Source organism: Pseudomonas sp. O39, from assembly GCF_045447295.1.
GTDB lineage: Bacteria > Pseudomonadota > Gammaproteobacteria > Pseudomonadales > Pseudomonadaceae > Aquipseudomonas > Aquipseudomonas antarctica_A.
On sequence record NZ_JBJGXV010000022.1, the window covers coordinates 1 to 55948 of the forward strand.

General features: G+C 60.8%; 54 protein-coding genes (1 of these 54 cut by a window edge). 37 read left to right on the top strand and 17 right to left on the bottom strand.

The features are described from left to right. The first annotated feature begins 288 nt into the window (after window positions 1-288). The 4 genes from rhtA to ACI77D_RS22945 all read left to right on the top strand — a co-directional run bounded on the left by rhtA (window position 289) and on the right by ACI77D_RS22945 (window position 3109). A complete protein-coding gene (gene rhtA, locus ACI77D_RS22930; protein ID WP_259762787.1) occupies window positions 289-1176 on the top strand; it encodes a threonine/homoserine exporter RhtA in 888 nt (295 codons plus the stop codon). A 165-nt stretch (window positions 1177-1341) separates the two neighbouring features. After that, window positions 1342-1623 carry a hypothetical protein gene (locus tag ACI77D_RS22935; protein WP_407017549.1) on the top strand — a complete coding sequence of 94 codons (282 nt, stop codon included), beginning with the start codon at window positions 1342-1344 and terminating at the stop codon, window positions 1621-1623. A 114-nt stretch (window positions 1624-1737) separates the two neighbouring features. Continuing rightward, window positions 1738-2469, top strand: coding sequence for an SDR family oxidoreductase (locus tag ACI77D_RS22940; RefSeq protein WP_064451704.1), 732 nt, complete (start codon window positions 1738-1740; stop codon window positions 2467-2469). A 49-nt stretch (window positions 2470-2518) separates the two neighbouring features. After that, the gene (locus ACI77D_RS22945) at window positions 2519-3109 is read left to right on the top strand and encodes a 2-hydroxychromene-2-carboxylate isomerase (RefSeq protein WP_407017550.1); all 591 of its coding nucleotides are present in this window, start codon (window positions 2519-2521) and stop codon (window positions 3107-3109) included. Window positions 3110-3171: 62 nt separating this feature from the next. Here the strand turns inward: ACI77D_RS22945 and ACI77D_RS22950 are convergent, their stop codons facing one another. From ACI77D_RS22950 to ACI77D_RS22960, 3 genes are all read right to left on the bottom strand, one after another. Beyond that, window positions 3172-4980, bottom strand: a complete 1809-nt coding sequence (locus ACI77D_RS22950) for an aminopeptidase P family protein (RefSeq protein ID WP_407017551.1) — start codon at window positions 4978-4980, stop codon at window positions 3172-3174. Window positions 4981-5029: 49 nt separating this feature from the next. Further along, window positions 5030-6190: a cysteine desulfurase family protein gene (locus ACI77D_RS22955; RefSeq protein ID WP_064451701.1), complete on the bottom strand. Its 1161-nt coding sequence runs from the start codon at window positions 6188-6190 to the stop codon at window positions 5030-5032. Between the two features lie 233 nt (window positions 6191-6423). Further along, window positions 6424-6693, bottom strand: a complete 270-nt coding sequence (locus ACI77D_RS22960) for a hypothetical protein (protein WP_128590215.1) — start codon at window positions 6691-6693, stop codon at window positions 6424-6426. Window positions 6694-7090: 397 nt separating this feature from the next. Here ACI77D_RS22960 and msuE point away from each other — a divergent pair, with 397 nt between their 5' ends. From msuE to ACI77D_RS22980, 4 genes are all read left to right on the top strand, one after another. Continuing rightward, window positions 7091-7654 (top strand): FMN reductase, encoded by a 564-nt coding sequence (msuE, locus tag ACI77D_RS22965; RefSeq protein ID WP_407017552.1) that lies wholly within the window; start codon window positions 7091-7093, stop codon window positions 7652-7654. Between the two features lie 9 nt (window positions 7655-7663). Continuing rightward, a complete protein-coding gene (gene ssuD / locus ACI77D_RS22970; RefSeq protein WP_407017553.1) occupies window positions 7664-8806 on the top strand; it encodes an FMNH2-dependent alkanesulfonate monooxygenase in 1143 nt (380 codons plus the stop codon). A gap of 147 nt (window positions 8807-8953) precedes the next feature. Continuing rightward, window positions 8954-10141, top strand: coding sequence for an acyl-CoA dehydrogenase family protein (locus ACI77D_RS22975; RefSeq protein ID WP_064451698.1), 1188 nt, complete (start codon window positions 8954-8956; stop codon window positions 10139-10141). An 11-nt stretch (window positions 10142-10152) separates the two neighbouring features. Then, window positions 10153-11256 carry a sigma-54-dependent Fis family transcriptional regulator gene (locus ACI77D_RS22980; RefSeq protein ID WP_064451697.1) on the top strand — a complete coding sequence of 368 codons (1104 nt, stop codon included), beginning with the start codon at window positions 10153-10155 and terminating at the stop codon, window positions 11254-11256. On the opposite strand, the gene ACI77D_RS22985 is transcribed toward ACI77D_RS22980, so the two are convergent. Beyond that, window positions 11245-11610, bottom strand: coding sequence for an antibiotic biosynthesis monooxygenase (locus ACI77D_RS22985; protein WP_221294357.1), 366 nt, complete (start codon window positions 11608-11610; stop codon window positions 11245-11247). The genes ACI77D_RS22980 and ACI77D_RS22985 overlap by 12 nt on opposite strands. Before the next feature lie 100 nt (window positions 11611-11710). On the opposite strand from ACI77D_RS22985, the gene soxR reads away from it, so the two are divergent. Beyond that, entirely contained in the window at window positions 11711-12160 is a 450-nt protein-coding gene (gene soxR, locus ACI77D_RS22990; protein ID WP_407017554.1) for a redox-sensitive transcriptional activator SoxR, read from the top strand. A 32-nt stretch (window positions 12161-12192) separates the two neighbouring features. Here the strand turns inward: soxR and ACI77D_RS22995 are convergent, their stop codons facing one another. From ACI77D_RS22995 to ACI77D_RS23005, 3 genes are read right to left on the bottom strand one after another with little or no spacing between them, the layout of a single operon-like run. Continuing rightward, the gene (locus tag ACI77D_RS22995; protein ID WP_064451694.1) at window positions 12193-12963 is read right to left on the bottom strand and encodes a MetQ/NlpA family ABC transporter substrate-binding protein; all 771 of its coding nucleotides are present in this window, start codon (window positions 12961-12963) and stop codon (window positions 12193-12195) included. 28 nt (window positions 12964-12991) lie between these two features. Next, a complete protein-coding gene (locus tag ACI77D_RS23000) occupies window positions 12992-13657 on the bottom strand; it encodes a methionine ABC transporter permease (protein WP_064451693.1) in 666 nt (221 codons plus the stop codon). 3 nt (window positions 13658-13660) lie between these two features. Next, on the bottom strand, window positions 13661-14884 hold the full coding sequence (locus ACI77D_RS23005; protein WP_407017555.1) for an SfnB family sulfur acquisition oxidoreductase: 1224 nt from the start codon (window positions 14882-14884) through the stop codon (window positions 13661-13663). Between the two features lie 225 nt (window positions 14885-15109). Here ACI77D_RS23005 and ACI77D_RS23010 point away from each other — a divergent pair, with 225 nt between their 5' ends. From ACI77D_RS23010 to ACI77D_RS23025, 4 genes are all read left to right on the top strand, one after another. Continuing rightward, window positions 15110-15568, top strand: coding sequence for a VOC family protein (locus tag ACI77D_RS23010; RefSeq protein ID WP_221294354.1), 459 nt, complete (start codon window positions 15110-15112; stop codon window positions 15566-15568). A gap of 250 nt (window positions 15569-15818) precedes the next feature. Further along, the gene (locus ACI77D_RS23015) at window positions 15819-16694 is read left to right on the top strand and encodes an alpha/beta fold hydrolase (RefSeq protein ID WP_407017556.1); all 876 of its coding nucleotides are present in this window, start codon (window positions 15819-15821) and stop codon (window positions 16692-16694) included. Window positions 16695-16791: 97 nt separating this feature from the next. Further along, on the top strand, window positions 16792-18093 hold the full coding sequence (locus ACI77D_RS23020) for a dicarboxylate/amino acid:cation symporter (RefSeq protein ID WP_064451690.1): 1302 nt from the start codon (window positions 16792-16794) through the stop codon (window positions 18091-18093). A 79-nt stretch (window positions 18094-18172) separates the two neighbouring features. Further along, window positions 18173-19087 carry a LysR substrate-binding domain-containing protein gene (locus tag ACI77D_RS23025; protein ID WP_407017557.1) on the top strand — a complete coding sequence of 305 codons (915 nt, stop codon included), beginning with the start codon at window positions 18173-18175 and terminating at the stop codon, window positions 19085-19087. On the opposite strand, the gene ACI77D_RS23030 is transcribed toward ACI77D_RS23025, so the two are convergent. From ACI77D_RS23030 to leuC, 3 genes are all read right to left on the bottom strand, one after another. Then, window positions 19068-20309, bottom strand: a complete 1242-nt coding sequence (locus ACI77D_RS23030) for an MFS transporter (RefSeq protein ID WP_407017558.1) — start codon at window positions 20307-20309, stop codon at window positions 19068-19070. The genes ACI77D_RS23025 and ACI77D_RS23030 overlap by 20 nt on opposite strands. Before the next feature lie 73 nt (window positions 20310-20382). Continuing rightward, window positions 20383-20997: a 3-isopropylmalate dehydratase small subunit gene (leuD, locus tag ACI77D_RS23035; protein WP_064451687.1), complete on the bottom strand. Its 615-nt coding sequence runs from the start codon at window positions 20995-20997 to the stop codon at window positions 20383-20385. Continuing rightward, a complete protein-coding gene (leuC, locus tag ACI77D_RS23040; protein ID WP_407017559.1) occupies window positions 20994-22412 on the bottom strand; it encodes a 3-isopropylmalate dehydratase large subunit in 1419 nt (472 codons plus the stop codon). Before leuC ends, leuD begins: the two co-directional genes overlap by 4 nt. A 290-nt stretch (window positions 22413-22702) precedes the next feature. Here leuC and ACI77D_RS23045 point away from each other — a divergent pair, with 290 nt between their 5' ends. The 8 genes from ACI77D_RS23045 to ACI77D_RS23080 are packed head-to-tail and all read left to right on the top strand — an operon-like array spanning window position 22703 to window position 28856. Next, the gene (locus ACI77D_RS23045) at window positions 22703-23905 is read left to right on the top strand and encodes a PepSY-associated TM helix domain-containing protein (RefSeq protein ID WP_407017590.1); all 1203 of its coding nucleotides are present in this window, start codon (window positions 22703-22705) and stop codon (window positions 23903-23905) included. Then, window positions 23902-24441 (top strand): hypothetical protein, encoded by a 540-nt coding sequence (locus ACI77D_RS23050; RefSeq protein WP_064451685.1) that lies wholly within the window; start codon window positions 23902-23904, stop codon window positions 24439-24441. The genes ACI77D_RS23045 and ACI77D_RS23050 overlap by 4 nt, the downstream gene beginning before the upstream one ends. Further along, window positions 24438-24767 (top strand): hypothetical protein, encoded by a 330-nt coding sequence (locus tag ACI77D_RS23055; protein ID WP_407017560.1) that lies wholly within the window; start codon window positions 24438-24440, stop codon window positions 24765-24767. The genes ACI77D_RS23050 and ACI77D_RS23055 overlap by 4 nt, the downstream gene beginning before the upstream one ends. Then, window positions 24764-25324 carry a DUF6162 family protein gene (locus ACI77D_RS23060; RefSeq protein ID WP_407017561.1) on the top strand — a complete coding sequence of 187 codons (561 nt, stop codon included), beginning with the start codon at window positions 24764-24766 and terminating at the stop codon, window positions 25322-25324. Before ACI77D_RS23055 ends, ACI77D_RS23060 begins: the two co-directional genes overlap by 4 nt. A gap of 19 nt (window positions 25325-25343) precedes the next feature. Next, window positions 25344-26264 carry a metal ABC transporter substrate-binding protein gene (locus tag ACI77D_RS23065; protein WP_053255310.1) on the top strand — a complete coding sequence of 307 codons (921 nt, stop codon included), beginning with the start codon at window positions 25344-25346 and terminating at the stop codon, window positions 26262-26264. Beyond that, on the top strand, window positions 26261-27007 hold the full coding sequence (locus tag ACI77D_RS23070; protein WP_064451682.1) for a metal ABC transporter ATP-binding protein: 747 nt from the start codon (window positions 26261-26263) through the stop codon (window positions 27005-27007). The genes ACI77D_RS23065 and ACI77D_RS23070 overlap by 4 nt, the downstream gene beginning before the upstream one ends. Further along, the gene (locus ACI77D_RS23075; RefSeq protein ID WP_064451681.1) at window positions 27004-27903 is read left to right on the top strand and encodes a metal ABC transporter permease; all 900 of its coding nucleotides are present in this window, start codon (window positions 27004-27006) and stop codon (window positions 27901-27903) included. Before ACI77D_RS23070 ends, ACI77D_RS23075 begins: the two co-directional genes overlap by 4 nt. Beyond that, window positions 27903-28856 (top strand): metal ABC transporter solute-binding protein, Zn/Mn family, encoded by a 954-nt coding sequence (locus tag ACI77D_RS23080; RefSeq protein WP_407017562.1) that lies wholly within the window; start codon window positions 27903-27905, stop codon window positions 28854-28856. Before ACI77D_RS23075 ends, ACI77D_RS23080 begins: the two co-directional genes overlap by 1 nt. Window positions 28857-29026: 170 nt before the next feature. Here ACI77D_RS23080 and ACI77D_RS23085 read toward each other — a convergent pair whose 3' ends face one another. Next, the gene (locus ACI77D_RS23085; protein WP_064454894.1) at window positions 29027-29740 is read right to left on the bottom strand and encodes a UTRA domain-containing protein; all 714 of its coding nucleotides are present in this window, start codon (window positions 29738-29740) and stop codon (window positions 29027-29029) included. 618 nt (window positions 29741-30358) lie between these two features. Between ACI77D_RS23085 and ACI77D_RS23090 the strand changes: the two genes are divergently transcribed. From ACI77D_RS23090 to ACI77D_RS23115, 6 genes are all read left to right on the top strand, one after another. Next, entirely contained in the window at window positions 30359-31426 is a 1068-nt protein-coding gene (locus ACI77D_RS23090) for an ABC transporter substrate-binding protein (protein WP_064451679.1), read from the top strand. Window positions 31427-31629: 203 nt separating this feature from the next. After that, window positions 31630-32436 carry an alkaline phosphatase family protein gene (locus ACI77D_RS23095; protein WP_407017563.1) on the top strand — a complete coding sequence of 269 codons (807 nt, stop codon included), beginning with the start codon at window positions 31630-31632 and terminating at the stop codon, window positions 32434-32436. Further along, on the top strand, window positions 32415-33278 hold the full coding sequence (locus ACI77D_RS23100) for an ABC transporter permease subunit (protein WP_167353686.1): 864 nt from the start codon (window positions 32415-32417) through the stop codon (window positions 33276-33278). Before ACI77D_RS23095 ends, ACI77D_RS23100 begins: the two co-directional genes overlap by 22 nt. Then, window positions 33265-34065, top strand: coding sequence for an ABC transporter permease (locus ACI77D_RS23105; protein ID WP_064451676.1), 801 nt, complete (start codon window positions 33265-33267; stop codon window positions 34063-34065). The genes ACI77D_RS23100 and ACI77D_RS23105 overlap by 14 nt, the downstream gene beginning before the upstream one ends. After that, window positions 34062-35051, top strand: a complete 990-nt coding sequence (locus ACI77D_RS23110; RefSeq protein ID WP_064451675.1) for an ABC transporter ATP-binding protein — start codon at window positions 34062-34064, stop codon at window positions 35049-35051. The genes ACI77D_RS23105 and ACI77D_RS23110 overlap by 4 nt, the downstream gene beginning before the upstream one ends. A 30-nt stretch (window positions 35052-35081) precedes the next feature. Further along, window positions 35082-35735, top strand: a complete 654-nt coding sequence (locus ACI77D_RS23115; protein ID WP_064451674.1) for an HAD family phosphatase — start codon at window positions 35082-35084, stop codon at window positions 35733-35735. A gap of 144 nt (window positions 35736-35879) precedes the next feature. Here the strand turns inward: ACI77D_RS23115 and ACI77D_RS23120 are convergent, their stop codons facing one another. Further along, on the bottom strand, window positions 35880-36842 hold the full coding sequence (locus ACI77D_RS23120) for a zinc-binding dehydrogenase (protein ID WP_064451673.1): 963 nt from the start codon (window positions 36840-36842) through the stop codon (window positions 35880-35882). Between the two features lie 105 nt (window positions 36843-36947). On the opposite strand from ACI77D_RS23120, the gene ACI77D_RS23125 reads away from it, so the two are divergent. Together ACI77D_RS23125 and ACI77D_RS23130 are read left to right on the top strand one after the other, a co-directional pair. After that, window positions 36948-39062: a carboxy terminal-processing peptidase gene (locus ACI77D_RS23125; protein WP_407017564.1), complete on the top strand. Its 2115-nt coding sequence runs from the start codon at window positions 36948-36950 to the stop codon at window positions 39060-39062. Window positions 39063-39179: 117 nt separating this feature from the next. After that, window positions 39180-40949: a bifunctional diguanylate cyclase/phosphodiesterase gene (locus ACI77D_RS23130; protein WP_407017565.1), complete on the top strand. Its 1770-nt coding sequence runs from the start codon at window positions 39180-39182 to the stop codon at window positions 40947-40949. Here ACI77D_RS23130 and ACI77D_RS23135 read toward each other — a convergent pair. The 4 genes from ACI77D_RS23135 to ACI77D_RS23150 form a co-directional block, all read right to left on the bottom strand. After that, on the bottom strand, window positions 40946-41317 hold the full coding sequence (locus ACI77D_RS23135) for a hypothetical protein (RefSeq protein WP_005786715.1): 372 nt from the start codon (window positions 41315-41317) through the stop codon (window positions 40946-40948). The genes ACI77D_RS23130 and ACI77D_RS23135 overlap by 4 nt on opposite strands. Further along, on the bottom strand, window positions 41314-41652 hold the full coding sequence (locus tag ACI77D_RS23140) for a helix-turn-helix transcriptional regulator (protein WP_064451671.1): 339 nt from the start codon (window positions 41650-41652) through the stop codon (window positions 41314-41316). The genes ACI77D_RS23135 and ACI77D_RS23140 overlap by 4 nt, the downstream gene beginning before the upstream one ends. Before the next feature lie 95 nt (window positions 41653-41747). Beyond that, entirely contained in the window at window positions 41748-42203 is a 456-nt protein-coding gene (locus ACI77D_RS23145; RefSeq protein ID WP_064451670.1) for a YkvA family protein, read from the bottom strand. A 323-nt stretch (window positions 42204-42526) separates the two neighbouring features. Continuing rightward, window positions 42527-43267 carry an FKBP-type peptidyl-prolyl cis-trans isomerase gene (locus ACI77D_RS23150; protein ID WP_407017566.1) on the bottom strand — a complete coding sequence of 247 codons (741 nt, stop codon included), beginning with the start codon at window positions 43265-43267 and terminating at the stop codon, window positions 42527-42529. 246 nt (window positions 43268-43513) lie between these two features. Here ACI77D_RS23150 and ACI77D_RS23155 point away from each other — a divergent pair, with 246 nt between their 5' ends. From ACI77D_RS23155 to ACI77D_RS23190, 8 genes are all read left to right on the top strand, one after another. Beyond that, window positions 43514-45325 (top strand): di-heme-cytochrome C peroxidase, encoded by a 1812-nt coding sequence (locus ACI77D_RS23155; protein ID WP_407017567.1) that lies wholly within the window; start codon window positions 43514-43516, stop codon window positions 45323-45325. Next, window positions 45322-46485, top strand: coding sequence for a catalase family protein (locus tag ACI77D_RS23160; protein WP_407017568.1), 1164 nt, complete (start codon window positions 45322-45324; stop codon window positions 46483-46485). Before ACI77D_RS23155 ends, ACI77D_RS23160 begins: the two co-directional genes overlap by 4 nt. Before the next feature lie 554 nt (window positions 46486-47039). Beyond that, entirely contained in the window at window positions 47040-47138 is a 99-nt protein-coding gene (kdpF, locus tag ACI77D_RS23165) for a K(+)-transporting ATPase subunit F (RefSeq protein WP_053255293.1), read from the top strand. Between the two features lie 107 nt (window positions 47139-47245). Beyond that, complete coding sequence (gene kdpA / locus ACI77D_RS23170; RefSeq protein ID WP_407017569.1) at window positions 47246-48952, top strand: potassium-transporting ATPase subunit KdpA; 1707 nt, start codon at window positions 47246-47248, stop codon at window positions 48950-48952. Window positions 48953-48962: 10 nt separating this feature from the next. Then, window positions 48963-49610, top strand: a complete 648-nt coding sequence (kdpC, locus tag ACI77D_RS23175) for a K(+)-transporting ATPase subunit C (RefSeq protein WP_407017570.1) — start codon at window positions 48963-48965, stop codon at window positions 49608-49610. 12 nt (window positions 49611-49622) lie between these two features. Continuing rightward, a complete protein-coding gene (gene kdpB / locus ACI77D_RS23180) occupies window positions 49623-51692 on the top strand; it encodes a potassium-transporting ATPase subunit KdpB (RefSeq protein ID WP_407017571.1) in 2070 nt (689 codons plus the stop codon). A 76-nt stretch (window positions 51693-51768) separates the two neighbouring features. After that, on the top strand, window positions 51769-54420 hold the full coding sequence (locus ACI77D_RS23185) for a DUF4118 domain-containing protein (protein ID WP_407017572.1): 2652 nt from the start codon (window positions 51769-51771) through the stop codon (window positions 54418-54420). Beyond that, entirely contained in the window at window positions 54417-55109 is a 693-nt protein-coding gene (locus ACI77D_RS23190) for a response regulator (protein WP_262667459.1), read from the top strand. The genes ACI77D_RS23185 and ACI77D_RS23190 overlap by 4 nt, the downstream gene beginning before the upstream one ends. On the opposite strand, the gene ACI77D_RS23195 is transcribed toward ACI77D_RS23190, so the two are convergent. Next, window positions 55069-55948, bottom strand: the 3' portion of a protein-coding gene (locus ACI77D_RS23195) for a LysR family transcriptional regulator (RefSeq protein ID WP_407017573.1). 44 nt of this gene lie beyond the right edge of the window; the window shows 880 of its 924 coding nt (coding positions 45-924); its start codon lies off the right edge, out of view — the gene reads right to left on this strand; its stop codon occupies window positions 55069-55071. The genes ACI77D_RS23190 and ACI77D_RS23195 overlap by 41 nt on opposite strands.

A 55948-nucleotide genomic window follows, 5' to 3' on the forward strand; every position in this document is an offset into this window, starting at 1 on the left:
TTTCTGGGCTTCGATGAACTGAAGCAACTCGCTGTCGAACTCCGCATAACTTCTTGTTTACCAAGGAGTTTTCCGTTTCGACTGCGCCGGAAGTGGGGCGAATTATAGACTTCCAGAATTTGCCGTCAACCCTTAATTTGGATTCTCTATCAAACAGTCGAAAAACCTACAAACCCCTTCTATATAGAGAGCCAAAACGAACAGCTGAGCAATATATTGCTCAAAGCAGGTCAGTTAAGCATCATACGCGTTCTGCTTCTCTACTATGACTTCGGACGAACACCCCCAATGAACACCCCACCGCGCAGCCTGGCCTCGGCATTGTTTCCAGTCGGCCTGCTGTTGATCGCCATGGCTTCCATCCAATCCGGTGCCTCGCTGGCCAAAAGCATGTTCCCCATCGTCGGCGCGCAGGGCACCACCACCCTGCGTCTGATTTTTGCCAGTGTCATCATGCTGCTTCTATTACGTCCATGGCGCGCCAAGCTGACGGCAAAGTCCCTGCGCACTGTCGTCGTCTATGGAATGGCGTTGGGCGGCATGAACTTCCTCTTCTATATGTCCTTGCGCACAGTCCCCCTGGGCATCGCCGTAGCGCTGGAATTCACAGGCCCACTCGCCGTCGCCATCTACGCCTCTCGCAGAGCTGTGGATTTTCTATGGATTGGCCTCGCGATTGCGGGCCTTCTGTTGCTGATCCCAACGGGGGAAGCCAGCAGCGGTATTGATTTGATCGGCGTCGCCTACGCACTGGGCGCAGGTGTCTGCTGGGCACTCTATATTCTGTTTGGTCAGAAGGCCGGCAACGACAACGGTGTGCAAACGGCAGCACTCGGGGTAATGATCGCCGCCTTGTTCGTTGCGCCGATCGGCATCGTGCATGCCGGTAGCGCATTACTGACGCCTGCGCTGATTCCCGTCGCCCTCGGTGTTGCCATTTTATCCACTGCCCTGCCCTATACCCTGGAAATGATCGCTCTCACCCGCCTTCCTGCCCGTACCTTCGGCACCTTGATGAGCATCGAGCCCGCATTCGGCGCGCTCTCCGGCCTGTTTTTCCTACAAGAATACTTGTCCCTCACGCAATGGATGGCGATCACTTGCATCATTCTGGCCTCCGTCGGCGCCACGCTGACCATGCGCAATGAATCCAAACCGCTGGTACCCGCGGATTGATCCTCATCGAAGGTAGCTCTGGCATTTGCCGCTCATTTAGGCCATGTTTAGGCCGTAAGCGAATGTCTTTCATGGAGAATTTCGACACGGACAGCTGAACGCTACAATCGAGAGCGCGTAAAGCCTGCATCGAGCCTTTTTGCGAAGCGGCTATTAAGGATAGTGATGAAACGAATTTTTATACTGTTAATGGTCGTGGGCATAGCTGGCTGTGCGGCGACCTCCAAGACAGAAGTGAAACGGGGCAAAAAAGGGCTGCATATCAACTGTTCAGGCCTGTCCTCTTCCTGGGACCAGTGCTACACCAGTGCAACCAATTCATGCGGTGCCAAGGGCTACCGGGTTATCGCCAAGTCCGGTGACAACTCCGAAGAGCCGGGGGACTATCCTTTCGGCATCAACCCTGCCGGCTACACCAGCCGCAGCATGATCGTCATCTGTAAATGACCGCCCGAGCAGTCCACGTCCGACTGCTCCCCCCTCTTAAATTTCGCCCTCAACCCGGCCATTCGCGAAGCCGCGTCTACACTCCTGCTCGACAATCGAGCCAATGGAGTTTCCATGACACACAACAAGAAAATCGTATTGGTAGTGGGTGCCGGTGATGCAACCGGTGGCGCCATTGCCAAGCGCTTTGCCCGTGAAGGTTATGTGGCCTGCGTCACCCGTCGCAGTGCCGACAAGTTGCAGCCCTTGGTGGACAGTATCCAATCGGCGGGTGGCGAAGCTCATGGCTTTGCCTGTGATGCGCGTAAAGAGGAAGACGTGATCGCATTGATCGAACAGATCGAAACCGAACTGGGGCCCATCGAAGCATTCGTCTTTAACATCGGCGCCAACGTGCCTTGCAGCATCCTGGAAGAGACCGCCCGCAAATACTTCAAGATATGGGAGATGGCCTGCTTCTCCGGTTTCCTGAATGCTCGCGAAGTCGCCAAACGTATGGTGACCCGTAACCGAGGCACCATCCTGTTCACCGGCGCCACCGCCGGGCTGCGCGGTGCGGCAGGGTTTGCCGCATTTGCCGGCGCCAAGCACGGCATACGCGCCCTCGCACAAAGCATGGCGAGAGAATTGGGCCCCAGGAATATCCATGTCGCCCATGTGGTGGTTGACGGCGCTATCGACACCGACTTCATTCGCGACAATTTTCCGCAGAAATACGCCCTGAAAGATCAGGACGGTATCCTCAATCCCGAACACATCGCCGACAACTATTGGTACCTGCACAGCCAACCACGCGACGCCTGGACCTTTGAGTTGGACCTGCGCCCCTGGAATGAACCCTGGTAGGCGCGTCTACCGCCCAATAAAGAACAACAATAAGCAGCGAGTATCGACCATGAGTAAAACCCTGGAATTCTTCTTTGACCTCGGCAGCCCGGCAACTTACCTGGCCTACACCCAACTGCCGGCTTTATGCGCCGAAACCGGCACGCAACTGGTCTATCAGCCGATGCTGTTGGGTGGCGTGTTCAAGGCCACTGGTAACGCCTCGCCGATCACCGTGCCAGCCAAAGGTCGTTACATGTTCAATGACCTGGCGCGATACGCCAAACGCTACAACGTGCCGCTCAAGTTCAACCCGCACTTCCCCATCAACACCTTGGTGCTGATGCGAGCCGTTACCGGTATACAACTACGTCAGCCAGAACGCTTCCAGGCCTTCATCGACTGCCTTTTCCGCGCCCTTTGGGTCGAAGGTCGCAACCTGGGCGATCCGGCTGGCGTAGCTGCGGTTCTGACCGAAGCAGGTTTCGCCCCTGAGGAAGTGCTGGCGCTGGCCAACGATGAAAGCGTAAAAACAGCCCTCAAGGACAAAACCGAAGAAGCCATTCAGCGCGGCGTTTTCGGGGCGCCCAGCATGTTTGTAGGCAATGACATGTTCTTCGGTCAGGACCGTCTGGAATTTGTGCGCGAAGCCCTAAGCTAGACATTGATAGCCAACCGACCTTGAACGCCGCTTGCGAGCAAATCGCAAGCGGCGCTTACCGATCAAATAGCCGCGGTACGCACCTGCAGCCACTCCAACGCAGCACCGCTGAGCAATGGGCTCAAACGCTCACGCACTTCGGCGTGGTAGGCGTTGAACCACTCGCGTTCGTCCACCGTCAGCAACGATGGCTCCAGGCAACGCGTGTCGATTGGGCACAAGGTCAGCGTTTCAAACTTGAGGAACTCACCAAACTCGGTCTTGCCGGCTTCACGGTTCAATACCAGGTTCTCAATGCGCACACCCCAACGACCTGGGCGATAAGTGCCCGGCTCAATCGAAGTAATCATCCCCGGCTGCATCGCCGTCTGCGGCGCAGTGGCGGCCTGGTAGGCGATCACCTGCGGGCCTTCATGCACATTCAAGAAATAACCTACGCCGTGACCCGTACCATGGCCGTAGTCCACACCTTCAGCCCAGATCGGCGCACGCGCAATCGAATCCAGCAACGGCGACAGAATGCCCTTGGGGAAGTGTGCACGAGACAGCGCAATCACGCCCTTGAGGACCCGCGTGCAGTCGCGTTTCTGCTCCTCACTCGGCGTGCCGATCGGCACCATCCGCGTGATATCCGTGGTGCCGCCCAGGTATTGGCCGCCCGAGTCAATCAACAGCAAACCATCGCCTTCGATCAGCGCATGCTCTTCTTCAGTGGCGTGGTAATGCGGCATCGCACCGTTGGCATTGAATGCAGCAATGGTGTTGAAACTCAGCGATACATAATCAGGGCGACGGGTGCGTGCTGCCGTCAGGTGTTCATCGATGTTCAGCTCGGTGATGCGCTCGCGGCCCAACGCACTGTCCAACCAAGCGAAGAATTCGCACAACGCCGCACCATCCTGCTCCATGGCCTGGCGGATATGCTCCGCGTCAGCCAGGCTCTTGCGGGATTTGGCCAGCGTAGTCGGGTTCAGCCCCTCGACCAGTTTGACGCCCGCGTCGAGGTTCTCCAGCAACCCGGTGGTTACACGCGCCGGGTCAACTTGCAAGCTGGCACCCGACGGCACGGCACGCAGCGCATCCGCCACTTCGCTGTAGTCGCGCAAGGTCACGCCATCCTGCTCCAGTATCGCGCGCAGTTCGGCATCGACCTTGCTCAGCGCGACAAACAAAGTGGCCTGCTGCTGATTGATCAGGGCAAAGGACACGAACACCGGGTTGAACGACACATCACCGCCACGCAGGTTGAACAACCAGGCGATGTCATCCAGGGTGGCGATGAAATGCCAGTCGGCGCCCTTCTCTTTCAGGCTGGCGCGCAGGGCGCTGAGTTTTTCGCCACGGCTGACGGTGGCCTGCGGGGGCAGATGTTGATAGATCGGCTGGGCCGGCAACGCGGGGCGGTCGTGCCAGGCTTCATTCAGCACGTCGATATCGGTACGCAAGCGCGCGCCGCGCTCCGCCAGCTTGCCGCCCAGGGTACGCGCCGACGCCACGGCCATCACCGCACCATCCACCGCCACCACACCGCCTTCCGGGGTGTGTTCGGCCAGCCATTCCAGGGGGCCGGGCTGGCCCGGTTGCAACTTCACCAGCTCGATACCACTGCCCTTGAGTTCCTTGGTCGCCTGTTCCCAGTAACGGCTGTCGGCCCAAACACCGGCGAAATCTGCGGTGACAATCAACGTCCCTACCGAGCCATAAAAGCCGGACAACCATTGCCGCCCCTGCCAGTAACCCGGCAAGTACTCGGACAAATGCGGGTCGGCCGACGGCACCAACAGGGCGTTGATGCCCTCGCGGCTCATCAGTTCGCGGGTAAGCGCCAGGCGCTGGGGAACGGTTCCATGGGTCAAAGGCTGAGTGCTCATTGTGTCTCCTGCTAACCACTAATAATTGTTATGTACTGCGCATGACAAATCAGACGGCCCAGAACGCCGGTGCACTGGCGAGTGCGGCCTTGATCAATTGCACGGCCTGGTCGATGTCCTGCTCGGTGGTGAACCGACCCAGGCTCAAGCGAATGGTGCGGCCGGCGCTACGTGCGTCATGGCCAAGGGCAAGAAGCACGTGGGACGGCGCATTGCTCGCCGAGTTGCACGCCGAGGTTGCCGAAAAGGCGATGCCTGCGCTCAATGCGGAGGAATTGAATTCACCTTCACTGAACGTGAGGCTGAGCGTATGTGGAATGCGCTGCGTAGGGCTGCCATTGAGGCGCACACCCGCCACCGATTCCAACTGATCCAACAGGCGCTGACGCAAGGCGACGATAGTGGCCTTTTCTGCTGAGAACGACGCTGCCGCCAAAGCGAACGCGGTGCCCATACCCGCAATCTGGTGTGTCGCCAGCGTGCCGGAGCGCAACCCGCCCTCGTGGCCACCGCCGTGAATCTGCGCCAACACTTTCTGCTGGGCACGAGGGCCCACGTACAACGCACCGATGCCCTTGGGGCCGTAAAGCTTGTGCGCGGAAAACGACATCAAATCCACCGGCCACTCAGCCAGGTCGATCGCTACCTTGCCCGCACCTTGCGCCGCATCCACATGCAGCAACGCACCATGCTCACGCACCCGCGCGCCAATGGCGGGGATATCGTTCAGAGTGCCCAACTCATTGTTCACGAGCATCAAGGACACCAGAAAGGTGTCTTCGCGCAGCGCTTCGCTCACCGCTTCGGCGCTGATCAGCCCTTCGGCATCCGGCACCAGGTAGGTCACGGCCACCCCGGCTTCCTGCAGTTGCCGCGCAGTGTCCAGCGTGGCTTTGTGTTCGATCTGGCTGGTGATGACATGCCCACCTGCCACACCACGCGCCTGGGCCACGCCCTTGATCGCGAGGTTGTTGGATTCAGTGGCGCCGGACGTCCAGACGATCTGCTCGGGCTGGGCACCGACCAACTCGGCCACCTGGCGGCGCGACTGTTCAACCGTTTGCCGGGCCGCTTGGCCGAACGCATGGGAACTGGACGCAGGGTTACCAAAGTTGGCATTGAAGCCCAGGCACTCGACCATCACCTGGATGACCCGCTCATCCACCGGCGTGGTGGCGGCGTAGTCGAAATACAACGGACGTTTATTCATGACGTTTAAGACTCGCAGAGCGTATTCCCAAGAGCAGCGTCTCGGGGGCATGGACCGGAACAGAGGTCGTCAGGTTTAACCGATCGAATGCCATTAAAGAAGGACCACTTTATTTAAATGTGCGTAGGAACGCTCCTGAAATTCAGCTTAACAGGCTGAAGTAACCCCATGGCAAACAAAAAGCCCGAGGTTCCTTAAGGGAATCCTCGGGCTTTTTACCGCTCGGCGCGGGCTCAACTGGGACGACCATGCAACACCACACTGCGTTCAGCGTTCATTTCACCCTGGTGATCAAAGCCGAAGGGCTTCTGCGGCTGGCCGGTCAGTGCCGCGCGCTGCTGCTGATACTCATCAAAGGACAGGCCACGACGGCCCAAGGCCTCCAAAGCCAATTGCTTGGTTTCTTCTGCGGTGTAGGGGCGCGATTCTGGTGATGGATGGGTCGCACAACCGGCGAGGACGGAGCTGACAACTATTAAGGAAACAGCCAGAAAATGGTTCATGGTGAAGGCCCTGCGAAGGAGGTTTCGAGTCAATGAACACAGGCTACTCCCGCCCTCGCACGGTGAAAAATCACCGTCCGTGATAGTCGCTATCAACCGTTCAGACCCCTTCGATAGGGCGAAAGGCATATTCATTTAAGATCTATAAATATGGAAATACGTTCATTTACGGAATAACCGTAACCCTCTATAACTGGCTGCACACCGACTAACACTGTTCGCCACGCAACTGTTGCCCACGCAACAGTCATTCAACAAAACACCAGGCCGACAACAGCAGCTTTTTCAGCAGTGAGCTCGCAGCCCATGTAAATCAAGGCTTCCAGCCGTTGGTACAGCTCTTGCTCAGACGTTTCACTTCTCTTGCAATGAACCACTGTTGAAAAAGGAACTGTTCATGACCCGTCCCCTGAATGTCGTTGCCCTCTCCGGCGGAACCTGGCGCCCCTCCCGCACATTGGTGCTGACCCAAGCCGTGCTGGCCGAACTGGCGAGCCTGCTGCCAATCCAGACCACACTGATCGAACTGGGCGACATCGCCCGGCCATTGGGCGGTGCCCTGTCGCGTGACGAACTGCCGGCCGAGGTCGAATCCCAACTGTTGGCCATCGAACAGGCCGACCTGCTGATCGTCGCCGCACCGGTCTATCGCGGCTCCTACCCTGGCCTGCTCAAACACCTGTTCGATCTGGTCGGCCTGAACGCGTTGATCAACACACCGGTGTTGCTCGCGGCCACCGGCGGTAGCGAACGCCACGCACTGGTCCTCGAGCACCAAATGCGCCCGCTGTTCAGCTTCTTCCAAGCGCTGACCTTGCCGATCGGCGTGTACGCCACTGAAGCTGATTTCACCGACTACCAAATAACCAGCGAGCCCTTGAAGGGCCGCATCCGCCTTGCCGCAGAACGCGCAGCGCCACTGTTTGCCGCGCACTCTCCTTCTCTGCTGAAAATCGCTTAAGGATTTGTCATGGATGTTTTCTGCTTTCTGCCAACGCACGGCGACGGTCATTACCTGGGCACCACCCAAGGGGCACGGCCGGTCACCCTCAACTATCTGAAACAAGTCGCACAAGCAGCTGACAGCCTCGGTTACTACGGCGTGTTGATTCCTACCGGCCGCTCGTGCGAAGACTCCTGGGTTATCGCCTCAGCGCTGGTACCGCTGACTGAACGCCTGCGTTATCTGGTCGCCATTCGCCCGGGCATTATCTCGCCCACGGTCTCGGCGCGCATGGCCGCTACCCTGGATCGCCTGTCCAACGGCCGCTTGCTGATCAACGTGGTGACCGGCGGCGACCCCGACGAAAACCGGGGCGACGGCAGTTTCCTCGACCACAGCGAACGCTACGAAGTCTCAGACGAGTTCCTGCAGATCTGGCGCCGAGTGTTGCAGGGCGAATCGGTGGACTTCGAAGGCAAACACCTGCGCGTACAGAATGCCAAGGCCCTTTACCCACCGGTGCAGAAGCCGTATCCGCCGCTGTACTTCGGCGGTTCTTCCGACGCCGCCCACGACCTGGCCGCCGAACAGGTCGACGTATACCTGACCTGGGGCGAGCCGCCCGCCGCTGTTGCGGAAAAACTCGCGGATGTCCGCGAACGTGCCGCCCGCCACGGCCGTACCGTGAAGTTCGGCATCCGCCTGCACGTGATCGTGCGCGAGACCGAAGAAGACGCCTGGAAAGCCGCCGACAAACTGATCGAGCACATCAGCGACGAAACCATCGCCGCCGCGCAAAAATCCTTCTCGCGCTTTGACTCCGAAGGCCAGCGCCGTATGGCCGCCTTGCACGACGGGCGCCGCGACAACCTGGAAATCGCCCCCAACTTGTGGGCCGGCGTCGGCCTGGTACGCGGCGGTGCCGGCACGGCACTGGTCGGTAACCCGCAGCAGGTGGCCGAGCGCATCAAAGAGTACGCCGACCTGGGCATCGAGAGTTTCATCTTCTCCGGCTACCCACACCTGGAAGAAGCCTATCGCTTTGCCGAGTTGGTGTTCCCCCTGTTGCCGGAACCCTACGCCAGCCTTGCCGGGCGTGGCGTCACCAACCTCACGGGCCCGTTTGGCGAAATGATTGCCAATGATGTGCTGCCCACAACGAAGGCCTGAGCGCGCTGAATCTGCTTTATGGGGAGCGGGCTTGCTCGCGAATACGTCAGTTCAGTTAATTCATTTGCTATCTGACACACGGCTTTCGCGAGCAAGCCCGCTCCCACATTTGGCCTTCATTGCCAAACCGATATTGAGGAACATCGTGTGACAGCCAAACCCCACAGCGTCCTGCCATCGCCGTTGCAGACCGCCAAACTGCTGGCCGCCGAATTTGCCCTCACCGCCGTCGAGCGCGATGAGCGTGGCGGCACACCGAAAACCGAACGGGACGCCCTGCGCCAAAGCGGCCTGCTGGCCTTGAGCATTCCCACCCAATACGGTGGCCTCGGTGCACGCTGGAGCGAAACCCTGGGCATCGTTCGCGAGTTCGCCAAGGTCGACAGCTCCATCGCGCACGTCTTCGGTTTCCACCACCTGATGCTCGCCACCGTGCGCCTGTTTGCGCGTCCGGACCAATGGCAGCCCTGGTTCGAACAGACCGCACGCAAAAACTGGTTCTGGGGCAACGCCCTCAACCCGCTGGACACGCGCACGGTGGTCAAGGATTTTGGCGGCTGGCGTGAATTCTCCGGCAAGAAGAGCTTCTGCTCCGGTGCCAGCGATTCGGAAATGCTGATTGCCTCAGCCGTGGATGAAAGCGCTGGCGGCAAACTGCTGATTGCCGCCATTCCCAGCGGGCGCAGTGGCATCACCCTACATAACGACTGGAACAACATCGGCCAGCGTCAGACCGACAGCGGCAGCGCCAGCTTCGAACGGGTACGCGTCGAGGAGTCGGAATTGCTGCTCGACCCAGGCCCACTGAGCACGCCCTTCGCCTGCCTGCGCCCGCTGATCGCGCAACTTACCTTCACGCATATGTTTCTCGGCATTGCCGAGGGCGCATTTGAAGAAGCGCGCCATTACACCCTGACCGAAACCCGTTCATGGCATAAATCCTCGGCCGACAACGTGCGCCAGGACCCTTACGTCCTGCACCATTACGGCGAGTTCTGGGTAGCCTTGGAAGGCGTGCGCCTGCTGGTGGAACGCGCTGCCGAGCTGCTCGATCAGGCCTGGGCCAAAGGCCCCAACCTCAGTGAACACGAACGCGGCCAACTGGCCATTGCGATCGCCACCGCGAAAGTCGCCGCCACCCGCCAAGGCCTGGAGTTGTGCAGCCGTCTGTTTGAAGTCACCGGCGCGCGCTCCACCCACGCCTCGCTGCGCCTGGACCGCCACTGGCGCAATCTGCGCACGCAAACTTTGCACGACCCGGTGGACTACAAGCTCCACGAACTCGGGGACTGGGCGCTGAACCAGTCTCTGCCGATTCCAACGTTCTACTCTTAAGAGAGGTGCCCATGCAGCTTTTAACCTTACCGCCCTCGCCCGCCCTCGCGACGTCGATTCGCGCCACGGCCCAGGTCTTCGAAGACCCGAAATCCCAGGCGCTGCTCGATCACATCCAGCAAGTGGCACCCAGCGAAGCCAGCGTGCTGATCATCGGCGAGACCGGCACCGGTAAAGAGCTGGTGGCGCGCCATATTCATAACCTCAGCGCACGGCGCAACCGGCCGTTCGTGGCGGTGAATTGCGGGGCTTTTTCCGAATCGCTGGTGGAGGCCGAACTGTTCGGCCATGAAAAGGGCGCCTTTACCGGCGCGCTCAGCGCCAAGGCCGGCTGGTTCGAAGAAGCCGATGGCGGCACTTTGTTCCTGGATGAGATCGGCGACTTGCCGATGGCGATCCAGGTCAAACTGTTGCGCGTATTACAGGAACGCGAGGTGGTGCGCCTGGGTTCGCGCAAAAGCATTCCCATCGACGTGCGCGTGCTGGCAGCGACCAACGTGCAACTGGAAAAGGCGATTAATGCCGGGCACTTTCGCGAAGACCTCTACTACCGCCTCGACGTGGTCAGCCTCGAGCTCAGCCCGCTGCGCGAGCGCCCCGGCGACATCCTGCCACTGACCCGGCATTTCATCGAAGCCTACAGCCAGCGCCTGGGCTATGGCCCGATCACCATCAGCCGCGAGGCCGAACACAAGCTCAAAAGCTACAGCTGGCCGGGCAATATTCGCGAGCTGGAAAACGTGATTCACCACACCCTGCTGATCTGCCGCAACGGCGTGATCGAACGCGATGATCTGCGCCTGTCGAACCTGCGCATCGAGCGCCAGGACGACAGCCAGCACGGCAGCGATAACAGCGCAGAAGCGTTGCTGGCGCGCGCCTTTCAAAAGCTGTTCGAGGAACAGGCCGGCGCCCTGCATGAAAAGGTCGAGGATGCGTTATTGCGCGCCGCCTACCGCTTCAGCCATTACAACCAGGTGCACACCGCCAGCCTGCTGGGCCTGAGCCGCAACGTCACGCGCACACGCCTGATCAAGATCGGCGAGTTGGCGGTGAACAAACGCCGCCCTGGGGAAAACGTGCAAGGCGAGCGGATGCTGCACTTATCCATTTAGGCGACAGTGCAACGCGTTGTCATGACTGCGCTCAAAGCTGCGCAGCACCTGGAACGAACCAAAGGTCACCGCCGTGGCCTGGTGGGCGCGAATCAGCGTCCAGAAATCTTCCTCGCCGTGCTCAAAACATTCAAACGCCGCCTCACCGTCCTCGCGGGAGCGCCATTGCAGGTAATTGAGCACCCGCCGCCCGTCTTCACTGACCTGCACACTCGCATTGATAAAGCCGCCGTGGCCTTGGGCCAGGCGCTCGCTTTGGGTAGACAAGGCCGCTACCAGGGCGAACTGCTGCCGGGGCTCGATCTGAAACTCGATCAATTGAGTGAAGCTGCGATTCTTCTCTGATACCTGCATGAACACTCCCCTTTCTCTGTAAGCAGAATCTTGCGATTCGATGCCACGCAGGGTAAAACCTCTAGTTAAGTCAAGGTCAAGCATTGATTCGGAGTTTTTCATGCTCACTAAAGAACTCACCGTCGGCCAACTGGCCGCCCGCAGTGGCGTAGCGGTCACGGCTCTGCACTTCTATGAATCCAAGGGCCTGATCAGGAGCAATCGCAATGCGGGCAACCAGCGGCGCTACCCACGGGATGTGTTGCGGCGGGTGGTGGTGATCAAGATTGCCCAGCGCTTGGGGATTGCGCTGGCGACCATTGGCGAGGCATTGCAGACCTTGCCGGATGAGCGCACGCCTACGAAGCAGGATTGGGAACGTTTGTCGGCGCTGTGGCGAGAGGACCTGGACGATCGCATCAACAAGTTGTTGCTGCTGCGCGACAAACTCAGTGGGTGCATTGGGTGTGGGTGCCTGTCGTTGGACGCGTGCCCCTTGCGTAATCAGGATGATCAACTCGGGGAGCGTGGGCCGGGTGCCCATTTGCTGGAGCCCACCACCGCATCTTGACTTGGGAATGCGATCAATGTGATTTGCCAGGCTCAGAAGCCTGGGGCAATCTGGCCTTTGTAGCGCGTCAAAATGAACTGGCGCACTGCCTCGGAATTCAACGCCTTGGCCAACTTCTGAATGCCCGGGTCGTTGATATTGTCCGGTCGCGCAACCAGGTACTCGACGTACAGCGATTTACCCTTCTCCACAATCAACGCGCTGTTGGTATCGATCCCCGCTTCCAACGCGTAATTGGCAAACACAAACGCCAGGTCCACCTGGCTCACCGAGCGCGCGAGCAAGGCGCCTTCCAGCTCGCGGATTTTCAGGTGCATGGGGTTCTGCGCGATATCGCGCGGTGTGCTCAAGGTGTTGCTTGGGTCCTTGAGTTTGATCAGCCCGGCTTCATCCAGCAGCACCAGCGCGCGCCCGGTGTTGACCGGATCGTTGGGGATCGACACGGTGGCGCCGTCCTTGAGCTCAGCAATGTTTTTGATCCGCGTCGAGTAAGCACCAAACGGCTCGATATGCACACCCACCACCGGCACTAGGTCGGTGTGGCGAGTCTTGTTGTAATCATCCAGAAACGGGCGGTACTGGTAATAGTTGGCGTCGATGTTTTTCAGCGCCAATTGCTGGTTGGGCTGGATAAAATCGGTGAAGACTTTGATTTGCAAATCCACACCTTCCTTGGCCAATACCGGTTTGACGAACTCGAGGATTTCCGCGTGAGGTACAGGGGTCGCGCCCACCACCAATTTCTCGTTGGCGAACGCATTGAACGACAGGACAGCAGCCAAAATGGCCAGGGACTTTTTCATGCATGCTCCAAGGTTAGCTTTATAAGAATTAACGGCGGCTATAACGCGCTACCAAACGGTCACCCGTCATCTGCAAGGCCTGCACCAGCACCAGCAAAAGCACCACGGTGACCACCATTACGTCGGTCTGGAAACGCTGATAGCCATAGCGAATCGCCAGGTCACCGAGGCCACCGCCACCGATCACACCAGCCATGGCGGTGTAGTCCACCAGCACAATTGCGGTCACGGTCACCGCCGCCAGCAACCCGCCGCGAGCCTCCGGCAACAGCGTGTGGCGGACTACCTGCCAGGTACTGGCGCCCATGGACTGGGTTGCCTCCACCACACCGCGGTCCACCTCGCGCAACGCGGTTTCCACAAGCCGCGCAAAAAACGGGGTGCAGCCCACCACCAGCGGCGGGATGGTGCCCGGCACGCCGAGGGACGTGCCGACCAGCAACGTGGTCAGCGGGATCAACACAATCAGCAGGATGATGAACGGCAGCGACCGCAGCACGTTGACCACCACTGACAGCAACCGATACACCACCAGCGCTTCGTGCAACTGGCGCTTGCCGGTGAGAAACAGCAGCACGCCGAGCGGCAACCCCAGCAGCACGGTAAAACCCAGCGCGGCGCCGAGCATGCTCAGGGTTTCCAGGCAGGCTTGGCCGATGTCAGCCCAATAGATGTTTTTAAATAACTCGGCCATGCGTTATGACCAGTCGTGACTTGGCGGCCGGGTGCCATTGAGCAACCAGTTGCCCACCACGTGGTATTTCCAGCGCACCGGGTCGTGCAGGGTGTGCACCCGCGCGTTGCGCCAGTGGCGGTCGAAGTTGTGCTTCTTCAGCGTCGAACGAGTACCGCCAAGTTCGAACAGTTTGTTGCTGGCTTCTATGGCGATTTCAGTCGTCAACACCTTGGCCCGAGCCACGGCCAGGGACGCGTGGGCGACGTTGTCTTCATTCGGTGCCGGGCGTGCGGCGTCCAGGGCAAACCCGGCGCGTTGCAACAGGGCTTCGGCGGCTTCCAGGCGAATATCCAGGGCGCCGACCTGAATGATGGTCAGCGGGTCTTCACTGGCTTTTTGCACCCCGGCGTCGATCCACGGCCGGGCAAATTGCTGCACGAACTGCACAGTGTCGCGCAACGCGGCACGGGCAATTCCGGCGTCGATGGCGGCGGTGGTCAGTTGTGCGAAAGGACCGGCAAGGGTCGGGGAATCGTAGGATTTATGCGTAGGAAACAGATTGAAAGCCGACACCCGCAGGTTTTCCGCGAGCACGCTGCCGCTGCTGGTAGTGCGCTGGCCCATGCTGTCCCAGTCGTCGACGACCACCAGCCCTTCTGTGCCACGCTTGACGAAGGCCAGTTGCGCATTTTGCTGCTCATCCAGCGCCAACACCGCCAACCAGTGGGCGTACAGCGAACCGGTGCAGTAACCTTTGCGGCCGTTGATCACATAACCGTCGCCTTCGCGTCGAATCGTGGCCTGGATGTCCTGCACGTGCTTGCCGCCGGTTTCCGACAGCGCATTGGCAAAACGATGGCCTTGCAGCGCCAGGCCGAAGAAATGCGCCTGCTGCTCGGGCGTGCCTTGCAGGCGAATATCCTCCAGCAGGCAGTAGTGGTTCTGCGGGATCTGCCCCAGCGATGGGTCGGCCGCCGAGATAATCGCAATCACCTGGGCCAGCACCGCATAGGAGACTTGGGCGCCACCAAACTCGCGCGGCACGCTGATGCCCCACAGGCCGCTGTTGGAATACAGGTCGACCACCTCGGCGGGGACCTGGCGGGTGCGGTCGCGTTCGGCGTCCTGCTCCAGCAGCACGGCGGCGACGCGATGGGCGACGGCAATCGCCTGGGCTTCATCGCGGATCAGTTCGGCATGGGGTGCGTGAATGGGGTAATCGGCAGATACAGGCAGTACAGACATACAACGCTCTCGGGCGAATGGTTTGTCTGCTCTATTGCAGCTTCTGTGCCGTGCCCCGAAACAGCCGGCCTGGCCGCCAAACCGGGATCGAAAACCGCCTTTGGCGCAGCAATCTGCCTGTTCACTGTTGCCTGGCCAACACCTCGTCGGCTGCCCGCAAGCCGCGCGATACGTGGCCTATAGTAAATAGCCCGTACCTCCATAACCACAATCAAGGAGAACGACATGAGTGCCAAACCTATCCCCGAGGGTTATCACAGCGTTACGCCTTATATGGGCATCGACAACGCCGCCGAAGCCATCGAGTTCTACAAGAAAGCCTTTGGTGCCACGCAAGTCATGCGCCTGGACATGCCCGACGGCAAGGTCGGCCACGCCGAACTGCGCATCGGTGACTCGGCGATCATGCTGGGCTCGCCCTGCGCTGAAATGGCATTGCGCAATCCGGACGAACACACCAGTGTCGGCTTGCACCTGTATGTGAACGACGTGGATGCGCAATTCGAACAAGCCGTTGCGGCAGGCGCCAGTGTGGTATCAGAACCCAAGGATCAGTTCTACGGCGACCGGTCGGCGAGCGTGAAAGATCCATTCGGCCATCTGTGGTTCCTGGCCACACGCAAGGAAGACCTGACCGAAGCACAGATCCGCCAGCGCGCCGAAGCGATGTTCAAGCAAGGCTGAGCGCGCGCCTGCAATACACATCAAATGTGGGCGCTGGCTTGCCTGCGATGCAGACAGCTCGGTGTTTCAGGTACATCGCGTCGATACCATCGCAGGCAAGCCAGCGCCCACAGGGGTCCTCTTTGTCTGAGCGATCGGGGCAGGCCGGCAGGCTCCTACACACTTCATGAACAACCCCTACACGCTTTCCCCCTTGCCCCGAACGCTGCGTGATTCCAGGATGCAGGCAATCATCACAAGGAGTCATTCCATGTTCGCCGGATTCCAAAAAGACCAGTGCCACGTCAACGGCGTGGACATCAGTTACCGCAAAGGCGGTACAGGTCCCGGTCTGCTCCTGTTGCACGGGCACCCGCAAACCCACGTCATCTGGCACAAAATCGCCGAACAGTTGGCCGAGCATTTCACCGTGGTGGCAGCCGACCTGCGCGGCTACGGTGACAGCAGCAAGCCGCCGGCCAACGATCACCACGGTAACTACGCGAAGCGGGAAATGGCCCGCGACGGCGTCGAACTGATGAAGGCCCTGGGCTTTGACACGTTCTCGGTACTGGCCCACGACCGTGGTGCCCGGGTCGCCCATCGCCTGGCGCTGGACCATCCGAACGCCGTGCAACGCATGGTGCTGTTGGATATCGCGCCAACCCTGGCGATGTACGCCCAGACCGACGAAGCCTTCGCCCGCGCCTACTGGCACTGGTTCTTCCTGATCCGCCCGGCGCCGCTGCCGGAGGCTTTGATCGAGAGCAACCCCGAGCTGTACCTGCGCAGCGTGATGGGCAGCCGCAGTGCCGGGCTCAAGCCGTTTACCGATGAAGCCTTCGCCGAATACCTGCGCTGCCTGCAACTGCCAGGTACGGCTCGCGGTATCTGCGAAGACTACCGCGCTGCCGCCGGTATCGACCTTGAGCACGACCAGGCGGATATCGACGCCGGCAACCACCTGAACCTGCCGTTGCTGGTGATGTGGGGCGCCGAAGGCACTGTCGGCCGCTGTTTCGAACCGCTTGAGGAATGGCAGAAAGTCGCCACCGATGTCCGTGGCAAAGCCCTGCCCGCCGGCCACTACATCGCCGAAGAAGTCCCTGAACTGTTGCTTGGCGAAGTCCTGACCTTCCTGCGCTGAGCCGTATGACCCCGTGACCTGACGGACCCGCCTCGCCGGCTGAAAATGTCTGCGACGGGTTCGCTTTGCCCAAAAAAAGCCCCTCGAGATAATAACAATGACAATCCGAAAACTGCTGGGAACCCTGTACGTGCAGGTGCTCATCGCTATCGCGCTGGGTGTGTTGATCGGCCACGTATGGCCGCAAATCGGTATCGACCTCAAGCCTCTTGGCGACGGGTTTATCAAGCTGATCAAGATGATCATCGGCCCGATCATCTTCTGCACCGTGGTTTCCGGCATCACCAGCATGCACGATGTGAAACAGGTCGGCCGGGTGGGTGGCAAGGCGCTGCTGTACTTCGAGATCGTCTCGACCATCGCGCTGTTGATCGGCATTCTCGCTGCGCACCTGCTGCACCCGGGCGTCGGTTTCAATATCGACGTGAAGACCCTCGACAGTTCGGCCATCGCCGGCTTTGTCGGCCAGGCGCAGCACAGTGAAGGCGTGACCGGGTTTCTGCTGAATGTCATCCCAGCGACCTTTTTTGATGCCTTCGCCAAAGGTGAAATTCTGCCGGTGCTGTTTATTTCCGTGCTGTTCGGCCTCGGCCTGGTGATGGTCGGTGAGAAAGCGCGGCCGCTGGTGAGCGTCATCAACCAGGCCAGCGAGGTATTTTTCCGCATCGTAGCGATGATCAGCCGTGTAGCGCCTATCGGCGCCTTCGGCGCGATTGCTTTCACCATCGGCAAGTACGGCGTGGGCTCATTGCTACCGCTGCTGAAACTGGTCGGCACCTTCTATATCACCGCGTTGTTTTTTGTCGCGGTGGTACTGGGTAGCATCGCCCGTTACGCCGGCTTCAGCATTTTCAAGTTGATGGCTTACATCAAGTCGGAACTGCTGATCGTGCTGGGCACCAGTTCGTCGGAGTCGGCGCTGCCGCAACTGATCCAGAAACTCGAAAGCCTCGGCGCGTCCAAAGGCGTGGTGGGCATCGTGGTGCCGACCGGCTACACCTTCAATCTGGACGGCACCAACATTTATATGACGTTGGCGGTGTTGTTCCTGGCCCAGGCCACCAATATCGACCTGCCGCTGGAGCAACAACTGACGTTGCTGGCCGTGGCCATGCTCACCTCCAAAGGCGCCGGTGCGGTGGTCGGTGCAGGCTTTGTGGCATTGGCTGCGAGCCTGGCGGTGGTGCCGACTGTCCCCGTGGCGGCAATGGTGCTGATCCTTGGCGTCGACCGCTTCATGGCTGAATGCCGCTCGCTGACCAATATCATCGGCAACGCCGTCGCCACGCTGGTGGTGGCCGCCTGGGAAGGTGAGCTGGATCGCGACAAGATGGCGCCGATTGCCCTCAAACATGGCCGGCATGCGCGTGCCGCGCAAGCGAAGATCGCTGCCGAATAAGCATTCACGCCCAGGCGCGCCGGAAGGTGCGCGCATCCGGTGCTATGCTGGCGGCTCATGCCGCCACGCTTGTTTTCTGATGACTCACAAGAAAGATAACGTGCCCCTACCCGAAGACCTGCGGGTGTTCCTGACCGTGATTCGCAAGGCGGGTTTCGCTGCCGCCGCCGATGAGTTGGGCCTGTCGCCTGCGTATGTCAGCAAGCGCATCCAGATCCTCGAAACTACCCTGGCCACTCGCCTGCTGCACCGCACCAGCCGGCGCATCGCCCTGACCGAAGACGGTGAACGGGTGCAGCGCTGGGCCGTGCGCATCCTCGAAGATTTCCAGCAACTTTCCGATGAACTCTGCGACGCCCACGACAGCCCCCGTGGGCATCTTCATTTGTGCAGCAGCTTCGGCTTTGGGCGCAACCATGTGGCGCCGGCCCTGTCGTTGCTGGCCGAACAATACCCGGACCTGGAAATCCGCCTGGACCTGTTCGACCGTGTGGTGGACATCGTCAGCGAAGGCTTCGACCTGGAGATTCGTGTGGGCGATGACATTCCCGGTCAACACATCGGCCGACGCTTGGTGAGCAACCGCCGAGTGCTGTGCGCGGCGCCGGCGTACCTGAAGCGCCGGGGCACGCCGCAACAGTTGAGTGACCTGGAGCATCACGACTGCCTGGTGCTCAAGGAGCGCGACAACGCCTTTGGCATCTGGAACCTGGAGCGTGATGGCAGCGCGCAAAGTGTTCGCGTACGCGGGCCGCTGTCCTCCAACAATGGCGAGATCGTGTTGCAGTGGGCCCTGGACGGACGCGGGGTGTTGCTGCGCTCGATGTGGGATGTGAAGCCGCTGCTGGAACAAGGCAAGCTGGTGCAGGTGCTGCACGACTACACCCAGAGTGCCAACGTGTGGGCGGTGTACCCGACGCGGTTGGCGTACTCCGGGAAATTAAGAGCGTGTGTGGAATTTTTGCAGGAGCACTTCAAGGGGTTGTCGATCTGACGCCCCGATTGGCGCTGTAACCCAACCATAGGCCCACGACCACCAAGGCGGTCAACGGCAGCCCGTGGAACAACACGATCACTTGGGACGGTGCCCACGTCAGGTAGAACGGCCCGACCACGAGCATGCCTACGCCAAAGCCGGCCATCTGGATCAGGGTCAATAAACTGAACAGCGGCAGGCGCAGGCTATCCGGTTCACTCTGCGCGCGGGAAATCAAGGCCACCTCGGAGACCCCATCGCCCAACCCCGCCCACACCACCCACACCAGTGCCAGCCACAGTTCGCTTTGTTGGAAGGTCAGGATAAAGCCGCTGGACATCAGCGCCACACCGGCCATAAACAGGCGCTCCATGCCTTGGGTGCCACGACTTTTCAACACTGCACTGGCCAGCCGCGCGCCCACGAACTTGCCACAGGCCCAAACCGCCAGCAGGTAGCCCATCACGGTTTTTGCCGTATCGGGCGAAATGTACTGGGACAACACCGGCCAGCCGACGTTATGCGCAGCGCTGCCGAGGGTGTCGAGCAGGCTGATCAACAACATCGCGGCCAGCACCGGTGCGCTCCGCAGGCCTTTTTTCAGTTCATGCCATTCAGCGGCGAGGCCTCGATGCACGGGCATCGCGACTGAGTACAACGCCCGCAACGGCAGGATCAGGCAGGCGGCAACGACATAGGTGCCGATGTTCACGGCAAACACCGCTTCGAATCCCGCCGTGGCAATCAGCACCCCGGACAGCAAGCTGCCGAACACCGCACCGGTGGCGGCCGCAGAGGTGATCCATGCATTGGTGGAAACGCGTTGCCCCAGCGCTACCCAGGTGGGCAACTGACTGTTCAGGCCAATCGCAAACAACGAATTGCACAAGCCGATGCCAAACGCGATGAAGGGCAGCACGCTGAGCTGATGCGCCGGTATCAACACCAGCAGCGGCATCAGCAGTAATGCTCGGGCAAGGTCCAGCCCGGCCAACGTGCCACGCCCGGCAAAGCGCCTGAAAAAAGGAATACCGAACAGGCTCGCAATAATCCCACCGGTGACGCGGCACGCCAGGAAAACACTGACAAACACCACGCTTTGGCTGAGCCAGTAGACGTAAGTGGACAACGCCACCATGTTGAGGAACGCGCCGAAATCCGACACCCCGCGGGCGAAGATGATCAAGCGTGCATTGCGGGTCGACCGCGTTGATTCAGGATCAACGTTCAGCACGTCCATGTCAGACACTTCCTTTTCTTATAATGAGCCGACTTCCTTGTCGGTCCCACTTAAGTCTACGGCGCCCGGTGTGTCAACCGAGCCAGGGGTTGGCCGCCAGGTGCCTGCGCTCGAACGCCTGGATCTGTTCACTGCGCTGCAAGGTGCTGCCAATCGCATCCAGGCCGAGCAGCAACGCGGTCTTGCGCAAGGTGTCGATCTGGAAGGGGATCACCTCGCCGTCCGCCAAACGAATCTGCTGCGCCTGCAGATCCACACTGATCTGCGCCTGTTCAGGCTGGCTTACAGTCTGCCCGAGCGCCTGCAGCACCGCCTCGTCCAGGGTGATCAACAACACGCCGTTACGCTGGCAGTTGTCATAGAAGATGCCGGCAAAGCGGCTGCCGATCAGCGCGCGAATACCCATTTGCTTCAAGCCCCACACCGCATGCTCACGGCTGGAGCCACAGCCGAAGTTCGGCCCGACCACCATAAAGCGCGCGCCCTGCCAGGCCGGCTGGTTGAGCACGAATGCCGGGTTGGGCTCGCCTGACGCGAGGAAGCGCAGGTCGAAGAACAACCCACGGTCGAGGCCGCTGCGGTCGATACCCTTGAGAAACTGCTTGGGCATGATCACATCGGTGTCGATATTCGCCGCAAGCATCGGCGCGGCCTTGCCGGTAACCAGGGTGAACGGTTGCAGGCTCATGCGCGGTCTCCAAAGTGACGAATATCGGTGAGGCGGCCGGTGATGGCGGCAGCGGCGACCATGGCCGGGCTCATCAGGTGAGTGCGGGCGCCGGCGCCCTGGCGGCCTTCGAAGTTGCGGTTGGTGCTGGAAGCGCAGCGGTCGCCGGGGGCCAGCACATCGTCGTTCATCGCCAGGCACATCGAGCAGCCTGACTGGCGCCATTCGAAACCAGCGTCGATAAAGATCGCCGCCAGCCCTTCGGCTTCGGCCTGGTCGCGCACTTCGGTGGAGCCGGGGACGATCATCGCCCGTACGTGGTCGGCCACGTGTTTACCGCGCACGACACTGGCGGCGTCGCGCAGGTCTTCGATGCGGGCATTGGTGCAGGAGCCGATAAACGCATGGCTGATCACGATATCGCTCAGCGGCATCCCGGCTTCCAGGCCCATGTAATTAAGCGCGCGGCGCATGTCCTGGCGCAGGATCAAGTCGCTCACGTCTTGCGGGTCGGGCACGCGGGCGCCGATGGGCGCGGCCTGGTCGGGGCTGGAGCCCCAGGTGACCATGGGTTCCAGGGTGTTGGCATCCAGATGTACTTCTTGGTCGAACACCGCATCGGCGTCCGAATACAGTTGGCGCCAACTCACCAATGCCTGCTCCCACACCTCGCCCTTGGGCGCGCGGGGCTTGCCCTTGAGGTAGGCGAAGACTTTTTCGTCCGGTGCCATGGATGCGCCGCGCGCACCGGCTTCCACGGCCATGTTGCAGATAGTCATGCGTGCTTCGACGCTCAGTGCATCAATGGTGGAGCCGCGAAACTCGATGGCATAGCCGGTGGCGCCGGACGCGCCAATCTTGCCGATCAGCGCCATGATCACGTCCTTGGAGGTCAGGCCGCGCGCCAGTTCGCCGTCAACGGTCACGCGCATGCTTTTCAGGCGTTTGTAAACCAGGGTCTGCGAGGCCAGCAGGTGCTCGATTTCCGAAGTGCCGATACCAAAACCGAAAGCGCCCAATGCGCCATAGGTGGTGGTGTGGCTATCACCGGCGGCGATCACCATGCCCGGCAGGATAAAGCCCTGCTCCGGCGCGATCACGTGTTCGATGCCCTGGCGCTTGTCGAGGATATCCAGCAGCTCGATGCCGAAGTCCCGGCAGTTTTCCGCCAGGTACGACACCTGCCGCGCGCCGCCCGCATCGGGCATCGCCGCAATACGCGTGGGCGTGGTGGGGTTTACATGGTCAACCACTGCCAGCGCCGTGCCGGGGCGCCAAACCTTACGCCCGGCCTCGCGCAAGCCGCTGAATGCCTGGGGGCTGGTGTATTCGTTGATCACCTGGCGGTCGATGTACAGAAGGACATGGCCCTGATCGTCCAGGGGGCACACCGTATGGGAATCGATGTGTTTGTCGTAAAGGGTTCTGGCAGTCATTTTTTCTTCGGGCTCACTCAACGGTATGCCCCCATCCTACGCAGCCCCCCGGCCCCATCAATGGCACCTGGGTGATGGCTTGGAACATGTTTCGTGTTCGATCAACGCCTGAAAGCACTGCGAATGTGAACCTGAAACATTTTCTTTCATATGCGGCCTGGGGATTTCTCATCCTCATCCGTCTTAACTTAGATACAGCCCGTCGCGTCAGCAAAAGCTACGACCGGCCTTTTCCGGGCCTCCATCGCCCTCCTCCGCTCAAGACCCGTATTCACATGTCAAACGTTCACCTGTCAAAGAAGTCACGTTCAAAGCTTTGGTTTCTTGTGCACAGCTGGCTGGCGTTGCCGATCTGGTTTTTTGTACTGATCGTCTGCGTCACCGGCACCCTGGCGGTGGTCAGCCAGGAAATCGTGTGGCTGGCCAACCCGGATATCCGTGCAAGCAAGCCGTCGGATGACGCCCGGATGCTGAGCTTTGACCAGGTGATCGCCGCGATCAAACGCGAAGAGCCCCAGGTGATCGTGCAATCGATCATCCGCCCGGACGAAACGCACTTCGCCCTCAGTGTCGATCTCAGCTACCCGGATGGGCGCTCCGTTGAGGTCTACGTCAACCCCTACACCGGGGCGATCCAGGGCATCAGCCCAGCCTTCAACTTCAAGCAATTTACCCGCGCCCTGCACGGCTGGTGGCTGGTGCCGTTCACCAATGGCTTCAGTTGGGGCTGGTACCTGGTCTCGGCGCTCGGCCTGCCGTTGCTGGCGTCACTGGTGACCGGGCTGGTGGTCTACAAGCGTTTCTGGAAGGGTTTTCTGCGACCGACCCTGCGTATCCGTCACGGTGCGCGAATCTTCTGGGGGGACTTCCACCGCCTGAGCGGGATCTGGTCAATCTGGTTTATCGCGGTGATTTCCATCACCGGCACCTGGTTCCTGATCCAGGCGATCCTGGGGGACAACCAGATTTCCATCTCCAGCGAACCGATCGTCCCGGTGATCGCCCGTGAAAAGGTGCCAATGTCCGCGCCCGGCGTGCCGGCACCGATGATCCCACTGGACGACGCCATCGGCATTGCCACCCAACGCATTCCCGGGCTGGATGCCACATTCGTGTTCCTGCCGCTCAACGCCTATAGCCACCTGCAAATCGGCGGGCGCGGCTGGTACCCGCTGATGTTCCAGACGGCCCAACTCAACCCGTACAGCGGCGAAATCGCGGTGTCGCACTTGCTGTCCGACCGCTCGACGCTGGAGTTCGTCACCGAATCCGTGCGCCCGCTGCACACCGGCGACTTTGGGGGGCTGTGGATCAAGCTGATCTGGGCATTCTTCGGCCTGGTGCTGAGCATGATGGTGTTGAGCGGCCTGCTGATCTGGACCAAGCGCACCGCCCTGGCCACCCTCAATGCGCTCAAGCGCGAAGCCAAGACGCAACGTGCGCCGGCCGCCGCCCTCGCCATGCAGGCTGAAACCTCGGAGGCCAACTTATGAGCAAGGTCGCTCGCGCTACGCCGCCTTCGCCGCTGCGCGCTTTTTGGCTGAAATGGCGGTTCCATATCAACATCCTGCTGTTGCTGGTGCCCCTGGGGTTCATGCCCAAATACTTCGCCGACGCCGCGTTGTTTCGCGGGGATACCGGCATTGGCGAGCGGGTCGTCGGCGACGTGCAGGTCGGCCCCTGGAGCCTGAAACTCGCCGAATTCCGCAACGAAGGCCCGAGCCCGGACCCGGCCGGCCCAATGAAATTCTTCAACGCCGCCCTGTGTGACACCTGCGCCGAGCAGGTCAAGGCCACCTACCTGCGTATCGGCAAACCGCGCAGCTTGCGCGCCGCCGGGGTGATCTTCTTCGGTACGCCCTACCGCATGGGCGCCGCATTACCAGTGCCTGAACGCACGCCGGTCGACGCCGAACTGTGGGTCACCATGGAAGGCTGGGACGGCACGATGCACCAGGGTTCCATCCCGCTGAGCCAGGCCTCGCCTGCCACCATTGCCTGGCTGAACAAGCAAGGAGTTAAACCATGACGTTCAAGCGTCTGACCCGCACCGCTGCGGCGCTGTTACTTTGCGCAGGTTTCAGTACCACCGCCCTGGCGCACAACCCGATGTGCGAATGCAAGGAAATACCCGGCGAGCAGATCCAGTGCACCGGCGGTTTCTCCGACGGCAGCGGCGCCCCGGGCGTGACCCTGGACGTCATCGGCTACGACGAAACCATCCTGCTGCCCGGCAAACTCGGCCAGGACTCAACCCTGACTTTCAAGAAGCCCGCGGCCGAGTTCTATGTGCTGTTTGACGCGGGCCCCGGCCACATCGTTGAAATCGACCAAGCGGATATCCAGCCTCAATGAGCACGACACAGGTTGTACGCCCCGCCGGCGCCGGCCACGAAACCCTCTACGTGCTCCTGCTGTGCCTGATCATCCTCGCGGTGGCCGGTTCGGTGGTGGCCCTGCACGGTGCAACCCAGGAAGTCGCGGCGCTGCCCAGCCACCAGTTGGACGCCCGTCGCGACCTCAGTGCATCCGAACAAGGCATCTATGCCGACCTGCGGGTGACCCTGGATGAAATCCAGCTGCTGCAACAGGAGCAAAGCGCCCTGCCGACGCCTGCGCAACTGGCTGAAGAAGGTCTCGCACCGTTTGCCCAGGACGCCAGTTCGGTCAGCCGTGGCGACCACCGCTGGGCGTTGCTGGCGCCTGCTGCCTATTTGGGCTTGAGCCAGACGCCGAGCACCAGCGGCTCGCTGCTGATGCGCGTGCACGGTGCCGAACCGGATATCTGGCTCAACCGCCAACCCCACCTCGCCGCCCCTTCCGACCTCACTGACCAGGCGCTGATCGCTGCCGGCTGGCAGCAGGTGGTCGCGCAATTCGATGCCGGCGTTACGCGCCAGCACCGTCACTGAACGAGAAGACCAAGTGCCCATGTCTATTTCATCTCCTTTGTTGCGCCTGTTGCTGGTTAGCCTGTTCAGCCTGATGCTGGCGCCCTTGGCAAATGCCGAGGCGGCCAAACGCCTGCGTATCGGCATCACCCTGCACCCTTACTACAGCTACGTGGCTAACATTGTCGGCGACAAGGCCGACGTGGTCCCGCTGATTCCGGCCGGCTTCAACCCGCACGCCTATGAGCCCCGCGCCGAAGACATCAAGCGCATCGGCACCCTCGACGTGATCGTGCTCAACGGCGTCGGCCATGACGATTTCGCCGACCGTATGATCGCCACCAGTGAGCGCCCGGACATCCCGGTGATCGAGGCCAACGCCAACGTGCCGTTGCTCGCCGCCACGGGCAATGCCGCGCGTGGCGCGGGCAAGGTGGTCAACCCGCACACCTTCCTGTCGATCAGCGCGTCGATTGCCCAAGTCAACAACATCGCCCGCGAGTTGGGCAAGCTTGACCCGGACAATGCCAAGGCCTACACCCAGAACGCCCGTGCCTACGGCAAACGCCTGCGCCAGATGCGCGCCGACGCCCTGGCCAAGCTGACCAGCGCACCCAACCCCGACCTGCGCGTGGCCACCGTGCACGCCGCCTACGACTACCTGCTGCGCGAGTTCGGCCTGGAAGTCACCGCCGTGGTCGAGCCCGCCCACGGCATCGAGCCAAGCCCCAGCCAGTTGAAAAAAACCATCGACGAACTGCGCGCCCTGGATGTGAAGGTGATCTTCTCGGAGATGGATTTCCCGTCCACCTACGTCGAGACCATCCAGCGTGAATCCGGGGTCAAGCTGTACCCGCTGTCGCATATCTCCTACGGCGAATACACCCCTGAAAAGTACGAAGTGGAAATGACCGGCAACCTCAACACCGTGGTGCGGGCGATTCAGGAGTCGGGGGCATGACAGCCGCGGAACAACTCAAAGTGGCCAGCATCGGCCCAACCCTCGACTTCGACAAGGTGTCGTTGACCCTGGGCCGCACGGTGATTCTTGACGCTGTCAGTTTCCAGGTAGAACCGGGCAGCATCCATGCGTTGGTCGGCCCGAACGGCGGCGGCAAAAGTTCGCTGATCAAGACCCTGCTGGGGCAAACGCCGCACCACGGTCAATTGCGCCTGCAGTGGCCAAATACGCCCGGCACCATCGGTTACGTGCCCCAGGCGCTGGAATTCGACCGCGGCTTGCCGATGACGGTGGACGATTTCATGGCCGCCATGTGTCAACGGCGCCCGGCGTTTCTGGGCCTGTCCAAACACTACGCCGCCGCGATTGGCGAGGCGCTGGAACGGGTGGGCATGCAGGACAAACGCAAACGCCGCATGGGCGCGTTATCCGGCGGTGAGCGTCAGCGTGTCTTGCTGGCCCAGGGCCTGATCCCGGCGCCACACCTGCTGGTGCTGGATGAACCGATGTCGGCCCTTGATGAAGCGGGCATCCAGGTATTCGAGCGACTGCTGCATGACTGGCGGCTGGCCGGGATCACCGTGCTATGGATCGAACATGACCTGGAAGCCGTCGGCCGCCTCGCCGACCGCGTCACCGGCCTGAACCGCCGCGTGCTGTTCGACGCCACGCCCAAAGAGGCATTGACCCCGGACCGGCTGCTGACCCTGTTCTCCACCCATCCTCGGAGCTCGGCGCCATGAGTTATGAAGCGTTTCGTTTGATGGTCCAGGGCTGGGCCTCGTCCGGGTACCTGCCGGAGGCGCTGGCCTATGGGTTTGTGGTCAATGCCTTGCTCGCCGGTTTGCTGATCGGCCCGGTACTTGGCGGCCTGGGGACGCTGGTAGTGGTCAAGCGCTTTGCGTTTTTCTCCGAGGCTGTCGGGCATGCTGCACTGACCGGCGTGGCCGTGGGCATTCTGCTCGGCGAACCCTACACCGGGCCCTATGGCGCACTGTTCGGCTACTGCCTGCTGTTTGGCATTCTGCTCAATTACCTGCGCAACCGCACAGGGTTGGCGCCAGACACCTTGATCGGCGTGTTCCTGTCGGTGTCGCTGGCGTTGGGCGCGAGCCTGCTGTTGATCCTGGCAGGCAAGATCAACGTGCATATCCTGGAAAACGTGCTGTTTGGCTCGGTGTTGACGGTTAACGGCAATGACTTGCTGGTACTCGCAATTGTCGGTTCGCTGGTGATGGCCCTGGCGCTGCCACTGTACAACCGCATCATGCTGGCCAGCTTCAACCCGCAGCTGGCAGCGGTGCGCGGTGTGGCCGTGAAGACGTTGGACTACCTGTTCGTGATCCTGGTGACGCTGATTACTGTGGCGGCCGTCAAGGTGATCGGCGCCATCCTGGTGGGCGCGCTGCTGGTGATTCCGGCCGCTGCGGCGCGCCTGCTGAGCCAGTCGCTCAAGGGGTTTTTCTGGGTATCCGTGATGATTGCCACGGTCAGCACGCTGTGCGGCATCCTGTTGCCGATCATCTTCGACCTGCCCATCCCCTCCGGCGCCGCGATCATTCTGGTGGCCGGTATCGCCTTCGCTTTCGCCGCCATCGCGCGCGGCACTGTGCCCAGCCTCAAAGGGAATCTTGGATAATGCGCCCTGTCTTTCGCCCACTGGCCCTGGCCATCGCTTGTTTGCTCAGCACCTCGGCGCTGGCCGTTGACGGCCTCGACCCCAAGGAATTCAAAGTCAACCAAGGCCTCGGCCATGCCGCCCTGACCCAAACCAAAAAAACGGTCAAGGTCCTGGCGTCGTTGCCCATCACCTACGGGCTGGCCGAGGTGCTGCTCAAGGGCACCGACGTGCAGCTTGAGCGTGCTGCGCCGGCCAACCTGCCCGGCTCGCGCCAGGTGTCCTACTTCACGGGCCGTGGCGCCCCAGCGCTGAATACCCTGGCGCAGGATGCCGACGCCGCCATCGGCCTGCGCTCGCTGTGGGCGGACGACCCGCTGTACCCGGTGGCGCGGCGCAGCAATATCCGTATCGTCGAAGTCGACGCCGCGCGCCCGGTGGACGGCGGCTTGCCAGGCATCGCCGTGCAACCGGGCAGTGCCGATGGCTTGAACAGCCAGCCCTGGCAGTCGGGCAACAATATGGGGCGCATGGCCGATGTGATGGCCGCCGACCTTGGCCGCCTGGCGCCCAACGCCAAACCGAAGATCGACGCCAACCTGGCGGCCCTCAAGCAACGCCTGCTCAAGCTCAGCGCCGACAGCGAAGCGCGGCTGGCCAAGGCGGACAACCTGAGCGTGGTCAGCCTGAGCGATCACTTCGCGTATCTGGTCAGCAGCCTGAACCTGGAAGTGGCCGGTACCGATGCACGGCCGGATGCGGACTGGACGCCACAAGCGTTGCAGGCGTTAAGTGCCCGCTTGAAGGACAGCGACGTGGCGGTGGTGCTGCATCATCGTCAGCCAAGTGAAGCGATTAAAGCGGCGGTGACGGCAGGGGGTGCGCAACTGTTGGTATTGAATGTCGACGGAGCGGACCCGGTGGCAGAGCTGGAAACCAATGTGGATCAGGTCATTAGAACCCTGATGCCATAGGCGAGCGACTCTTCAAGTCGAGATCGATTCAAGTGTGGGGGCTGGCTTGCCTGCGAAAGCAACAACGTGGTCTGTGTGATGTACCGAGGCGCCCGCATCGCAGGCAAGCCAGCTCCCACATTAAGCTCGCGGTGCATCGGCTGATGGTCAGCCAGCCCGGCACCCGACTGTCAAACCACATCGACGCCAACATGAATCGCATCATGCCGCCAAAACTCCAGGTCGCAGTCGATCAACCGCTGATGCTGGTCATAGTTCACCCGTGCGATGCGCAAGCCCGGGCTGCCCACCGACACGCGCAATGCGCCGGCGGCTTCCACCGGCAATGACGTCGGTACGATTTCGAAGCGCACACGGCCGTAATGCAAGTCGTACTTGCGCGCATACAGCTCGGTCATTGATTGATTCAGGTCGCATTCCAGAATGCCCGGAAAATACTGCGGGTTCAGGTAGTGCTCCACATACAACACCAGGCGCCCATCAATCCTTCGGCCCCGGCAAATCTGGATCACACTCGACAGCGCCGGCAATTGCAGCCATGCACACACCGCCGCCGACGCCGGTTGCAGGCGCGCAGAAATCACCTCGGTCGACGCCACCCGCCCCTGGTCGCTGACCATCGCGTGAAAGTGGCTGCGTTGCATCAGGTTGTAAGCCAGCCGTGGCGGCGAAACAAACCACCCGCGGCGTTCCTCGCGATAAATCTGCCCTTGGGCCTCCAGTTGTAACAAGGCTTCCCGCACAGTAATTCGAGTGGTACCAAACAACTCGCTGAGCTTGCGCTCGGCGGGCAATTTACTCGCAGGCGGCAACAGGCCGTGGTCAATCTGCTCTTGCAGCGCCAGGCCGATGGAGGTCACCGCCTTGATTGCCTCATCACGCATCAACATTACCTATCTGGACTAGACCAGCACCGTTCAAGTGCACAAACCGCGCTTTATTTGGGCTTCTGCTATTGCCTGCCAGCCTAGGCATTACAGATGACCGACAGATGACAGTCCCTGTCCAGGCCCTGCACCACACCCTGCAATACATCGGCCAAGTCCAGGGCCTGCGGGTACCTGAGCATGGTCTACGCTGAGTCTGCACTGAGCGACAAAAGCGATTTAAAAACGACACAGACATGAAACTGTCATCCATCGAGCCTAGATTGGCTCAGGTATTGCTCTGACCTAGACCAAAGGGGCGATTCATCACTGATTTCTTGGGGCGCGCCGGACCTGATTTTGTGCAGGGCAAGGCGCGAGGAGCGTGGTTTGGTTGTTCCAAATAAGCGACGAGTAACGCAGCCCTGCGCAAAATCAGGCCCGGCCCTTCGGGTTGCGCCTGAAAGCCGGCCAGGCTGTGTTGCAGTCCTTGGCAAGGAAACGACCCTTACCTGCGGACTGCGCCTAGCCCGGCCGGCTTTCAGGCGCAACGCGCCACAAGAAATCAGTGATGAACCGCCCCCCCCGCAAACGTTCTTAAAAACGCCGCGTTGAAAACGCCCAAAGGAGCTTCGGATGAAAAAGCTTTTCCTGGCATCACTGTTAGGCTCGACCATTGCCATGTGCACCGCCGCCATGGCCGCTGATACCGATCTGAAAACGCTGGAAGCCGCCGCGAAAGCGGAAGGCGCCGTCAACAGCGTCGGCATGCCCGATGACTGGGCCAACTGGAAAGGCACCTGGGAAGACCTGGCCAAGACCTATGGCCTCAAGCACATCGACACCGACATGAGCTCGGCCCAGGAAATCGCCAAGTTCGCCGCCGAAAAAGACAACGCCAGCGCCGATATCGGTGATGTCGGCGCGGCCTTCGGCCCGATCGCGGTGAAACAGGGCGTTGCGCAGCCGTACAAGCCGAGCACCTGGGCGCAAGTCCCGGATTGGGCGAAAGATAAAGACGGCAATTGGGCCCTGGCCTACACCGGCACCATCGCCTTTATCGTCAACAAAAAGCTGCTGCACGGCTCCGAAGCCCCAAAAAGCTGGGCTGACCTGAAGACCGGCAAATACAAGGTTTCCATCGGTGACGTGAGCACCGCTGCACAAGCCGCCAACGGCGTGCTCGCAGCAGCCCTGGCCAATGGTGGCGACGAGAAGAACATTCAGCCTGCCCTGCTGATGTTTGCCGAGATCGCCAAGCAAGGCCGCCTGTCACTGGCCAACCCGACCATCGCCACCATGGAAAAAGGCGAAGTGGAAGTGGGTGTGGTCTGGGACTTCAACGGCTTGAGCTATAAAGCCAAGATGGCCAACCCGGATGACTACGTCGTGCTGATCCCATCGGACGGCTCGGTGATTTCCGGCTACACCACCATCATCAACAAATACGCCAAGCACCCGAACGCCGCCAAGCTGACCCGTGAATACATCTTCAGCGACGCCGGCCAGACCAACCTGGCGCGCGGCAACGCCCGTCCGATCCGTGCCGAGCACCTGACCTTGCCTGCCGACGTCCAGGCCAAGCTGCTGCCTAACGAGCAGTACAAGAAAGTCACGCCGATCAAAGATGCCGATGCTTGGGAAAAGACCTCCAAGGCACTGCCGCAGAAGTGGCAGGAAGAAGTCATCATCAATATGCAGTAAGGCCTGAGCTGTAAACACGGTCAGTGTGGGAACTGGCTTGTGTGGGAGCCGGGCTTGCCCGCGATGCAAACGACTCGGTGTGTCATGTAAGCCGAGGTGATGCTATCGCAGGCAAGCCAGCTCCCACATAAGCAAGCGCCCACATTTGATCCGGTTCCAGGATGAAACCGAGCCAAACCAGCCGTTGCGGAGCGTCTCCCCCTATGAAGCACAACGTCATCCTTGTGGTGCTCGACGGCCTGAACTACGAGGTTGCCCGACATGCCATGGGGCATCTCCAGGCCTATATCGGCGCAGGACGCGCAGCGCTTTACAAACTGGACTGTGAACTGCCGGCTCTGTCCCGGCCGTTGTATGAATGCATCCTCACCGGCGTGCCACCGATCGACAGCGGCATCGTCCACAACAATGTCTCGCGCATGTCCAACCAGCGCAGCATTTTCCATTACGCCACCGACGCAGGTCTCACTACAGCGGCGGCGGCTTATCACTGGGTCAGCGAGTTGTATAATCGCACGCCCTTTATTGCCGCGCGTGATCGTCATACCGACGACAAGGCGCTGGCGATCCAGCACGGGCATTTCTACTGGAATGACCACTACCCGGATTCGCACCTGTTCGCCGACGCCGAAAGCCTGCGCCGCAAACACGCGCCGAATTTCCTGGTGGTACACCCGATGAACATTGATGACGCCGGCCACAAGCATGGCCTCGATACGCCGCAATACCGCAACAGCGCGCGCTCGGCCGATATCATCCTCGCCGACTACCTGCAAGGCTGGCTCGATGCCGGTTACCAGGTGTTGGTGACTGCGGACCACGGCATGAACAACGATCGCTCCCACAACGGCCTGCTGCCGGAAGAACGTGAAGTGCCGCTGTTCGTGCTGGGCTCGGCCTTCAACTTCGACCCTTCTGCCAGCCCCAAGCAAACCGAACTGTGCGGCACCGTCTGCGAACTGCTCGGCGTACCCCACGACAAACCTGTATGCCGGGAGCTGCTGAAGTGAACTCCATCATCCGTGGCAAATGGCTGGCGATCCTCTGCCTGGTACCGTTTGCGCTGTTCTTTATCGTGTTTGAAATCGCCCCGCTGGTGTGGGTGATGATCAACAGCCTGCAATCGGAGGAGTTCGGCTGGGGCCTGGCCAACTTCACCAGGATCTTCAGTTCGAAGTTCTACCTGCAGGCCATCCAGTACAGCCTGGAGATCAGCTTCTATTCCAGCGTGTTCGGCATCATCATCTCGGTGCTCGGCAGCTACTCGTTGCGCCGTGTGGACGGGCCGCTGCGCAACTTCGTGACCGCCTTTGCCAACATGACCAGCAACTTTGCCGGCGTGCCCCTGGCCTTCGCGTTCATCATCCTGCTGGGTTTCAACGGCAGCATCACCATCATGCTCAAGCAGGCCGGGATCATTCAGGACTTCAACCTGTACTCCAAGACCGGGCTGATCATTCTCTATACCTACTTCCAGATTCCACTGGGCGTGCTGCTGCTTTACCCCGCCTTCGACGCGTTGCGTGAAGACTGGCGGGAGTCAGCCTCGCTGCTCGGCGCCAACGGCTGGCAGTTCTGGCGGCACATTGGTCTGCCGGTGCTCACCCCTGCCCTGCTCGGCACCTTCGTGATCCTGCTGGCCAACGCCCTTGGCGCCTATGCCACGGTGTACGCGCTGACCACCGGCAACTTCAACGTGCTGCCGATTCGCATCGCGGCAATGGTCTCCGGCGACATCTCCCTTGACCCGAACATGGCCAGTGCCCTGGCCGTGGTGCTGGTGGCGCTGATGACGGTGGTCACCGTGGTCCATCAACTGCTGCTCAAGAGGAGCTACCATGTCTCGCGCTGAAGCCGGCTCGGCCTCCCTCTACCATCGGGTAGTGGTGTATGTGTTATTCGCGATCCTGGTGTTGCCGCTGGTGGGTACCTTTGTCTACTCCATTGCCAGCAGTTGGTCGGCGACAATCTTGCCGGCCGGTTTCACCGTCAAATGGTACGTGCAGCTCTGGAGCGACCCACGCTTCCTGGCTGCCTTCGGCCAGTCGCTGCTGGTGTGCGTGGGCGCACTGATCCTGTCGGTGGTGCTGATTTTGCCGCTGCTGTTCGTGGTGCATTACCACTTCCCCAAACTCGACGCGCTGATGAACATTTTGATCCTGCTGCCCTTCGCGGTGCCGCCGGTGGTGTCATCTGTGGGCTTGCTGCAATTGTATGGCTCCGGGCCATTTGCAATGGTGGGCACGCCGTGGATTCTGATCGGCTGCTACTTCACCGTGGCTCTACCGTTCATGTACCGCGCGATCACCAACAACCTTCAAGCGATCAACCTGCGCGACCTGATGGACGCCTCGCAACTGCTGGGTGCCAGCACCTGGCAGGCGGCGATCCTGGTGGTGCTGCCAAACCTGCGCAAAGGCCTGATGGTGGCGCTGCTGCTGTCGTTCTCGTTTCTGTTCGGTGAGTTCGTATTTGCCAATATTCTGGTGGGCACCCGCTATGAAACCCTGCAGGTCTACCTGAACAACATGCGCAACACGAGCGGCCACTTCACCAGTGCCATCGTCATTTCCTATTTCTTCTTTGTGCTGGTGCTGACCTGGGCCGCCAATATCTTGAACAAGGACAAAAGCCAATGAGCTTCGTCAGCGTCCAACACCTGCAAAAAGGCTACGCCGGCACCCCGGTGTTCAGCGACATCAACTGCGAGATCGCCAAGGGCGAGTTCGTCACCCTGCTCGGCCCGTCCGGCTGCGGCAAGTCGACCTTGCTGCGCTGCATCGCCGGGCTTACGTCGGTGGACAGTGGGAAAATTCTGCTGGATGGCCAGGACATCGTCCCCCTGAGCCCGCAGAAACGGCATATCGGCATGGTGTTCCAGAGCTATGCGCTGTTCCCCAACATGACCGTGGAACAGAACGTCGCCTTCGGCCTGCGCATGCAAAAGGTCAACGCCGACGACAGCCACAAGCGTGTGCAGGAAGTGCTGCAACTGGTGGAACTCAAGGAACTCGCCGGTCGCTACCCGCACCAGATGTCCGGCGGCCAGTGCCAGCGTGTGGCACTCGCCCGCTCCCTGGTGACCCGCCCGCGCCTGTTGCTGCTGGATGAGCCGCTGTCGGCGCTGGACGCACGGATCCGCAAGCATCTGCGCGAACAGATCCGCCAGATCCAGCGTGAACTGGGGCTGACCACGATCTTCGTGACCCATGACCAGGAAGAAGCCCTGACCATGTCGGACCGCATCTTCCTGATGAACCAGGGCAAGATTGTGCAGAGCGGCGATGCCGAGACCCTCTACACTGCGCCGGTGGATGTATTCGCCGCCGGGTTTATCGGCAACTACAACCTGCTCGACGCCGACAAGGCCAGCCAATTGCTGCAACGCCCGATCAGCGGGCGCATCGCGATTCGCCCGGAAGCCATCGAACTGAGCCGCAGCGGCGAGCTGGACGCCCTGGTGCGTAGCCACAGCCTGCTGGGCAACGTGATTCGCTACCGCGTTGAAGCGCGCGGCGTGGAGTTGGTGGTCGACGTGCTCAACCGTTCCGCCGACGACCTGCACCCGGATGGGCAGCGCCTGGCACTTTCCATCGACCCGAGTGCGTTGTGTGAAGTAGCCTGACGCAACGATTTAATTGAGAGAGCATGACGGATGGCATTGGTAATTTTTGATCTGGACGACACCTTGATCCACGGCGACTGCGCCACGCTGTGGAGCGAGCAGATGGGTCGCCTGGGCTGGGTCGACCCTGAGTCGTTCATGCGCAAGAACAACGAACTGATGGACGCCTACAGCCAGGGCAAGCTGTTGATGGAAGACTTCATGGACTTCAGCCTGGAGCCGATGATCGGGCGCACGCCGGAAGAAATCGACCACTTGGTAGAGCCATGGGTCGAGGATGTGATTGAGCCGCTGATCTACAGCGACGCCACCAAAACCATCGCCCGGCACCGCGCGAATGGCGACCGGATTCTGGTGATTTCCGCCTCGGGTACTCACTTGGTTACGCCGATTGCCGCACGTATCGGTATCGATGAAGTGCTGGGGATTGATCTGGACGTCAGCCATGGCGCTTACAGCGGCCGTACCGTGGGTGTGCTGACTTACCGTGAAGGCAAGATCACACGGTTGCTGGAATGGTTGGAGCAGGAAGGTGAATCACTGGAGGGGGCGTATTTCTACTCGGATTCGCGCAATGATTTGCCATTGCTGCTGAAGGTCGATCACCCGCAGGTGGTGAACCCGGACCCGGTGTTGCGCGAGCATGCTGAAAAAGCCGGCTGGCCGATTCATCAGTGGGTGTGACCCCAACCTCTTGAATTGAAATCCTATCAAAATGTGGGAGGGGGCTTGCTCCCGACAGCGGTATGACAGTGAAGAATTCTTCATCTGACACACTGCGATCGGGAGCAAGCCCCCTCCCACACTAGATTGCATCTCAACTTGAGATCAGACCAAGCTCTCGTCAATCACCAACACCAATTTCCCGGAAATCTGGTTGCTCGCCAACGCGGCAAAGGCCGCCTCGGCATCCCTGATCGAGAAGGTCTTGGCCAGTTGCGGGTTCAAGCGCCCCTCTGCAAACAGCGGCCACACCTGCTGGCTCAAATCACTCAACAGGTCCGCCTTGAACTCATCGCTGCGGCTGCGCAAGGTCGAGCCGAGTAACTGGATGCGCTTGCCCAGCACCTGAGCCAGGTCGAGCTGAGCGTCACGCCCGCCCATCAAGCCAATCAACACCCAACGACCATCCAGGGCCAACAGCTTCAGGTCCAGGGCCGCGTAGTTGCCGCCAACCGGGTCGAGGATCACATCGAACGGCCCAAAATCGCGCAGCCCTTCAATACCGTCGGTACGTACCACGCCGCCCTGAGCGCCGAGCGCCTCGCAGTAGGCCAGCCGTTCCGCCGAGCCGACACTGACCCAGCAGGGGCTGCCAAATGCCTTGCACAACTGGATTGCCGCCGAGCCCACGCCGCTGGCGCCGGCATGCAACAAGACTTTTTCACCGGGTTTAAGGCCCGCCAACTGGAACAGATTCAGCCACGCCGTGCTGTACACCTCTGGCAACGCCGCGGCTTCGGCCAGCGACAAACCTTCCGGCACCGGCAGCACGTGGCGGGCGTCCACCACCACTTCTTCGGCCATGCCACCCCCGGCCAGCAGCGCGCAGACGCGATCACCGACTTGCCAGGACGAACCTGCACCCACTTCGCTGATTACCCCGGAACACTCCAGGCCGAGTACATGGCTGGCACCCGGAGGGGGCGGATAGAGCCCCGCGCGCTGTAACAAATCGGCGCGATTAAGGCCAGCAGCCGCCACACGAATGCGAACTTGGCCTACATCGCAGGTAGGACTGGGCTCTTCCAACCACTCCACATGACCTTCAACGCCTTGCAATGCTTTCACAGTGCCTCCATAGTGAGTCTGGACTGAGCCCGTAGCTGTAGCGCCGGGCTTTTTGCATTATGCGACCGGATCATATGGAACCGGCTCCCTCAAAGACGGCCTAATATGCGTTATCAATTGCCCCCGCGTCGAATCAGCATGAAGCATCTGTTCCCCAGCACCGCCCTCGCTTTTTTCATTGGTCTCGGCTTCGCGTCGATGTCGACCAATACGTTCGCAGCCAATAGCTGGGACAATCTTCAGCCTGATCGCGATGAGGTGATTGCCAGCCTTAACGTTGTCGAGTTGCTAAAGCGCCATCACTACAGCAAGCCGCCGCTGGACGACGCTCGCTCGGTGATCATCTATGACAGCTACCTCAAGCTGCTGGACCCGTCGCGCAGCTACTTCCTGGCCAGCGATATCGCTGAGTTCGACAAGTGGAAGACTCAGTTCGACGACTTCCTCAAGAGCGGCGACCTGCAGCCAGCGTTCACCATCTACAAGCGTTACCTGGACCGCGTCAAAGCGCGTCTGGACTTCGCCTTGGGTGAGCTGAACAAGGGCGTCGACAAGCTCGACTTCACGCAGAAGGAAACCCTTCTGGTGGACCGCAAGGACGCACCTTGGCTGACCAGCACCGCCGCTTTGGATGACCTGTGGCGCAAACGCGTCAAGGACGAAGTGCTGCGCTTGAAGATCGCCGGCAAAGAGCCGACGGCCATTCAAGAGCTGTTGACCAAGCGCTACAAGAATCAGTTGGCACGTCTGGACCAGACCCGTGCCGAAGACATCTTCCAGGCCTACATCAACACCTTCGCGATGTCTTACGACCCGCACACCAATTATCTGTCGCCAGATAACGCGGAAAACTTTGATATCAACATGAGTCTGTCGCTGGAAGGCATTGGTGCCGTCCTGCAAAGCGACAATGACCAGGTCAAGATCGTGCGTCTGGTACCGGCAGGTCCTGCCGACAAGACCAAGCAGGTCGCCCCGGCGGACAAGATCATCGGCGTGGCCCAGGCCGACAAAGAGATGGTCGATGTGGTCGGCTGGCGCCTGGACGAAGTGGTCAAGCTGATCCGTGGGCCGAAAGGCAGCGTGGTGCGCCTGGAAGTGATTCCGCACACCAATGCGCCGAACGACCAGACCAGCAAGATCGTGTCCATCACCCGTGAAGCGGTGAAGCTCGAAGACCAGGCTGTGCAGAAGCAAGTCCTCAACCTCAAGCAGGATGGCAAGGATTACAAACTGGGCGTGGTGGTGATCCCGGCGTTCTACCTGGACTTCAAGGCGTTCCGCGCCGGTGACCCGGACTACAAGAGCACCACCCGCGACGTTAAGAAAATCCTGACAGAGCTGCAGAAGGAAAAAGTCGACGGCGTGGTCATCGACCTGCGCAACAACGGCGGCGGCTCCCTGCAGGAAGCCACCGAGCTGACCAGCCTGTTTATCGACAAAGGCCCGACCGTGTTGGTACGCAACGCTGACGGCCGTGTCGACGTGCTGGAAGACGAGAACCCGGGCGCGTTCTACAAAGGTCCGATGGCGTTGCTGGTCAACCGCCTCTCGGCCTCGGCTTCGGAGATTTTCGCCGGCGCCATGCAGGACTACCACCGCGCGTTGATCGTCGGCGGCCAGACCTTCGGTAAAGGCACCGTGCAGACCATTCAGCCGCTGAACCATGGCGAACTGAAGCTGACCATTGCCAAGTTCTACCGGGTTTCCGGGCAGAGCACCCAGCATCAGGGCGTACTGCCGGATGTTGATTTCCCGTCGATCATCGACACCAAGGAAATCGGCGAAAGCGCGCTGCCCGAAGCGATGCCGTGGGACACCATTCGCCCTGCGATCAAACCCGCTTCGGACCCGTTCAAGCCGTACCTGACGCAGCTCAAGGCTGACCATGACGCTCGCTCCGCCAAGGATGCCGAGTTCGTGTTTATCCGCGACAAACTGGCCCTGGCCAAGAAGCTGATGGAAGAAAAAACCGTCAGCCTTAACGAAGCGGATCGCCGTGCGCAGCACACCGACATCGAGAATCAGCAGCTTGTGCTGGAAAACGCCCGCCGCAAGGCCAAGGGCGAAGACCCGCTCAAAGAGCTGAAGAAAGAAGATGAGGATGCCCTGCCGACCGAGCCTGAAAAAACCAAGCCGGAAGACGACGCCTACCTGTCCGAGACAGGCCGGGTACTGCTGGACTACCTGAAAATCAGCAAGCAGGTGGCCAAGCAGTAAATGAAGTCAATTTAATGTGAGCGCTCCCAAGAGTGTCATCATATAGACATCATTCTGTCGTGAAATGAAGGACCGCAGGCTTAATGCCTGCGGTCCTTTTTTTTGATCGAGATCGCCATGACCATGACCGAACAGCTGAATGCATTGGGTTCAATCCTGGCTCAAGGCAGTTTGCACAGCTTGTTCCAACCGATCATTTGCCTGTCCGAGCGGCGCATCCTCGGCTACGAAGCCCTCAGCCGTGGCCCGTCCAATAGCCCGCTGCACTCCCCCGTCGCCCTGTTCTCGGTAGCCAGCCATGCCGGGCGCCTCAGTGAACTGGAAATCGCCTGCCGTGAAAGCGCATGCCGGCGCTTCAGTGAACAGAAACTGCCGGGCAAACTGTTCCTGAACATCTCGCCGGAATCCCTGATGGAGACGGCGCACCAGCCGGGCCGCACGCTGCAACTGTTGCGCGACTTCGGTATCCCACCCAGCCAGGTGGTGATCGAGCTCACCGAGCAGACGCCAACCGACGATTTCGACTTGCTGCAAACCGCGCTGCATCATTACCGCAACATGGGCTTCGCCATCGCTCTGGATGACTTGGGCGCCGGCTATTCCAGCCTGCGTTTATGGTCGGAACTGCGCCCGGATTACGTGAAGATCGACCGGCATTTTATCGACGGCATCCACCAGGACGCGCTCAAGCGCGAATTCGTCGGCTCGATCCTGCAAATCGCCCGAGCCTCGCGCGCGCAGGTGATTGCAGAGGGCATCGAATTGCCAGAAGAGCTGGCGGTGCTGACCGAAATGGGCGTTGACCTGGTCCAGGGCTACCTGCTCTGCCGTCCACAGGAACAGCCTCCCCAGGAAGCACGCCTGATGCTGCCCAAACAGGACAACGCCAACCTCGCCCTCAGCGAAGAAAGCAGCGACCTCAGCGCCCTGCTCAACGAACAACCTGCAGTGGATCAGGACACCGCCACGGCCCTGGTCCTGGAATCCTTCCGCCGCCAGGCCAACCTCAACTCCCTGGCTGTGCTGGATGGGCGCGGCCACCCGGTCGGCATCGTGCACCGGCATTCCTTGTCGGACGCGCTGCTCAAGCCGTTCGCCACTGACCTGTTCGCGCGCAAGCCCATCAGCCGCTTGATGAGCGATGACTTTCTGGCGGTGGAGTTGAGCCAATCCCTGCAGCAAGTCAGCCGCTTGTTGACCAGCCGCGCACGCCAGCGAATTGAAGAAGATTTCATCATCACCCTCAATGGCGATTACCTCGGCCTGGGTCGGGTCATTGATGTGCTCAAGCTGATCACCGAACTGAAGATCCAACAAGCGCGTTACGCCAACCCACTGACACTGCTACCCGGCAATGTGCCGATTCAGCAATGCCTGACGCGCCTGCTGCAACAACGGCGCGAGTCGGTGATCTGCTACGTGGATATCGACAGCTTCAAGCCGTTCAACGATATCTATGGCTACGGGCGCGGGGATGAGGTGTTGCTGTGCCTGGCGCAGTGCCTGAACGACCGGGTCGACCCGAGCCGCGACTTTGTCGGGCATATCGGCGGGGATGATTTTTTGCTGGTGCTCGGCCCGCAGGATTGGCGCAAGCGGCTCAACCAGTTGCTGGATGACTTCCACACGCAATGCCGACGCTTCTATCGCGCCGAACACCTCGACGCCGGCTGCTTCGTGGCGTTGAACCGCCAGGGCGCGCGCCAGGAGTTCGCCTTGCTGTCGCTGTCGATCGGCGTAGTGCATTTGTATCCACAGGCCTGTGGACAACTGGATGCCAGCCAGTTGGCGGAGATGGCCTCACAGGCCAAGCACCACGCCAAGGATGTGCCCGGTTACAGCATTCATGTCATCGACAGCATGGACAGCCTGCCCCAGGCGCTCTAAGCCTCGGCGGATTCCGGATACTCGTATTCGAACACTCGCACCACTTCCGAGGCATGCCAGGACGCGGCGGCCACACCATCGGATGGCCCGCTGAAACGCCCCAGGCGCTCTACACACTCAAAGAAACCGGTACGCGGCAAGCGGCTCGCGCCCTGGCTGATGACCAGAGAGCTGCGCAAGGGTTGCTCGGCCTTGGCGTCCAGTGCGGCCAGGTGTTCAAGGGCTGCGGCTAGCGTCTGCATCGCCGGTGTGGGGAACTGCAGGCGCTCAAGCAGCGCGCGGTAGGTCAGCAGGTGGCGCTGGCGGCGCGCCTGGTCCAGTTCGTTGAGTAACCCATCCCAGTGTTGACGACTGATTCGTAGGCTCAAGATTCATCCCTCCAACCTGCAACGCCCAATTCCCAGGCCAGGCTGCGGCGTATGGCGGCATCCGGCTGGCGTTCACCACGTTCAATCAATCCAAGATATGACGGGCTGATACCCACCGTGCGGGCCAGGGTTTCGATGGCCAGGCCCTTGGCTTCACGCAAGCCGCTCAGGTCCGCGAGCGGGCGCAGGTCCTGGTCAATCGTGATGGGTGCGGCGGGGGAAGAAGCGGCTGTGGGTTGCGGCTGACCGGCGGCTTTTAGCAGCGCCTGGTACTGGTCCCATGGCAACACCGCATACTCGGGCTCGCCATTGCGTAAAATTATCTGAATATCCATGACTGCCCCGTAGGATAACAACACTTACTAAGTAAGTTCTTTCCTTAGAAGTGTAATCCTAACAGCCCCGAAGGTCGCAGGGGATATAAGAGTCATCAGTTTTTTTGTGGGTTTTCCTGGGCCAGGAGTGCAGCCGTCGCAGGCAGTCGCTCAACCACGGCGAGTTTTTCCGGGCGCTGGGCGTCGCGCCAGGCGCGAAAAGCGCTCAGCTCGCCGTTCAAGGTCTTCATGACCCATGCCAGCACAGCGATGTCATCGAGCATGCCGAACACCGGGATAAAGTCCGGGATCGCATCAATCGGGCTGAGGAAATACATCAACCCCGCCACCACCGAGATCAGCGCCTTCGGGCTGATCGCCCGGTACTCTCCGCGCCAGTAAGCCAGGCACAGGGCCTGGAGCAATTTGAGATCATCCTTGAACTTACCCAGCCGGTTGCCCTGGTTTGAGCCTTTGGCGGCAACGGCAAACAGCAGGGTAGGTAAACGCCCACGGCCCAGCAAGCGCGCAGCCATGGGCAGGAAACGGGTGAAATTGAAAGGTGGTTTCATGCGTCACTCCAGTTCCAGGCGACATAAAAGGTTATCCACACAAATTGTGGATAACCTTGTGAACAGAGCCTTTTTTATCGGCTGAAAGCCACGGACTACAAGGCTTTCAGTCAGATCGGGCGTTTTTTGCGCACATAAAAAAAACTCAAGATTTCATTGACTTGGCGCTTCGGTGCGGCTACCCGTGCTCGAGTCTAATATCAGACTGTTTCAGATTGCAGGGGTTCGTTTGGATTTGCATCGGGTTTGACTGGCGAGGTTTTGCCATACCCAAGATACGACAACGCCCCGTCGAAACGGGGCGTCGTGTGTTCAGCTGCCGATTACTTCTTGGCAGCCGGAGCAGCAGGAGCGTCAGGGGCGTCAGCCTTGGCTGGGTCCTTGATGGCCAGCAGTTCCAGATCGAATACCAGCACGGAGTTGGCTGGAATCGCAGGGCTCGGGCTCTGCGCGCCGTAGGCCAGGTCGGACGGGATGTACAACTCGACCTTCTCGCCCACGTGCATCAGTTGCAGGCCTTCGACCCAACCCGGGATCACGCCGCTGACCGGCAGGTCAATCGGGCTACCGCGATCTACGGAGCTGTCAAAGGTAGTGCCGTTGGTGAGCTTGCCGGTGTAGTGAACAGTCACCACGTCGGTCGGCTTAGGCTGAGCGCCATCGGCCTTCTTCACGATCTTGTACTGCAGACCGGAAGCCGTGGTCACTACGCCGTCTTTCTTGGCGTTTTCTTCAAGGAATTTCTTGCCGGCGGTTGCCGACTCCTCGCTCATTTTGGTCATGCGTTCTTCAGCACGCTTCTGCAGTGCGGCAAACGCTTCAACCAGCTCGTCGTCTTTGAGCTTCTGTTCTTTCTTGCCAACGGCATCTTCGATGCCCTGGGCTACTGCTTTGGAATCCAGGTCATCCATGCCTTCTTGAGCAAGGCTTTTGCCCATGTTCAGGCCGATGCCGTAGGAAGCTTTCTGCGCCGGGGTTTTCAGCTCTACGCTGGTCTGCGAATCACAACCCGCAAGTACCAGGCTAACCAGGGCCACCGCCGCCGCCAACCGATGCTGTTTCATGCTATTTCCTTGTTCGTGCGCCAAAAGGGCATTCGAGTAAAGTCGCGAGCTTATCAGGCGGCCACGACCAATGGCTACCGGCATCTGAGCAGGAAACTTCTGATAAGTTCACGTGTTTAAAAGCATTTTCATTCATTATGGAGGTCCGCGAAGGATCGCGGACTGCCGCCAACCAGCCTACTGGCCACTTGCCGCACCTGTGGCGCAATGGCATAAGAACGCTACAACTCGACAAGGATAGTTATCTTGCGCATTTTTTCCCGTGTTTTACTCCTGATACTTGCAGTACTGGGCATTGCCCTCACCGTGGTGCTCTATTACACCGCCAACCCCAAGCTGCCGGACTACGTGCCTGTGGAGCAGGTGCACTACCAGGACCAATGGAGTGCGGCTGATCGCCAAACATATTACTTCACGCCTCAGGGCACCCAGGTAAAAGGCCTGCATTACAACTGGTTCACCGCTCTGGAACTGCCGTTTTCGGAGCAGCGTTTTGCCACGCCCGAATACCTCGCGCGCTTTGGTTTCCTGGTCGATCCCAAGCAAGTCCCTACCGCGCAGAACCCCGGCAACCTGCCGGTAGGTTTCGCCCGGCACCAGAACGCCGGCAGCAATGTTGAATACCTGGATATCACCTGCGCCGCCTGCCATACCGGCGAATTGCACTTCAAAAACCAGGCCCTGCGCATCGACGGCGGCTCGGCCCAGCATGTGCTGCCCTCCAGCGTGCCGACCCTGCGTGGCGGCAGTTTCGGCCAAGCCCTGGTGGCCAGTCTTGCCGCCACCTATTACCTGCCGTGGAAGTTCGACCGTTTCTCCCGCAGCGTGCTCGGTCACGACTATGACGAGCACAACAAGCAACAATTGCGTCAGGACTTCAAAGCGTCGCTGAACCAGTTCCTCAGCGTTGCCTGGAACGACACCCACCGCGGCCTCTACCCTACCGAAGAAGGGCCGGGGCGCACCGATGCGTTTGGCCGCATCGCCAATGCCAGCTTCGGCGACGCCATTTCAGCAGAGAATTATCGCGTCGCCAATGCGCCGGTGGACTACCCACACCTGTGGGATATCTGGACCTTCGACTGGGTGCAGTGGAACGGCTCAGCCCAGCAACCCATGGCGCGCAATATCGGTGAAGCCCTTGGCGTTGGCGCCACCCTGGATTTCTTCGACAGCGCCGGCCAGCCCCTTCAGGGCGTTGCGCGCTACCCATCGAGCGTACGGGTGCGTGACCTCAACCGAATCGAGGAGACCCTGCAACGCCTCAAACCACCCGCCTGGCCGGAAGACCTGTTCGGTGCCGTCGACAAGCCCCTCGCCGCCCAAGGCCGTGCACTGTTCGCCGAGAACTGCGCCGGCTGCCATGTGCCCGCCGTCAATCAGGTCAACGGTCGCCCGGTGCAGCAACTGAAGATGCTGCCTGTGGAATACATCGGCACCGACCCCAGCGCCGCCACTAACATCGCCGATCAGCGCTACGACCTCAGCGCCCTGCAATGGGACGCGGCGGAACTGGCCACGCTCAACGTCGAGTTGCACCCCAAGCCGAGCGCCCCGCTGGATCTGCACAAAATGTCGGTTGCCCAGGGCCTCGCCTACGTCACCGCCTTCGTCGAGGACCACGCCTACCGTGCGGCCGGCGTGACCCCGGCCGAACGCCCAAGCCTGGACGGGTTCGGCCTGCCCATTGGCGTGCGCGAGTTGCGCGCCTACAAGGCGCGGCCATTGGCCGGCGTGTGGGCCACCCCGCCGTTCCTGCATAACGGCTCAGTACCCACGATCTTCCAATTGCTCTCGCCTCAGGACGAGCGCAGCACCACCTTCTACAAAGGCACGTTCAACTACGACCCGCGCCACCTGGGCTTTGAGACTGGCGCCTTCAAAAATGCCTTTGTGTTCGATACCACAATCACCGGCAACCACAACAGCGGTCACGAATTCCGTGACGGCAAGCGTGGCAATGGCGTGATCGGCCGCGCCCTGCTGCCGCAGGAACGTTGGGCGCTGCTGGAATACCTCAAAGTGCTGGGCGGCCCGCTGGAGCAACAACTGCCATGATGATCCGATCTCAATACAAGCAACCTTCGATGCTCGCACGTCTGTGGCTGCGCCTCGGCGCATTTCTGGGTAAAACCCTGTTGTGGCTGGTGGGCCTGGGACTGCTGGGCTGGCTGGTGGCAACGGCCTGGTTTGCCTGGCAACACAGTGGCCCGGTGTCACCGGACGAGCAGGTCCCGCCCGGTGAAGCGACCATGAGCCAGGGCATCATTCAGACGGCGGTGCGTATCGTCGACCAGCATCGCGAAGGCACCCGCTACTTGCGTGATGCCCACGCCAAGGCGCATGGCTGCGTGAAGGCCGAAGTCAGTGTGCTGAAGGACCTCGATCCGGCCTTGCGCCAGGGCGTTTTCGCCGAGCCGGGCAAGACCTGGCAGGCGATAATGCGCCTGTCCAACGGCAACGCCTATCCGCAGTTCGACAGCATCCGTGATGCGCGGGGCATGGCAATCAAGCTGCTGGATGTACCGGGCAAACAGCTGATGGCGGACCAGCAAACACGCACCGAGCAAGACTTTGTGATGTTCAGCCACCCGAACTTCTTTGTCAGCGACGTAGCGGAGTACGCGCAAAACATCGGCGCCCAGGCCGATGGCAAGAAAGTCCTGGCGTTCTTCCCCAACGTCGACCCACGCAGCTGGCAGGTGCGCCACTTGTTTATCGCCCTGGCGACCCTGGCGCCGCCACCGGCCAGCCCGACGCAGACCACGTACTTTTCAGTTTCGCCCTACAAATTTGGTGCGGCGAATGCCAAGTTTCGCGTCGCACCCGACCCGCAAAACTGCCCGGACTATGTGCTGCCAAAACAGAATCAGGACCTGCCGAATTTCCTGCGCAGCGCCTTGAATCAGCAACTGTCCACCGACCGAGTGCCGGCGTGTTTTGTGTTACAGATTCAGCGGCAGAACCCGCAGAAGTTCATGCCGATCGAAGACACCAGTATCGAATGGAAGGAAAGCGACGCGCCTTATGAAACGGTGGCCAAGGTGAACATCCCCGCGCAGGACTTCGACACGCCGGCCTTGAACCTCGCCTGCGACAACCAATCGTTCAACCCTTGGTTCGGGCTGGAGGCGCATCGACCGATTGGCGGAATCAACCGACTGCGCAAAGCGGTGTATGAGGCTGTCAGCGACTATCGGCATAGTCGTAACTTGTAATCGATGGGCGCTGGCTTGCCGGCAATGCCAGCACCTCGGTGTATCAGCCACACGGAGTGGCTGCCCTCGCAGGCACGCCAACTCCCACCTCTGGACCGCGTTCGATATAAAAGATGCAGTGACCCATTTCGCGTAAAGAAGGCGTATAGATTGCCTATTCGCCATAACGATTACGTCGTCCCTATTGAGCAACTAAGGCTGCACACTTTACCGTCACTTCCTACCCCCAAAACCCGTAGGAAGTCATCGTGGAAAGTTCAACTTTAGGCATGGTCGTCCTGTCAATGATTGCGCTCTTCGGCACCGCCGCGTTTTGCTTCGAGCACCTTGCTACCCGCGGCGAGAAGAAAAAGAAAGCCAAATAAGCTGATCACTGAAATCAGCAGAACCCCAGACTTTCAAGGGATACCCCGGCATCGGGCTATCCCTTGTTTTCGTTCGTCCGCGCAAAAACCTTCTATATACCGTCTTAATACCGCCGCCTGTAATCAGTGCCCGAGCTTGATACGCCAACGCTTAACCTCGCCGGCTTATTCAACAAGGGGAGTTTCACCGTGCTTACACTGACCTTCATCTATGTCGCCAGCGGTTTATGTGCCGTCGGGCTGTTCGCTTACTTGGGCTACGCCCTCATTCGCGCCGAAAAGTTCTAGGGAGTTCGCCATGTACGACGTGATGTTCATGGGGCTTTCCCTGGTGTTTTTTGTTGCGACTGCCATGGCCGTTGTTGCCATGGGCAAGATTTGAACGGAGCCACGACATGTTAAGCACTTTGCTGGAATTTGCGCTGGTCCTGGGGTTGATGACCGCGCTTGCCGTGCTGATGGGCAAGTGGCTGACCCGGGTGTTCACCGGGGCCCGCCATGCCTTACCGGAACGTTTTACCTATCGCCTGCTGGGCGTCGACCCACTGGAGACCATGGGCTGGGCTCGCTACGGTTCGGCCCTGCTGCTGTCGAACGCGGCGATGATGCTGCTGGGCTATATCGTCCTGCGCTTGCAGGCGGTGCTGCCGATTAACCCACTGGGGTTGGCCGCGCAAACCCCGGACCTGGCGTTCAACACTGCCGCCTCCTTTATTACCAATACCAACTGGCAGGCGTACTCGGGTGAAACCAGTCTGTCGAACTTCAGCCAGATGGCCGTCATCACCTTTCTGATGTTTGTCGGCGCCACTTCAGGCGTCGTTGCCGCCGCGGGTTTTATTCGCGGATTGAGCCGCTCAAGTGCGGCCGATATCGGCAACTTCTGGGTCGACTTCACGCGCACGCTGTACCGAGTAATGCTGCCGCTGTGCGTGGGCATGGCGCTGGTGTATGTGTGGCAAGGCATGCCACAGACCTTCGCCTCCCAAGCCTTGGCCAAGACGCTGGAAGGCGCGCAGCAACAGTTGATTGTTGGTGCGGTCGCCAGCTTTGAATCGATCAAGCATATCGGCACCAACGGCGGCGGTTTCTTCAGCATGAATGCTGCGCACCCGTTCGAAAACCCGACACCGCTGACCAACATCCTGCACATCCTCAGCATGCTGTTGATCCCGTCGGCGCTGACCTACACCTTCGGCAGCATGCTGTTGCAACGCCGTCAGGGCTGGGTGTTTTTCGGCACCTTCCTGGTGATGTTTATCGGCTTCCTGGCGCTGGTGTATGGCGCCGAACAGACCGGCAACCCGCTGCTGACCCAGGCCGGCGCCAACCAGACGCTGTCGATTGAGCAAAGCGGCGGCAATATGGAGGGCAAGGAACTGCGCTTCGGCATCGCCGACAGCAGCCTGTTTATCGCCACCACCACGGCGGCGACCACCGGCTCCGTCAACACCATGCATGACTCGCTGACCCCCATGGGCGGCTTCGTGCCCCTGGCGCAGATGATGCTCAACTGCGTATTCGGCGGTGACGGCGTGGGCTTCATCAACCTGATCCAGTACGCGCTGCTCACGGTGTTCCTGGTGGGCATGATGATCGGCCGCAGCCCGGAATTCCTCGGCAAGAAAATCGAGGCCCGAGAGATGAAACTGGTGATGCTCTCGGTGCTCGCACACCCGATCAGCATTCTTGGTTTCACCGCCCTCGCCGCCCTGTGGCCAGACACGATGGCCAGCCTGAACAACCTCGGCCCCCACGGTTTCAGCGAGGTGCTGTACGCCTACACCTCCGGCACCGCCAACAACGGTTCGGCCTTCGCCGGCCTGAACGCCAACACGCCGTTTTTCAACACCACCATCGGTCTTGCGATGTTGATCGGACGCTTCTTCACCATGCTGCCGATGCTCGCTGTGGCCGGCTCCCTGGCGATGAAAAAGACCGTGCCTGCCGGCGCCGGCACCATCCCTACTGCGACCCCGCTGTTCATGCTGCTGGTGGTGTTCGTGGTGCTGGTGGTCGGTGGCTTGACCTTCTTGCCGGCGCTCGCGCTCGGCCCACTGGTGGAGCAACTGCAGTTGCTGTCCGGCCAGACGTACAACTAAGGACATGTTGATGACGACTCAATCGATATTCAAAGGGCTGTTGCGCCCGGTGCTGGTTTCGGCGGTGTTTTTCATGCTGCTGACAGGGCTGGCGTACCCGGCCTTCACCACACTGGCGGCGCAACTGTTGTTCCCGTTTCAGGCGCAGGGTTCGCTGATTGAACGCGACGGGCTGGTGATCGGCTCCGCGCTGATCGGCCAGGATTTCACCAAGCCCGCGTACTTCCATGGCCGCCCGAGCATGACCCTCGGTACCGACCCGCAAGACCCGAGCAAAAGCGTTTCGCAGCCCTACAACGCAGGCGCAAGCGGCGCCAGCAACCTGGGGCCGACCAGCCAGAAACTGGTGGACCAGGTCAGCGCACGCGCCAAAGCCTATCGCCAGGACAACGGCCTGCCCGCCGACGCATCGGTACCGGTGGACGCGGTCACCGCTTCCGCATCGGGCCTGGACCCGCACATCTCGGTGGCCAACGCCCGGCTGCAACTGGCGCGGGTGGCGCGCTTGCGGCAGATCCCCGAAACCGAACTGCTGCAACTGCTCAACGACCACACCGCCGCCCGCACCCTTGGTTTGCTCGGCGAGCCACGGGTGAATGTGCTGCAACTCAACTTGGCGCTGGATGCGCGTCAGCCCTCTATTGCGGTCAGTGAGTAAGAGATGTCCCTCATGAAGAATGCTCGTTTACCCCTGTTTGATCGGCGCATCGTGCTCACTGCCGGCGTCGATGCGCTGAAGAAATTACTGCCCCAGGCCCAGTGGAAAAACCCGGTGATGTTCGTGGTCTACCTGGGCAGCATCCTCACGACCTTGCTGTGGTTCCAGTCCCTGGGTGGCAAGGGTGAGGCGCCCAGCGGCTTTATCCTCAGCATCACCTTGTGGCTGTGGTTCACCGTGCTGTTCGCCAACTTCGCCGAAGCCCTGGCCGAAGGTCGCAGCCGCGCTCAGGCCGCGAGCCTGCGCGGCATGAAACGCCAGACCCTGGCCAAGTTACTGCAACAACCGCGTCATGGCGCAGCCTGGCTGCCAATGGAAGCCAGCTTGTTGCGCAGGGACAACGTAGTGCTGATCGAAGCCGGCGACCTGGTGCCGCTGGACGGTGTAGTGATTGAAGGCGTGGCCTCGGTGGATGAGAGCGCGATCACCGGTGAATCGGCGCCAGTGATTCGCGAGGCCGGTGGCGACTTCTCCTCGGTCACCGGCGGCACGCGCGTGCTGTCCGATTGGCTGGTGGTGCGCATCAGCGTCAACCCGGGCGAATCGTTCCTGGACCGCATGATCTCGATGGTCGAATCGGCCAAGCGCCAGAAGACGCCCAACGAAGTCGCGCTGACGATTTTGCTGGTGGGCCTGACCTTGCTGTTCCTGCTGGTCATCGCCACCTTGAGCCCCTACTCGATCTTCGCCGTGGCCATGAGCGGCAGCGGCAGCGTGATCAGTGCCACGGTGTTGGTGGCGTTGCTCGTGTGCCTGATCCCCACAACCATCGGCGGCCTGCTTTCGGCCATCGGCGTGGCGGGCATGAGCCGGATGATGTCGGCCAATGTCATTGCCACCTCCGGCCGTGCCGTCGAGGCGGCAGGCGATGTGGATGTGTTGCTGCTGGACAAGACCGGCACCATCACCTTGGGCAACCGCCAGGCCAGCAGCTTTTTGCCGGCACCGGGCGTGAAGGAAGCCGAGTTGGCCGATGCCGCGCAACTGGCGTCCCTGGCCGACGAAACCCCGGAAGGTCGCAGCATCGTGGTGCTGGCCAAGCAGAAGTTCGACATCCGCGCGCGCGATATCAACGCCCTGGGCGCCAGCTTCGTGCACTTCACCGCGCAAACGCGCATGAGCGGCGTCGACCTGCCGGAAGGCCGGGCGATTCGCAAGGGCGCAGCGGATGCGATTCGCAGCCACATCGAGGCCTTGGGCGGCACTTTCCCGGCCGCGCTGCAGGCCAAAGTCGATGAAGTGTCACGGCGTGGCAGCACACCGCTGGTGGTGTCCGACGGTGCCAAAGCCTTGGGTGTGGTTGAGCTTAAGGACGTCGTCAAAGGCGGCATCAAGGAACGCTTTGCCGAACTGCGGCGCATGGGCATCAAGACCGTGATGATCACCGGCGACAACCGCCTGACGGCCGCCGCGATTGCGGTGGAAGCCGGGGTGGATGATTTCCTCGCCGAGGCTCGCCCGGAAGACAAGTTGCAACTGATCCGCGACTACCAGGCCCAGGGCAAGCTCGTGGCCATGACCGGCGACGGCACCAACGACGCGCCGGCGCTGGCCCAGGCCGACGTAGCGGTGGCGATGAACAGCGGCACCCAGGCCGCCAAAGAGGCCGGCAACATGGTCGATCTCGACAGCAACCCGACCAAGTTGATCGAAGTGGTCGAGGTCGGCAAACAGATGCTCATGACCCGCGGCGCCCTCACCACGTTCAGCGTGGCAAATGACGTGGCCAAGTATTTCGCGATCATCCCGGCCGCGTTTGTCGCGACCTACCCACAGCTCGGCGCCTTGAACGTGATGCACCTGAGCAGCCCCAACTCGGCGATTCTCAGCGCGGTGATTTTTAACGCGCTGATCATTGTCGCGTTGATCCCCTTGGCCTTGCGCGGCGTGACTTACCGGGCCATCGGCGCGGCGGCGTTGCTCAATCGCAACCTGTTGATCTACGGCGTGGGCGGTGTGCTGGTGCCGTTCGCCGGGATCAAGTTGATCGACATGCTGCTCAGCGGGTTGGGCTTGGTGTAAGCCACACCGTCACTCAACTGTGGGAGCTGGCTTGCCAGCTCCCACCGTTAAATGTGTTGTATTCAACAGGAATGACATGCCCGCATTAAACGACGAACGCCCCGACCCCGACGCCCTATTGGCCCGGGTACAGCTGGAAGAACAGGCCGCCTTGCGCGGCAAATTGCGTATCTACTTCGGCTCAAATGCTGGGGTGGGCAAGACCTGTGCGATGCTCGCAGCGGCGCAACGCGAAGTCGCCCTGGGCCGTGACGTACTCGCCGGCGTGGTGGAAACCCATGGCCGCGCGGAAACCGCGGCGCTGCTCGATGGCCTCGAACAACTGCCGCGCGCCGCCCTGCTGCACCGCGACTTCGCGCTCAGCGAATTCGACCTCGACGCCGCCTTGCACAGGCACCCCGCCGTGGTGCTGGTGGACGAACTGGCCCACAGCAACGTGCCCGGCTCGCGTCACCCCAAACGCTGGCAAGACGTAGAAGAATTGCTCGGCGCCGGTATCGACGTGTGGACCAGCCTCAACGTCCAGCACCTGGAAAGCCTGAATGATCTGGTCAGTGGAATCATCGGCATCCGCGTGCGTGAAACCGTGCCCGATCACGTCTTCGATAACGCCCACGAAGTGGTGGTGATCGACCTGCCGCCCGATGATCTGCTGCAACGCCTCAAGGACGGCAAGGTCTACCTCGGCCCACACGCCGAACGGGCCTCAAAACATTTCTTCCGTAAGGGCAACCTGCTGGCCCTGCGTGAACTGACGCTGCGGCGCACAGCGGACCGGGTCGACACGCAGATGCGCGTATACCGCCGCGAACAGTCAATCAAAGCCTTATGGCCAGCGCGCGAACGGCTGCTGGTGGGTGTAGCGGGCGACGCGGGCGATGAGCGCCTGGTGCGCGAAGCCGCGCGCCTGGCGCAAAAACTCGAAGCGGACTGGATCGTGGTGCATGTCGCATCAGCCCAGGGCCGCGGCGCCAAGCGCTATCTGACGGCCATGAAAACCCTGACCCTGGCCAGCGAATTCGGCGCCGACACGGCAACACTGCCGGGCATGGACGTCGCCGACGCGCTGGTCGCCTGTGCCCGTGAGCACAACGCCAATCGCCTAGTGCTCGGCCACCATCCGCGCCAGGCGTGGCGGTTCTGGCATCAGTCGGTCAGCGACCGGATCAGCCGCCATCACCCGCAGATTGATCAGATCGTGATAGCCCACGGTGCAGTGCCGGGGCCTGCGCCTGCCATCGAAAAACCGACACCTGCACCGGGCAGAGTCCTGGCCTATCTGTGGGCCACACTCGCCTGTTTCGCCGCCAGCGCCATTGCTGCATTGCTGCTGCAAGTGTTCGACCTGGCCAACGTCGTCATGCTGTTTTTGCTCACCGTGGTGTTGGTGGCCCTGCGTTACGGACGTGGCCCGGGCGTCTGGGCCGCGATGCTGGCGGTGCTGTGTTTCGACTTCTTTTTCGTGCAGCCGCGCTACTCGTTTACCGTCACTGACACCCAGTATTTCTTCACCTTTGCACTGATGCTCGGCATCGCCCTGATCACCGGGCAACTCACTGCGCGCCTGCGCCACGAAGCACGCACCGCCGCCGCGCGCGAACGGCGCGCCACCTCATTGGCGCGACTGGCTCGCGACCTGTCGGCGGCGCTGACGGTGGAGCAAATCAGTGAAGTCGCGCTGCGCACCTTCAGCGGTGTATTCGAAGCACGCGTAGGCCTGGCGCTGCCGGACGCCGCCGACGGCGTGCACAGCGTGGGCGCGGGCGGGTTGCCGATTGACGAGAGCATCGCCCAATGGACCTACGACCACGGCCAGGCCGCCGGTCACGGCACCGACACCTTGTCGGCGGCCAAAGGGTGTTACTTGCCGCTCAAGGCACCGATGCGCGTACGCGGCGTGCTGGTGCTGGAGCTGGCCCAGAGCGAACGCTTGAGCGATCCGCAGGAGCGCCGCCTGCTGGAAGCCTGCATGAGCCAGTTGGCGATTGCGCTGGAGCGGGTGCATTTCGTCGAAGTCGCGCAAAGCACGCTGGTGCAGATGGAAGGCGAAAAGATGCGCAACACCCTGCTCGCGGCAATATCCCACGACCTGCGTACCCCTTTGACCACCCTGATCGGTGCCGCCGACACCGCCCTGCCCCACGCCCCACCAGGCCCGCTGACCGAGTTGCTGCACGGCATCCATGAACAAGCGACGTCAATGCAGCGGCTGATCGAAAACCTGCTGGACATGGCCCGCATGCAGGAACGCGGTGTGCGCCTGAACCGGCAGTGGCATTCGCTGGAAGAAATCGTCGGCAGCGCACTGCGCCAGTTACGTGAACCTCTGGCGCAACACTGCGTGCACACCGCACTGGACCCGCGGTTGCCACTGGTGGAAATCGACGCGCTGTTGATCGAACGGGTGCTGGTCAACCTGTTGGACAACGCCGCCAAATACACCCCGCCAGGCAGCAGCATTACCGTCGCCGCCCGCTCTGCTGCGGACACCATTGTGCTGGACGTCAGCGACAACGGCCCGGGCCGGGCGCCGGCTAACTTGTTCGAACCCTTCACGCGCGGCCAGCAGGAATCATCCGTCGCCGGCATCGGCCTGGGCCTGGCACTGGCCAAACGCATCGTCGAAGCCCACGGCGGGCGCATCGAAGCCAACGCCGTTGAGGCATGCGGCATGCACTTCATCATCACTTTACCGGCGGGCACACCCCCGCCCATGGAAGCCTTATGAGCACCGCACGCATTTTGATTGTTGAAGACGAAGCCAATATCCGCCGCTTCGTCGGGATCGCCCTGCAGGATGAAGGTTTTCAGGTGTTCGAGGCCGACAGCGTCAAACGCGCGCTGATCCATGCGGCGAGCCGTCAACCGGACCTGGTGATCGTCGACCTCGGCCTGCCGGATGGCGATGGCAAACAACTGATCAGTGAACTGCGCGGTTGGTTGGCAGTGCCGATTCTGGTGTTGTCGGCGCGTGATCGCGAAGAAGAGAAAGTTGCCGCCCTGGACGCAGGTGCCGATGATTACCTGACCAAGCCGTTCGGTGTGCCCGAGTTGCTCGCACGCATCCGCGCCCAACTGCGCAGGCATGGTCAGACCGGCACCGTGGCAGCCACCAGCAAGGTCGCGTTTGGCGGGATTGAAGTCGACCTGTCGACCCACGAGGTATGGCGCCAGGGCCAGCCTGTGCATCTCACCCCCATCGAATACCGCCTGCTCTGCGCGATGATTCGCGGCCAGAGCCGGGTGCTGACCCACCGGCAATTATTGCTGGAAGTGTGGGGCCTGGATTACGTGGACCGCGCCCACTATTTGCGGGTGCACATGGCGCACTTACGGCAAAAGCTGGAAGAGGACCCGGCGCAGCCGCAGCATTTCATTACCGAGTTGCAGGTGGGGTATCGGTTGATGGGGTTGTAAAAAGGCGTTCGGCGACAAAGTCCACAAATACGCGGATTTTTGGCGAGAGATGCCGGCTCGAGGGCCACAGCGCCCAGAACTGGCCCTGGTCATCGGAATGCCCGTCCAGCACGGTTTCCAGCTGTGCCTGCGCCAGCGCGTCCCGGGCCAGAAAGTCCGGCACGTAGGCTATGCCATGCCCATCGGTGGCGGCCATGAGCATGGCTTCCATGTTGTTCAAGGTCAGCGCAGTAGGAAGGCGTAATTGGGTGATCGCCGGGTTGGCGGACAAGGTCCATTCCATGACTTTGCCGGTGGTTGCAAAGCGATAACGCAGGCACTGATGGCGCTCAAGATCACCGAGGGTTTCCGGACGCCCGTTAGCACGCAAGTATTTGGGTGATGCGCACAGTAAAAAGCGAAAAGGTCCGAGTTTACGGGCCATCAACGTCGAATCGGCGAGGCCGCCGCTGCGAATCACCACGTCGAAGCCCTCCTCGATCACATCCACCAGGAGGTCGTTGAAATCCAGCTCCAATTCAATCTCCGGATAGGCTTGCCTGAACGCGAGCAGGTGGGGAAAGAGGAAGCGATAGCCGATGGTGGGCAGGCTGACCCGCAATTTGCCGCGCGGGGCCTGCATGGCATGGGAAAGCATGGCGCGGGCGTCCTGCAGGTCATCGAGAATTTTCCGACAACGATCGTAGAACAATTGACCTTCGGCAGTCAGGCTGACCTTACGCGTGCTGCGGTGCAACAGCCGGACATTCAACGATGCCTCCAGCTTGACCACATTTTTGCCCACCGCCGAGGCGGAAATCCCCATCGCCCGCGCCGCGCCTGTGAAGCTGAGTGCTTCT

Coding starts and splice junctions, on each gene's coding strand:
- kdpA (WP_407017569.1), top strand. CDS start 47,246: ATGTTAAGCACTTTGCTGGAATTTGCGCTGGTCCTGGGGTTGATGACC.
- ACI77D_RS23100 (WP_167353686.1), top strand. CDS start 32,415: ATGCCGGGAGCTGCTGAAGTGAACTCCATCATCCGTGGCAAATGGCTG.
- ACI77D_RS23130 (WP_407017565.1), top strand. CDS start 39,180: ATGACCATGACCGAACAGCTGAATGCATTGGGTTCAATCCTGGCTCAA.
- ssuD (WP_407017553.1), top strand. CDS start 7,664: ATGGATGTTTTCTGCTTTCTGCCAACGCACGGCGACGGTCATTACCTG.
- ACI77D_RS23145 (WP_064451670.1), bottom strand. CDS start 42,203: ATGAAACCACCTTTCAATTTCACCCGTTTCCTGCCCATGGCTGCGCGC.
- ACI77D_RS23000 (WP_064451693.1), bottom strand. CDS start 13,657: ATGGCCGAGTTATTTAAAAACATCTATTGGGCTGACATCGGCCAAGCC.
- ACI77D_RS22980 (WP_064451697.1), top strand. CDS start 10,153: ATGCAGCTTTTAACCTTACCGCCCTCGCCCGCCCTCGCGACGTCGATT.
- ACI77D_RS23160 (WP_407017568.1), top strand. CDS start 45,322: ATGATGATCCGATCTCAATACAAGCAACCTTCGATGCTCGCACGTCTG.
- ACI77D_RS23060 (WP_407017561.1), top strand. CDS start 24,764: ATGAGCACGACACAGGTTGTACGCCCCGCCGGCGCCGGCCACGAAACC.
- ACI77D_RS23050 (WP_064451685.1), top strand. CDS start 23,902: ATGAGCAAGGTCGCTCGCGCTACGCCGCCTTCGCCGCTGCGCGCTTTT.
- ACI77D_RS23070 (WP_064451682.1), top strand. CDS start 26,261: ATGACAGCCGCGGAACAACTCAAAGTGGCCAGCATCGGCCCAACCCTC.
- leuD (WP_064451687.1), bottom strand. CDS start 20,997: ATGAGCCTGCAACCGTTCACCCTGGTTACCGGCAAGGCCGCGCCGATG.
- kdpB (WP_407017571.1), top strand. CDS start 49,623: ATGAAGAATGCTCGTTTACCCCTGTTTGATCGGCGCATCGTGCTCACT.
- ACI77D_RS23110 (WP_064451675.1), top strand. CDS start 34,062: ATGAGCTTCGTCAGCGTCCAACACCTGCAAAAAGGCTACGCCGGCACC.
- ACI77D_RS23015 (WP_407017556.1), top strand. CDS start 15,819: ATGTTCGCCGGATTCCAAAAAGACCAGTGCCACGTCAACGGCGTGGAC.
- rhtA (WP_259762787.1), top strand. CDS start 289: ATGAACACCCCACCGCGCAGCCTGGCCTCGGCATTGTTTCCAGTCGGC.
- ACI77D_RS23140 (WP_064451671.1), bottom strand. CDS start 41,652: ATGGATATTCAGATAATTTTACGCAATGGCGAGCCCGAGTATGCGGTG.
- ACI77D_RS23085 (WP_064454894.1), bottom strand. CDS start 29,740: ATGCGTGATGAGGCAATCAAGGCGGTGACCTCCATCGGCCTGGCGCTG.
- ACI77D_RS23030 (WP_407017558.1), bottom strand. CDS start 20,309: ATGGACGTGCTGAACGTTGATCCTGAATCAACGCGGTCGACCCGCAAT.
- ACI77D_RS22950 (WP_407017551.1), bottom strand. CDS start 4,980: ATGAGCACTCAGCCTTTGACCCATGGAACCGTTCCCCAGCGCCTGGCG.
- ACI77D_RS23090 (WP_064451679.1), top strand. CDS start 30,359: ATGAAAAAGCTTTTCCTGGCATCACTGTTAGGCTCGACCATTGCCATG.
- ACI77D_RS23190 (WP_262667459.1), top strand. CDS start 54,417: ATGAGCACCGCACGCATTTTGATTGTTGAAGACGAAGCCAATATCCGC.
- ACI77D_RS23025 (WP_407017557.1), top strand. CDS start 18,173: ATGACTCACAAGAAAGATAACGTGCCCCTACCCGAAGACCTGCGGGTG.
- ACI77D_RS23005 (WP_407017555.1), bottom strand. CDS start 14,884: ATGTCTGTACTGCCTGTATCTGCCGATTACCCCATTCACGCACCCCAT.
- ACI77D_RS23055 (WP_407017560.1), top strand. CDS start 24,438: ATGACGTTCAAGCGTCTGACCCGCACCGCTGCGGCGCTGTTACTTTGC.
- leuC (WP_407017559.1), bottom strand. CDS start 22,412: ATGACTGCCAGAACCCTTTACGACAAACACATCGATTCCCATACGGTG.
- ACI77D_RS22985 (WP_221294357.1), bottom strand. CDS start 11,610: ATGCAGGTATCAGAGAAGAATCGCAGCTTCACTCAATTGATCGAGTTT.
- ACI77D_RS22960 (WP_128590215.1), bottom strand. CDS start 6,693: ATGAACCATTTTCTGGCTGTTTCCTTAATAGTTGTCAGCTCCGTCCTC.
- msuE (WP_407017552.1), top strand. CDS start 7,091: ATGACCCGTCCCCTGAATGTCGTTGCCCTCTCCGGCGGAACCTGGCGC.
- ACI77D_RS23075 (WP_064451681.1), top strand. CDS start 27,004: ATGAGTTATGAAGCGTTTCGTTTGATGGTCCAGGGCTGGGCCTCGTCC.
- ACI77D_RS23185 (WP_407017572.1), top strand. CDS start 51,769: ATGCCCGCATTAAACGACGAACGCCCCGACCCCGACGCCCTATTGGCC.
- ACI77D_RS22945 (WP_407017550.1), top strand. CDS start 2,519: ATGAGTAAAACCCTGGAATTCTTCTTTGACCTCGGCAGCCCGGCAACT.
- kdpC (WP_407017570.1), top strand. CDS start 48,963: ATGACGACTCAATCGATATTCAAAGGGCTGTTGCGCCCGGTGCTGGTT.
- ACI77D_RS23150 (WP_407017566.1), bottom strand. CDS start 43,267: ATGAAACAGCATCGGTTGGCGGCGGCGGTGGCCCTGGTTAGCCTGGTA.
- ACI77D_RS22995 (WP_064451694.1), bottom strand. CDS start 12,963: ATGAAAAAGTCCCTGGCCATTTTGGCTGCTGTCCTGTCGTTCAATGCG.
- ACI77D_RS23010 (WP_221294354.1), top strand. CDS start 15,110: ATGAGTGCCAAACCTATCCCCGAGGGTTATCACAGCGTTACGCCTTAT.
- ACI77D_RS23115 (WP_064451674.1), top strand. CDS start 35,082: ATGGCATTGGTAATTTTTGATCTGGACGACACCTTGATCCACGGCGAC.
- ACI77D_RS23095 (WP_407017563.1), top strand. CDS start 31,630: ATGAAGCACAACGTCATCCTTGTGGTGCTCGACGGCCTGAACTACGAG.
- ACI77D_RS23125 (WP_407017564.1), top strand. CDS start 36,948: ATGCGTTATCAATTGCCCCCGCGTCGAATCAGCATGAAGCATCTGTTC.
- ACI77D_RS22955 (WP_064451701.1), bottom strand. CDS start 6,190: ATGAATAAACGTCCGTTGTATTTCGACTACGCCGCCACCACGCCGGTG.
- ACI77D_RS22940 (WP_064451704.1), top strand. CDS start 1,738: ATGACACACAACAAGAAAATCGTATTGGTAGTGGGTGCCGGTGATGCA.
- ACI77D_RS23020 (WP_064451690.1), top strand. CDS start 16,792: ATGACAATCCGAAAACTGCTGGGAACCCTGTACGTGCAGGTGCTCATC.
- ACI77D_RS23080 (WP_407017562.1), top strand. CDS start 27,903: ATGCGCCCTGTCTTTCGCCCACTGGCCCTGGCCATCGCTTGTTTGCTC.
- ACI77D_RS23105 (WP_064451676.1), top strand. CDS start 33,265: ATGTCTCGCGCTGAAGCCGGCTCGGCCTCCCTCTACCATCGGGTAGTG.
- ACI77D_RS23065 (WP_053255310.1), top strand. CDS start 25,344: ATGTCTATTTCATCTCCTTTGTTGCGCCTGTTGCTGGTTAGCCTGTTC.
- ACI77D_RS22935 (WP_407017549.1), top strand. CDS start 1,342: ATGAAACGAATTTTTATACTGTTAATGGTCGTGGGCATAGCTGGCTGT.
- soxR (WP_407017554.1), top strand. CDS start 11,711: ATGCTCACTAAAGAACTCACCGTCGGCCAACTGGCCGCCCGCAGTGGC.